The sequence below is a fragment of the Mycobacterium sp. 852002-53434_SCH5985345 genome (assembly GCF_001667155.1).
Taxonomy (GTDB): Bacteria; Actinomycetota; Actinomycetes; order Mycobacteriales; family Mycobacteriaceae; genus Mycobacterium.
The window spans coordinates 1-50,715 of the sequence record NZ_LZIE01000041.1 but is presented as its reverse complement, the minus strand read 5'-3'; the positions used below and the strand labels follow the sequence as shown (position 1 = coordinate 50,715).

Annotated in this window: 32 protein-coding genes and 1 pseudogene; 16 read left to right on the top strand and 17 right to left on the bottom strand. The window is 64.6% G+C overall.

The features are described 5' to 3' along the window. Together A5756_RS08965 and A5756_RS08960 are read right to left on the bottom strand one after the other, a co-directional pair. Window positions 1-8,358: non-ribosomal peptide synthetase (locus tag A5756_RS08965; RefSeq protein ID WP_066950828.1), on the bottom strand; the 8,358-nt coding region annotated here is incomplete at its 3' end. 40 nt (window positions 8,359-8,398) lie between these two features. After that, window positions 8,399-8,629 carry an MbtH family protein gene (locus A5756_RS08960; protein ID WP_066950804.1) on the bottom strand — a complete coding sequence of 77 codons (231 nt, stop codon included), beginning with the start codon at window positions 8,627-8,629 and terminating at the stop codon, window positions 8,399-8,401. Between the two features lie 955 nt (window positions 8,630-9,584). On the opposite strand from A5756_RS08960, the gene A5756_RS08955 reads away from it, so the two are divergent. From A5756_RS08955 to A5756_RS08915, 9 genes are all read left to right on the top strand, one after another. Continuing rightward, window positions 9,585-10,052, top strand: coding sequence for an MmpS family protein (locus A5756_RS08955; RefSeq protein WP_232005334.1), 468 nt, complete (start codon window positions 9,585-9,587; stop codon window positions 10,050-10,052). Beyond that, window positions 10,049-12,940 (top strand): RND family transporter, encoded by a 2,892-nt coding sequence (locus A5756_RS08950; RefSeq protein ID WP_066950796.1) that lies wholly within the window; start codon window positions 10,049-10,051, stop codon window positions 12,938-12,940. Before A5756_RS08955 ends, A5756_RS08950 begins: the two co-directional genes overlap by 4 nt. A 68-nt stretch (window positions 12,941-13,008) precedes the next feature. Then, a complete protein-coding gene (locus tag A5756_RS08945; RefSeq protein WP_066950793.1) occupies window positions 13,009-15,924 on the top strand; it encodes an RND family transporter in 2,916 nt (971 codons plus the stop codon). Between the two features lie 61 nt (window positions 15,925-15,985). Continuing rightward, entirely contained in the window at window positions 15,986-17,260 is a 1,275-nt protein-coding gene (locus A5756_RS08940; protein ID WP_066950790.1) for a glycosyltransferase, read from the top strand. Window positions 17,261-17,440: 180 nt separating this feature from the next. Next, window positions 17,441-18,664, top strand: a complete 1,224-nt coding sequence (locus A5756_RS08935; protein ID WP_066950787.1) for a class I SAM-dependent methyltransferase — start codon at window positions 17,441-17,443, stop codon at window positions 18,662-18,664. A 146-nt stretch (window positions 18,665-18,810) separates the two neighbouring features. Then, window positions 18,811-19,914: an NAD(P)-dependent oxidoreductase gene (locus tag A5756_RS08930; protein ID WP_066950784.1), complete on the top strand. Its 1,104-nt coding sequence runs from the start codon at window positions 18,811-18,813 to the stop codon at window positions 19,912-19,914. Between the two features lie 310 nt (window positions 19,915-20,224). Beyond that, window positions 20,225-21,058, top strand: coding sequence for a TylF/MycF/NovP-related O-methyltransferase (locus A5756_RS08925; protein WP_197505754.1), 834 nt, complete (start codon window positions 20,225-20,227; stop codon window positions 21,056-21,058). A 141-nt stretch (window positions 21,059-21,199) separates the two neighbouring features. Further along, window positions 21,200-22,468 carry a glycosyltransferase gene (locus A5756_RS08920; protein ID WP_066950776.1) on the top strand — a complete coding sequence of 423 codons (1,269 nt, stop codon included), beginning with the start codon at window positions 21,200-21,202 and terminating at the stop codon, window positions 22,466-22,468. Between the two features lie 159 nt (window positions 22,469-22,627). Next, window positions 22,628-23,530: a class I SAM-dependent methyltransferase gene (locus tag A5756_RS08915; protein ID WP_082960012.1), complete on the top strand. Its 903-nt coding sequence runs from the start codon at window positions 22,628-22,630 to the stop codon at window positions 23,528-23,530. Between the two features lie 142 nt (window positions 23,531-23,672). Here the strand turns inward: A5756_RS08915 and A5756_RS08910 are convergent, their stop codons facing one another. After that, entirely contained in the window at window positions 23,673-24,755 is a 1,083-nt protein-coding gene (locus A5756_RS08910) for an acyltransferase (protein WP_066950769.1), read from the bottom strand. A gap of 232 nt (window positions 24,756-24,987) precedes the next feature. Between A5756_RS08910 and A5756_RS08905 the strand changes: the two genes are divergently transcribed. Next, a complete protein-coding gene (locus A5756_RS08905) occupies window positions 24,988-26,628 on the top strand; it encodes a GMC oxidoreductase (protein ID WP_066950764.1) in 1,641 nt (546 codons plus the stop codon). 38 nt (window positions 26,629-26,666) lie between these two features. Here the strand turns inward: A5756_RS08905 and A5756_RS08900 are convergent, their stop codons facing one another. Both A5756_RS08900 and A5756_RS08895 read right to left on the bottom strand, forming a co-directional pair. Beyond that, window positions 26,667-27,647 (bottom strand): Gfo/Idh/MocA family protein, encoded by a 981-nt coding sequence (locus tag A5756_RS08900; RefSeq protein ID WP_369828596.1) that lies wholly within the window; start codon window positions 27,645-27,647, stop codon window positions 26,667-26,669. A gap of 89 nt (window positions 27,648-27,736) precedes the next feature. Further along, window positions 27,737-28,444, bottom strand: coding sequence for a class I SAM-dependent methyltransferase (locus tag A5756_RS08895; RefSeq protein ID WP_082960011.1), 708 nt, complete (start codon window positions 28,442-28,444; stop codon window positions 27,737-27,739). Between the two features lie 377 nt (window positions 28,445-28,821). Between A5756_RS08895 and A5756_RS08890 the strand changes: the two genes are divergently transcribed. Further along, window positions 28,822-30,105: a glycosyltransferase gene (locus tag A5756_RS08890; RefSeq protein ID WP_066950758.1), complete on the top strand. Its 1,284-nt coding sequence runs from the start codon at window positions 28,822-28,824 to the stop codon at window positions 30,103-30,105. Between the two features lie 119 nt (window positions 30,106-30,224). Here A5756_RS08890 and A5756_RS08885 read toward each other — a convergent pair whose 3' ends face one another. Both A5756_RS08885 and A5756_RS08880 read right to left on the bottom strand, forming a co-directional pair. Continuing rightward, window positions 30,225-31,256 carry a sulfotransferase family protein gene (locus tag A5756_RS08885; protein ID WP_066950742.1) on the bottom strand — a complete coding sequence of 344 codons (1,032 nt, stop codon included), beginning with the start codon at window positions 31,254-31,256 and terminating at the stop codon, window positions 30,225-30,227. Window positions 31,257-31,825: 569 nt separating this feature from the next. Beyond that, window positions 31,826-32,602: a hypothetical protein gene (locus tag A5756_RS08880; RefSeq protein WP_066950738.1), complete on the bottom strand. Its 777-nt coding sequence runs from the start codon at window positions 32,600-32,602 to the stop codon at window positions 31,826-31,828. A 381-nt stretch (window positions 32,603-32,983) separates the two neighbouring features. Here A5756_RS08880 and A5756_RS25380 point away from each other — a divergent pair, with 381 nt between their 5' ends. Next, on the top strand, window positions 32,984-33,970 hold the full coding sequence (locus tag A5756_RS25380; RefSeq protein WP_082960010.1) for a class I SAM-dependent methyltransferase: 987 nt from the start codon (window positions 32,984-32,986) through the stop codon (window positions 33,968-33,970). Window positions 33,971-34,744: 774 nt separating this feature from the next. Here the strand turns inward: A5756_RS25380 and A5756_RS08875 are convergent. Beyond that, window positions 34,745-35,686 (bottom strand): glycosyltransferase family 2 protein, encoded by a 942-nt coding sequence (locus tag A5756_RS08875; RefSeq protein ID WP_197505753.1) that lies wholly within the window; start codon window positions 35,684-35,686, stop codon window positions 34,745-34,747. Between the two features lie 337 nt (window positions 35,687-36,023). On the opposite strand from A5756_RS08875, the pseudogene A5756_RS26435 reads away from it, so the two are divergent. Beyond that, window positions 36,024-36,336, top strand: a pseudogene (locus tag A5756_RS26435) (glycosyltransferase); the annotation flags it as partial. 51 nt (window positions 36,337-36,387) lie between these two features. Here A5756_RS26435 and A5756_RS08870 read toward each other — a convergent pair. The 8 genes from A5756_RS08870 to mutA all read right to left on the bottom strand — a co-directional run bounded on the left by A5756_RS08870 (window position 36,388) and on the right by mutA (window position 47,358). Beyond that, window positions 36,388-37,176, bottom strand: a complete 789-nt coding sequence (locus A5756_RS08870) for an ABC transporter permease (protein ID WP_082948122.1) — start codon at window positions 37,174-37,176, stop codon at window positions 36,388-36,390. Next, window positions 37,176-37,919 carry an ABC transporter permease gene (locus A5756_RS08865; protein WP_066950733.1) on the bottom strand — a complete coding sequence of 248 codons (744 nt, stop codon included), beginning with the start codon at window positions 37,917-37,919 and terminating at the stop codon, window positions 37,176-37,178. The genes A5756_RS08870 and A5756_RS08865 overlap by 1 nt, the downstream gene beginning before the upstream one ends. Continuing rightward, window positions 37,916-38,863, bottom strand: a complete 948-nt coding sequence (locus A5756_RS08860; RefSeq protein ID WP_066950729.1) for a daunorubicin/doxorubicin resistance ABC transporter ATP-binding protein DrrA — start codon at window positions 38,861-38,863, stop codon at window positions 37,916-37,918. Before A5756_RS08860 ends, A5756_RS08865 begins: the two co-directional genes overlap by 4 nt. A 116-nt stretch (window positions 38,864-38,979) precedes the next feature. Beyond that, a complete protein-coding gene (locus tag A5756_RS08855; RefSeq protein WP_066950726.1) occupies window positions 38,980-40,662 on the bottom strand; it encodes a glycosyltransferase family 2 protein in 1,683 nt (560 codons plus the stop codon). A gap of 221 nt (window positions 40,663-40,883) precedes the next feature. Then, entirely contained in the window at window positions 40,884-42,170 is a 1,287-nt protein-coding gene (locus tag A5756_RS08850; protein WP_066950721.1) for a serine hydrolase domain-containing protein, read from the bottom strand. Between the two features lie 62 nt (window positions 42,171-42,232). Beyond that, on the bottom strand, window positions 42,233-43,222 hold the full coding sequence (gene meaB / locus A5756_RS08845; RefSeq protein ID WP_066950717.1) for a methylmalonyl Co-A mutase-associated GTPase MeaB: 990 nt from the start codon (window positions 43,220-43,222) through the stop codon (window positions 42,233-42,235). Beyond that, a complete protein-coding gene (gene scpA, locus A5756_RS08840; protein WP_066950713.1) occupies window positions 43,223-45,475 on the bottom strand; it encodes a methylmalonyl-CoA mutase in 2,253 nt (750 codons plus the stop codon). Between the two features lie 5 nt (window positions 45,476-45,480). Then, window positions 45,481-47,358 (bottom strand): methylmalonyl-CoA mutase small subunit, encoded by a 1,878-nt coding sequence (gene mutA / locus A5756_RS08835; protein ID WP_066950708.1) that lies wholly within the window; start codon window positions 47,356-47,358, stop codon window positions 45,481-45,483. Between the two features lie 169 nt (window positions 47,359-47,527). Here mutA and A5756_RS08830 point away from each other — a divergent pair, with 169 nt between their 5' ends. The 3 genes from A5756_RS08830 to A5756_RS25370 all read left to right on the top strand — a co-directional run bounded on the left by A5756_RS08830 (window position 47,528) and on the right by A5756_RS25370 (window position 49,590). Beyond that, the gene (locus A5756_RS08830; RefSeq protein WP_066950704.1) at window positions 47,528-48,295 is read left to right on the top strand and encodes a TVP38/TMEM64 family protein; all 768 of its coding nucleotides are present in this window, start codon (window positions 47,528-47,530) and stop codon (window positions 48,293-48,295) included. A gap of 135 nt (window positions 48,296-48,430) precedes the next feature. Then, window positions 48,431-49,222 carry a trypsin-like serine protease gene (locus A5756_RS08825; RefSeq protein ID WP_066950699.1) on the top strand — a complete coding sequence of 264 codons (792 nt, stop codon included), beginning with the start codon at window positions 48,431-48,433 and terminating at the stop codon, window positions 49,220-49,222. A gap of 128 nt (window positions 49,223-49,350) precedes the next feature. Continuing rightward, window positions 49,351-49,590, top strand: coding sequence for a hypothetical protein (locus tag A5756_RS25370; protein WP_082959047.1), 240 nt, complete (start codon window positions 49,351-49,353; stop codon window positions 49,588-49,590). Between the two features lie 52 nt (window positions 49,591-49,642). Here A5756_RS25370 and A5756_RS08820 read toward each other — a convergent pair. Beyond that, on the bottom strand, window positions 49,643-50,715 hold a 1,073-nt coding region (locus tag A5756_RS08820), incomplete at its 5' end, for a cell wall metabolism sensor histidine kinase WalK (protein WP_066950808.1).

Genomic DNA, 50,715 nt, shown 5'->3' with positions numbered 1-50,715 from the left:
GCCGGTGCCGACGAACTGGGCCCAGGCCAGCCCGAACGCGATCAACAGGATGTCCTGCACGCCCGCGTGGAACGCCGCGGGCACCTCGCCCAGCAACAACCGGGTGGTGTCGGCGTCGAGCGACGCCGAGAGCTGACCCGCGCTGACGTAGGTGTCGATGTCGGGCCGCACCGCCGGCAAGGGCGCCGGCGTCGACGCGATCTGCCGCCAGGCCTCCGCCTGGTCCACGACCTCCGGCCGGCGCGCGTGCTCCGCCAACAGCGACGACCACCGGGCGAACGACATCCCGCCCACCGGCAACGCCACCGGCTGACCGCTGTGGTGCTGAGCCCACGCAATGTTCAAGTCTTCCAACAGGATTCGCCACGACACGCCGTCGACGGCCAGGTGGTGAATGATCAACGCCAGCTGGCCCGTGGAGGGCACCCACACCGCGCGCAGCATCGCGCCGCTGGCCGGGTTCAGCTGCGAGACCGCCGTCGACAGCGCCGCGTCGGACAACGTCTCCACGGTGTGCAAACACCCGGCGGCATCCACCACGCCGACCTCGGGCACCCGCAGCGACCAGTCCCCCGCGCCGTCGTCGTCGACCCGCAGCCGCAACATGGCGTGCCGGTCCAGCAAAGCCTGCAGCACCAGCACCACGTCGGCTTCGCTCACTCCCGCCGGGGCCTGCACCACCATGGTCTGGTTGAACTGCTCGACCGGACCGTCGACGCTCTCCAGCCAGCGCATGATCGGGGTCGCGACCACTTCGCCGATGCCCTCGTCGACGACGTCGTCATCGGTGGCCACGCCGGCCACCCGGGCCAGCCGGGCCACCGTCTGCTCGACGAAGATGTCGCGCGGGCGGCAGACCACGCCGGCCGCCCTGGCGCGGGCGACGACCTGCATCGACAGGATGCTGTCACCGCCGAGGTCGAAGAACGAGTCGTCGACCCCGACGCGCTCCACACCCAAGACCTGGGCGTAGATGCCGGCCAAGATCTCCTCGACGGCGGTGCTCGGCGCGCGGTAGTGATCGGCATCGGAGTATTCGGGTGCCGGCAGGGCGCGGGTGTCGAGTTTGCCGTTGACCGTCAGCGGCAGCGCCTCGAGCACCACGACCGCGGTGGGCACCATGTAGGTCGGCAGCCGCTCGCCGAGCTGGTTGCGGATCTCGGCCGGATCGGCGGTCCCGGTCACGTAGCCCACCAGGCGCTTGTCGCCGGGGCGGTCCTCGCGGGCGATCACCGCCGCCTCGTTGACCCCGTCCAGCGCCGCCAGCGCGGCATGCACCTCGCCGAGCTCGATGCGGTATCCGCGGATCTTGACCTGCTCGTCGGCGCGGCCCATGTACTGCAGCTGGCCATCGGCGCCCCAGCGGACCAGGTCGCCGGTGCGGTACATGCGTTGTCCAGGCGCCCCGGCTGAGCCGAACGGGCACGCCACGAACCGCGTCGCCGAGAGCCCCGGCCGGCCCACATACCCATGCGCCAGACCGCGCCCGGCCACGTACAGCTCACCGACCACGCCCTCGGGCACCGGCCGCAACCACCCGTCCAGCACGAAAAAGCCAAGATGCGCCAGCGGCAAGCCGATCGGGCTGGCGTTGGTGTCGACATCACCGTCGACGATCTCGCGGAACGAGGCGTGCACCGTGGTCTCGGTGATCCCATACATGTTGATCAACCGCGGCAGACCCGGGTGGTTGTGCAACCACTTGCCCAACCGATGCGGCTCGAGCGCCTCACCACCGAACACCACCGTCTGCAGCTTGAGCTGTTGACCCAGCTCGGGGGCGAGCGAATCCGCGGTCTGCAGCGCATAGAACGCCGACGGCGTCTGGCTGAGCACGCTGACCTGTTCGCGAACCAGCATGGCGTGCAACTCTTCGGGTGAACGGACCACACTGTCGGGCACCATGACCAGCCGGCCGCCGTACAACAGCGACCCGAAGATCTCCCACACCGAGAAGTCGAACGCCAGCGAATGGCACTGCGTCCACACCTGCCCGAGTGCCAGCTGCGCGTCCAGCGACTCCAACAACTGGGTGACGTTGCGGTGCGGCACCGCCACACCCTTCGGGGTGCCGGTCGTACCGGACGTATAGATGATGTAGGCGATGTTCTCCGCGGACGGCGCGGGCAGCCCATCGCTGGATTGGGTCGCGACGGCCGGGTCGTCGAATTCGATGATCTCCAGGCCCGACCCGTCCAGCCGCGATCGCACGTCCGCGGTGGTGACGGCCGCGATCGGCGCGGCGTCGCCAAGCACGAACTCGATCCGCGCCGCCGGCACCGTCGGGTCGACCGGCAGGTAGGCCGCCCCGGTCTTGAGCACCGACAAAATCGCCACCACGGCCTCGGCCGTCCGCGGGAACAGCACCGCGACGCGCTCCCCCGGCCCGGCGCCCCGGCTCACCAGCAGGTGCGCCAGCCGGTTAGCGGACTCTTCGACCTCGCCGTACGTCCACGAACGGTCGCCGTCGGTGATGGCCACTGCCTCCGGGGCGCGCGCGGCCTGGGCGGCGAACAGCTCCGGAATCGAGGCCAGCTTCCGCGCCGTCTCGGTCAGCACCGCCCGGTTGCCCCACTCGTCGAGCCGGCCGTGCTCGGCGGCGTCGAGCAGGTCGATCGAGGACAGGCGGCGGGAGGGATCGGCGGTCATGGCCACCATCACCTGCTGCAAGCGCTCGATCAGCGTGTCGATGGCGGCGGCGCTGAACACCTCGGTGTCGAACTCGACGCGAAGGCTCAGTTCGTGGCCCGGCGAGGCCACAACGGACAGCGGGTAGTGGTTGTACTCCCGGCTGCTGAAATCGGTGACGGCCAATTCGTGGACGCCCAACAGCGCGCCCGCGTCGATCGGATAGTTCTCGTAGAGGAACAGGGTGTCGAACAACTGGTCGTGACCGGTGACGCGGTGAATCTCGGGCAGCGCCAGGTGCTCGTAGTCGACGGTGTCGTTGTGCAGGCGTTGCAACTGGTCCAGCAGTTCGGCGACGGTGGTTGTCGGGGTGACGGTCGCGCGCACCGGCACCGTGTTGATCAGCAGGCCGACCATCGCGTCCGCGCCGGCCAATTCGTGGGGCCGCCCCGAAACCGCGGTGCCGAAGGCCACATCGTGCTGCCCGGTCAGCCAGGTCAGCAGCTGGGTCCACGCGCCCTGCAACACGGTGCTGATGGTGGTGCGGCACGAGCGCGCCAGCTCGCCCAGCGCCTTCGTGGTCTCGGCGGGCACATGGAACGCGGCGACGCCGCGCCGCCCGATGTGTCCGAGGGGGCCGACGAGGGTGGGGGTCTCGAAGCCGGCCAGCACCTGCGCCCATGCCGCTTGCGCGGCGGCGCGGTCCTGATTGGTCAGCCAGGTGACGAAGCTGCGGTACGACGGGGCGGCGGGAAGCCGCTCCCCGTAGTAGCTGGCGAAGACCTCCTGCAGCAGGACCGGCAGCGACCAGCCGTCCACCACGATGTGGTGAATGGTCAGCACGAACCGGTGCCGGTCGGGCGCCGTACGGATCAGCGCGGCCCGGAACGACGGCTTCTCAGCGAGGTCACACACCGCGGCGCGCTCGTCGGCGGCCAGCCGCTCGACCTCGTCATCGACGTTGCCGTCGTCGAGTTCCACGTACCGCCAGGCCATCTGCGGATCGGCAGGGATGACCTGCACCGGCTCGCCGAAATCCTCCGAGAACCGGGCGACCAGGTTGGGGTGCCGCTTGACGGCGGTGTGCACCGCCTCGCGCAGGCGCGCCGCGTCGAGTGCGCCGCGGACGGTGATGCCGAGCTGCACCGCATACAGGTCGTCCATATCCTGCGCGAAGGCGGTGTGGAACAGCAGTCCCTGCTGCACCGGGGTCAGCGGCAGCACGTCGGCGACGCTGCCTTGCCGGCAGAGCTCGTCGATCTGCTGCTGGCTGAGCTGCGCGGGGGCGATGTCCGACGGGGTCAACCCACCGCCGCCGGCCTTGACGTGCGCGCAGATCCCGGCCAGCGCCTCAAACCACAACTGGCTCAACCGGTTAACGCGCTCGTGGTCCAGCGCCGACGGGGCCCACGTCCAGTTGGCCTGCAGGTGCGGGCCGGCCTCGGTGTCCATGGTGCCGGCGTTGACTTCCACCGTGTGCGCCAGCGGCATGGGCACCGCGGTGGCCACGGCCGCAACGGCCAGGCTGTCGTGGCTGACCCGCCAAAAGTCGTCGGACAGGTCGGCGCCCGCGCCGAGCCGCCCCAGATAGTTGAACCCGATCACCGGGTCCGCCCCGTCCAGGTCCACCTCGGCGTTCAGGTAGCGCAGCAAGCCGTAGGTCAGCCCGTCGGGCAGGGCGCGCAGCTGTTCCTTGGCGTCCTTGATCACCGCGCCCAGCGCGGCCTCGCCGGCCACCACCTGCGACCAGCTCAGCCGGCGGCTCTTGAGCGCCACCGGGTATTTGGTGGTGAACCAGCCGACGGTGCGCGACAGATCCACCCGGGGAGCCAGTTCTTCCTGGCGTCCATGGCCCTCCACGTCGATGGCGATCGGCGCCGCGCCCGTACCCAGGAATTCCGCGAACGCCAGCCCGAAGGCGATCAACAAGATGTCGCCCACGCCGGCGTGGAACGCGGCCGGCACCTCGCCGAGCAGCAGTCGGGTCGTGTCGACGTCCAGCGACACGGAGAGCTGGCCTGCCGTCACATAGGTGTCGACATCGGGTTGCGCCGCGGGCAACGCCGCCGGGGTGGCCGCCACCTGTCGCCATTCGTCCGCCCGGGCCACCACGTCGGCGCGCTGGGCGTACTCCTCCAGAAGCGACGACCACCGGGCGAACGACGTGCCCGGTGCCAGCAAGGTTATCGGCTGCCCGCTGTGATGCTGCGCCCAGGCGATGTTGAAGTCTTCCAACAGGATTCGCCACGACACACCGTCGACTGCGAGGTGGTGGATGATCAGGGCCAGCTGGCCCGTCGGCGCGGCCCACGCCGCGCTGACCATCACCCCGGCGGCCGGGTTCAACCGCGACCGCGCCTCCGCCAATGTCTCTTCGGACAGCGTCTCGACGGCGTGCACGCAGCCGCGCGCGTCCACCGCACCGACCTCGGGCACGTGCAGCGACCAGCCGCCCGCACCGTCGTCGTCGGCGCGCAGCCGCAGCGCGGCGTGGCGATCCAGCAGGGCCTGCAGCACCGCCACCACGTCGGCCTCGCCTGCCCCGGCCGGCGCCTGCACCACCATGGTCTGGTTGAACTGTTCGATCGGCCCGTCGATGGTCTGCAGCCAGCGCATGATCGGGGTGGCCACCACCGGCCCGACGCCGTCGTCGGCGACACCGCCCGCGCCGTCGGCCGCCACCTCGGCCACCCGGGCCAGCCGGGCCACCGACTGCTCGACGAACACGTCGCGCGGCCGGAACAGGATCCCCGCCGCACGGGCGCGGGCCACCACCTGCATGGACAGGATGCTGTCGCCACCGAGGTCGAAGAAGGAAGCGTCGACACCGACCCGCTCCAGGCCCAGCACCTGGGCGTAGATGTCGGCGAGGATCTCCTCGACTGCGTCGCCGGGGGCGCGGTATTCGGCGGTGGCGTATTCGGGTGCCGGCAGGGCTCGCTTGTCGAGTTTGCCGTTGCCCGTCAGGGGCAGCGCCTCGAGCACCACCACCGCGGCGGGCACCATGTACGGCGGGAGGCGATCGGCCAGCGCGGCTCGGATCGCGGCCGGATCGGCCGTGCCGGTGATGTATCCGACCAGGCGCTTGTCGCCGGGGCGGTCCTCGCGCGCGATCACGGCGGCGTTTTCCACCCCGTCGAGGCCCTTGAGCACCGACTGGATTTCGCCGAGCTCGATGCGGTAGCCGCGGATCTTGACCTGCTCGTCGGAGCGGCCGAAGTATTGCAGCTGCCCGTCCTCGCCCCAGCAGACCAGGTCACCGGTGCGGTACATCCGGGCTCCGGGGCCACCGAAGGGGTTGGCCACGAACCGGGATGCAGTCAACCCGGCGCGGCGCACGTATCCGCAGCCGACGCCGCGACCGGCCAGGTACAGCTCACCGACCACACCGGCGGGCACCGGCTGTAACCACTTGTCGAGCACGAACATTGCCGCGCCGGCGATCGGCGAACCGATCGGCACCACAGCGGATCCGGGGGTCAACGGCTTGCTGATCGACGCGCACACCGTGGTTTCCGTCGGACCGTAGGCGTCCAGCATCACCCGCCCGGGCGCCGCCCACCGATCCACCACGTCGGTCGGGCAGGCTTCGCCGGCCACCACCAAGGCGGTGGACTCCAGGCCGTCCGCGGGCAGCATCGCAACCGAGGACGGGGTCTGCGTGAGCACGCTGACCTTCTCCGCGACCAGCAGATCGTGGAGGTCTTCCGGCGAGCTCGCCACCGACTCGGGCACCACCAGCAGGCGTCTGCCCCGCAGCAGGGCGCCGAAGATCTCCCACACCGAGAAGTCGAACGCCGAGGAATGGCTTTGCGTCCACACCTGCCCCTTAGGCAGGCCGGCGTCGAGCGACTCGATCAGCCACGTGACGTTGAGATGAGGAATCGCAACGCCTTTGGGGGTCCCGGTGGTTCCGGAGGTGTAGATGATGTAGGCGATGTTGTCCGCGGCGGGCGCGGGCAGCGCGGTGTTGGGCTGAGCCTCGACCGCCGGGTCGTGCACGTCGACGACCAACAGGTCGCGCCCGTCCAGGCGCGAGCGCAGGTCCGCCGTAGTGATCACCGCGCTCGGTCCCGCGTCGGCAAGCACGAATTCCATGCGCGCCGCCGAGTGCGCCGGATCGATCGGCACGTAGGCAGCACCGGTTTTCAGCACCGCGAGCATGGCCACGATCGCGTCGACGCAGCGGGGGAACATGACTGCGACGCAGTCACCCGGACCCACGCCATGACCGGCAAGCAGGTGGGCCAGCCGGTTGGAGGCCTCGTCGAGTTCGGCGTAGGTCAACGACTTGGCGGCACAGGTAACCGCCAGGGCCTCGGGCGCGCGCTGCACGTGTTCCGCGAAGGCCACCGGGATTGACGACGGGGTAGGCACCGGCGCCGTCAAGGCCGCCCGGTTGCTCCACTCGTCGATTTGGGCCGGCTCGTCGGCGGCCAGCAGATCGATCGAGGCCAGCCACCGCTCCGGGTCGGCGGTCATCTCCTCCAGCACCTGCTGCATGCGCGCCGCCAGGTCGGCGACGCCGAAGTCCGCGAACGGTTGCCCCGGCCCCGCGGTGCTGAGGAAGAGCTGGTCACCTGCGCCCATGAAGAACAAACTGAAGTGCCCCACGGGCCCGTGATTCGTGTACGACGCCGTGGCCGGGGAACCGGCCAGGTCCAGCGTCAGCCTCATCGGAAGGAAATTGATCCCGACCCGATTCGCCGCCTGCCGCAGACCGTCACTCTCCAGGGTGTGCACCGGGAATCGCTGGTGCTGCAACAACTCCCGGATTCGCGTGTCGACGTGTTTGCAGAAGTCGGCGACGGTGGCCGTCGGTGACGTGTTCAGCACCAGCGGCACCACCCCGGCGAACATCCCGGGAAGCGTCTTCGACTCCGGACGTACCCGCCGGCTCACCGGGAAGTCGAGCGCTACCTCAGGACCACTCCCCGACCACGCCCGCACCAAGAGCGCGCACGCCGCGGTGGTGACGGAGAACCGGCGGATGCCCAGCTTCTTGGACAGCTCCTTGATCCGGGTGGTGACGGACGGGTCCAACTGGACGGAAGCTGACGGCGAGTAGTGGTCTTTGCCGCTCGTGGTGTCGGCTGCGGGCCGATCGACCCATGCGGTTTCCGGCGGAAGGTTGCTGCTCCAATACGCCTGGTCGTCCAGATAATCGGGCGACGCTTCGTATTCCGACTCGATGTCGACCAAATCCTGCGCCGAACCGAAATAGGCATCGGGAATGGGTTTTCCGGCGACCATCGCCGAATAAATCGTCGAAACCCGACGGCATACCAGCGCCATGCCCAATCCATCGACTGCGATGTGGTGGCAGCAGCCGAACAAATAGAACTCGGCGGCCTGTGTCTGGAATAACACGAATTTGAACAGCTGGCCGTTCAATGCCATCGGCGTGCGCTGGATCGACGAGGACATCGTACGGGCTTCCCCCACCGGGTCGGGCGAGGAAGTCAGGTCATGGAAGTCGAGCTCGAAGTCCGGGTAGTCGATCGGCTTCTGCACAACCTGGCCGTCGACCTCGAAGAACGACACCCTGCCGGCCTCGGCCTCGGCAACGGCCTGACGGAGGGCGCGCTCGAGGGCCTCCCGATCCAGTGCGCCCTCGATTTTTATCAAGAGCCCGAGCTGCCACTCCGTGCCGACGTAGCCCGTTTCCTGCGAAAGCCAGATGTCCAGCTGTCCGCGCGTCAGCGGAAGTGCGCGATCACCAACTCCCATCGACTCCCCCAAAGCTCCACCCGCCCCATACCCCGACTCGTTACTGGTCAAAACCCCGACCCGTTGCGAGCTTGTCGCGCAGACTCTTTGGCCGAATGTCGGGCCAATTCTGTTCGATGTACTCCAAGCACGCAGCGCGGTCCGCCTCGCCGTACACCACTCGCCAGCCAGCTGGAACATCGGCGAAGGCCGGCCACAGGCTGTGCTGCTCTTCGTCGTTCACTAAGACGAAAAAACTGCCGTTGTCGTCGTCGAATGGGTTGATGCTCACGGTTCTCCAGGATGTCTAGTTGACACAAGTGGAACGGTTCCAAACCCTACTGGAGGCACCATCGTGCGTCCGAGGTTTGGACAAAGTTCCCGGTGTGACCTGACAGGCTCTTAATGCAGCCTAAGAATTGGGCTGGTGCGGGGCTGCACAGCTGCCGCCGTTGGCTGCTGTGACCTGCAACAATGGCTCACCGGGGAGGTTCGCGATCGCGCGTGGTCTGCCTGCTAGGACGATGGAATTTTGGGTGGTTGTCATCGCCTAGGGTACCGACCCCGAAGCCGGCGCGAAAATCACCGCGCGGCGAAGCGGCGACGGCACCGCAAACACTTGGTGCAACGACCGCCGGATGGACGCTCGCCCAGCCGCTGCAGCGCCAAGCCGATGGGCGCGGAAGTGCCGCGCCGGAGCCCATTGACTCCGGGCGTTGATCGTCGTTAGCTGACTACGGCCGCTGACCCTCAGCGGCCTCGGACGTAGGACGGTCCGCGGGTGGGCGGGCGCCATTCCGGACCGGGTGGGTCACTCAGCGCCAACCGGGCGATCCATCCAGGCGGGCGATTTAAAAGTGCCGTTACGCATGCGTTATGCATTACGATCCCGTATCTCAATGCCTAAGCGGCTGATGCGGAGACCATTGGCGTGGTTTACTCATGAAGACCTGGTCGCGCTCCCGGGGGCGGGGCTCGTATGGGGTGCCGAAGCACGACTAGTCTGCGACGTACACCGCATTGGAGTGCCCTCGCCTGGTGGCGCCGTCCACGATGTAACAGCTTGATCGGGCCGGCGGAATAACAAGAGACGTGTAAACGGGGTAGAAGGGGGTGCGGTGACCGAACCCGACCTGCGGGCCCGGCCGGATTCCGCCAGCATGAAAGGCAGCGACATTAGCCAGCCGCCGACGCGACGACGCCGTTTCTTGCCGTTTGCTCGCCGATCTTCGGCTGAGCCGGGGGGTATGCCGCGGGAAAACCGCCGCCGGCGGGAAACGGGGATTTTCAGAGCGCTGAAGCACGTGTGGATTCCGCTGGTCATTCTGGCGGTCGTTGTCGCCGGCGGGGTAACGGTGACGCGGCTGCATGGGATATTCGGTTCCGAGAAGCGGCCGTCGTATGCGGACACCAGACAACAAGACACCAAGCCTTTCAACCCCAAGCGTGTGCAGTACCAGATCTTCGGACCGCCGGGGACTACCGCCGACATCAGCTATTTCGACATCAACGGCGAGCCGCAGCACATCAACGGCATTCCACTGCCGTGGACGTACGACATCGCGACCACCCTGCCGTCGATCGTGGCAAACGTTGTGGCACAAGGGAATAGCGATACGCTCGGCTGCCGTATAGTGGTCGACGGTGCGGTCAAAGCTGAGAGGATCTCACACGAGTTGAACGCGTTCACCTACTGCGTCCTTACAGCCACATGAGCACCCAGCCCGTGGTTGAAGAGCGCGCCAGGCAGCCATTCTTTGCGCGGACGATCCATAGGTTCTCCGTTCCCATTATTTTGGGATGGCTGGGTATTGCCGTCCTGATGAGCATCGGCGTCCCCTCGCTCGAGCAGGTCGAGGCGGAGCATGCGGTTTCGCTGAGTCCGATCGGTGCGCCGTCGTTCAAAGCGATGGAGCGCCTCGGGACGGACTTCAAGGAGACCAACACCGGCGCTTTGGCAATGATTTTGCTGGAGAGCCAGCAGCCGCTGAACGACGATACGCACGCTTATTACGACCGTTTGGTTCGTAGCCTCGAAAACGATCACAAACATGTGCAGCACGTCCAGAATTTCTGGGGCGATCCACTCACCCGGGGGGCCGCGCAGAGCCAGGACGGCAAGGCCGCCTACGTGCAGATCAACCTGAACGGCAACGCGGGCGGCAGCTCGGGCGACGAATCAGTTGCAGCGGTCCGGAAAATCGTGCAGGCCGCGAACCCGCCCGCCGGTCTCAAGGTCTACGTCACGGGACCCGCGCCAATCGTCGCGGATATGAACGTCGCCGGCCAGAAGACCGTCCTGTTGGTGACGGCGGTGGCCCTTGCGGTCATCTTCATCACGCTGCTACTCGTCTACCGTTCCATCGTCACGGTGATCCTTTTGCTGTTGATTGTCGGGCTGGAATTGCAGGTGGCTCGGGGAATGGTCGCGCTCCTCGGCCATCTGGGGGTCGTCGGCCTGACGACCTTTGCCGTCAACCTCTTGGTAGCCGCGGTGATCGCGACCGGAACCGACTACGGAATCTTCTTCGTCGGTCGATATCAAGAGGCGCGCTACGCCGGCGAGAGTAAAGAGGCGGCTTTCTACACCACTTTCAACAGCGTCGCCAAAGTCGTGTTGGCTTCCGGTTTGACGATCGCCGGCGCGGTGCTCTGCCTCAGCTTTACCCGGCTGCCCTATTTCCAGCCGCTTGGCATTCCCTGTGCAGTGGGTATTGCCATAGCCGTCCTGGTGGCGCTCACACTCGGCCCCGCACTTCTCGCGGCCGGCGCCCGGTTCGGGCTGTTCGACCCGAAGCGCGCAATCACGGTTCACCGCTGGCGGCGGATCGGCACGGCCATCGTCCGGTGGCCGGCCCCTATTCTCATCGCGACGCTGGCGGTCGCTTTGATCGGGCTTTTGACGTTGCCGAATTACCGGCCCAGCTACGACGACCAAAAGTTCATTCCAGCGAGCATTCCCGCCAACGTCGGATACGCGGCCGCGGAGCGGCATTTCCCCGGATCTCGAATGATGATGCCCGAGATTCTCTTAGTCGAGACCGACCACGACCTGCGTAACCCGACGGACATGCTGGTGATCAACAAACTCGCCAAGGGGGTGCTCGCCGTTCCGGGTATCTCGACGGTGCAGACCGTGACCCGGCCCGAGGGAGTCCCACTGCAGCACACCACCATCCCGTGGATCGTGAGCATGGGGCAGGCTAGCCAGCTACAGAACATGGCCTTCCAAAAAGACCGCATGGACGACATGCTCGTGCAGGCCGAAGAGATGGCGAAAATGATCGCCATCATGCAGCACATGTTGGACTTGATGCGACAACTCGTCGCCACGACCCATCACATGGTCGGCGTGACGCACCAGATGCAGGACATCACATCGGAATTACGTGACCGCCTTGCGGATTTCGAGGACTTTTTCAGGCCGCTCCGCAGCTACTTCTACTGGGAGAGGCACTGCTACGACATTCCCGTCTGCTTCTCGCTGAGATCCATCTTCGATGGTATCGACGGCGTCGACGAGATCAACGACAAGCTGAAAGAGCTCGTACAGAACCTCGATGAGCTCGACGCGATCCTGCCGCAGCTGGTCATGCAGATCCCGCCGATGATCGAAACGATGCAGAGCATGCGCAGCATGATGCTGACCATGCACAGCACCATGTCGGGCGTCATGGGCCAGATGGATTCCAACTCGAAGGATCCCGCCGCGATGGGGCAGGCTTTCGACGCGTCCAAGAACGACGACTCCTTTTACCTGCCGCCCGGCATCATCAACGGCTCGGAGTCCTTCAAGCGAGTCGAAAAGGTGTTCATGTCCCCGGACGGCAAGGACGTCCGGTTGCTGATTTCGCAACGGGGCGATCCCGCGACGCCCGAGGGACTCTCCCGGGTCGAAGCGATCAAGACGGCGGCCGAGGAGTCGCTCAAGGGCACTCCGCTGGAGAATTCGAAGATCTATCTGACCGGTACCGCGGCGATTACCAAGGATTTGGTGGACGGGTCGAAATTCGACCTATTGATCGCCGGAGTGTCCGCCCTCTGCCTCATTTTCATCATCATGCTGATCATGACGCGGAGTTTCATCGCCGCAATGGTGATCGTCGGTACTGTGTTGCTTTCGTTGGGCGCGTCCTTCGGACTATCGGTGCTGATCTGGCAATACATGCTCGGCATTCAGCTGCACTGGACCGTGCTTTCGACCTCGGTAATCGTCCTGCTGGCGGTGGGTTCTGACTACAACCTGCTGCTGGTCTCCCGGATGAAGGAGGAAATTGCCGCGGGCATCAACACCGGCATCATCCGCGCAATGGCGGGTACCGGCAAGGTGGTGACCAACGCCGGCCTGGTGTTCGCGTTCACCATGGCATCGATGGTGGTCAGCGACCTGCGCAGCATCGGCCAGGTGGGCACCACGATCGGCATCGGTCTGCTGTTCGACACGTTGATCGTGCGCGCATTCATGACGCCGTCTGTCGCCGCCCTGCTGGGGCGCTGGTTCTGGTGGCCGCAGACCGTGCGTCCCCGCCCCGCCAGCACGATGCTGCGACCGACGGGGCCTCGGCCGCTGGTGCGTTCGTTGTTGTTGAAGCAGCCGCGATAAGTGTCGGGAATCCACTTCGGCATGGGGACGACAAGCGTGGGGAGCGTCGTGGCACAGGGACAGGCCGCATGAGCGTCGGACAACGGCGGCCGCCCTTCTTCGCGCGGTCCGTCCGCAAGCTCGCGATGCTTGTCATCCTGGCGTGGGTGGCGCTGACGCTCCTCGTAAGTTTCGGCGTGCCGTGGCTGGAGACGGTCGGCCGGGAGCATTCCGTGCCGATGGCCCCCCAGGACGCGCCGGCGGTGCAGGCCATGCAGCGCATGGGAAGGGATTTCAAAGAATCCGACTCGGACAGCTTCGCGATGCTCGTGCTGGAGAGCCAGCAGCCCCTCGGCGACGACGCTCACAACTACTACGACCAACTCGTCCGCAAGTTGAAGGCCGACACGAAGCACATCGAGCACGTGCAGGACCTATGGTCTGATCGGCTAACGGCGGCCGGGGCGCAAAGCCCGGACAGCAAAGCCGTCTACGTCCAATTGAACCTGGCCGGTAACCAAGGGACCACCCTGGGCCAGGACTCCATTGCCGCGGTGCGGCACATCATCGCCCAGACGCCGCCACCCCCCGGCCTCACCGCCTATGTCACCGGTCCGGCGGCGCTTATTGCCGATATGCAGCACGCCGGCGATTCATCCATTTTGAAGATGACGCTGATAGGCGCCGTGATCATTTTCACGGTCCTGCTATTCGTCTACCGGTCAATAATCACCGTGATTTTGCTGTTGCTCACCGTCGGCCTCGAAGTATTTGCGGCACGCGGGATCATCGCGTTCCTCGGCGACCACAGTCTGGTACAACTCTCAACGTTCGCCATCAACCTGCTGGTGGCGCTCGCAATGGCCGCCGGAACCGACTACGGGATCTTCTTCTTCGGCCGCTACCAAGAGGCCCGTCAGGCCGGTGAGGACCGCGAAACCGCCTACTACACCACCTACCGCAGCGTCGCCCCCGTCGTCCTCGGCTCCGGCTTGACGATCGCCGGAGCGATGTTGTGCCTGAGTTTCACCCGAATGCCCATCTTCCAGACCATCGGCGTGCCGTGCGCCGTGGGTCTGCTCGCGTCTGTCGCCATCGCCTTGACACTGGTCCCGGCGGTCATTACCGCCGGGAGTGGCTTCGGGCTATTGGACCCCAGGCGCACGATCGGCTTCCAGCGCTGGCGTCGGGTCGGCACGGCGATCGTCCGCTGGCCCGCGCCCATCCTCGCCGCGACCATCGCCATCGCCCTCGTCGGTCTGGTGACCTTGCCCGGCTATCAAACGAGCTACAACGACCGCGCCTACATCCCCAAGAACGTTCCGGCCAACGTCGGATACGCAGCCGCCGATCGACACTTCACCCAGTCCCGGATGATGCCGGAAATCCTGATGATCGAATCAGATCACGATATGCGGAATCCGGCTGACTTTCTCGTGCTGCACCGGCTGGCCAAAGGGGTCTTTCAGGTGAAGGGCATTTCCCGAGTTCAGGGCATAACCCGGCCAGAGGGAACGCCGATTCAACATACGTCGATACCCTTCCTGCTCAGCATGCAGCAGGCGACAATATCGCAAGACTTGAGGTATATGCAGGCCCGAACAGACGACATGCTCAAGCAAGCCGACTTGATCGCTCAGCAGATTGCGACAATTAAGCGCCTCTACGAGTTGCAGAAGCAGATGACTGCGATTACCCATGACACGATTACCAAGACCAAGGAAATGGCCGTCGTCATCTCTGAGGTTCGACAGCATTTGTCAGACTTCGAAGATTTCTTCCGGCCGCTGCGCAGCTATTTCTACTGGGAACGACACTGCTACGATATCCCGATTTGCTGGTCGCTGAGGAACATATTCGAGACATTCGACGGCGTGGATATCCTGGCCGATAAATTGCAGCAAGACCTCATTCCCGATCTCGACAAGATGGACGCGCTCCTGCCGCAGCTGCTCGAGCAATACCCGACGATGATCGCGATAGCAGAGGGCATGCGATCGATGATCCTGACGATGCACAGCACCATGGCCGGCACCCTCGGACAGATGACCAGCAACGACAAAGACGCCGTTGCCATGGGCGAGGCGTTCGATGCCTCCAAGAACGACGACTCGTTCTATCTCCCCCCGGACATCTTCGAGAACGCCGATTTCAAACGTGCCATGAACAACTTCCTGTCCCCGGACGGGAAGGCGGCTCGCTTTATCATTTCGCATCGGGGCGACCCCGCAACGCCCGAAGGCGTAGCACGGATTGACCAGATACGGACGGCCGCCGAAGAGGCGCTCAAGTCGACGCCGCTGGAGAACTCCAAAATCTACATCGCCGGCACGGCATCGACCTTCAGGGACTTCAAGGTAGGTTCCGAATATGACCTCCTCATTGCGGGAGTCGGCGCGCTCTGCCTGATTTTCATCATCATGCTCGTCATCACGCGCAGTTTCGTGGCGGCACTCGTCATCGTGGGCACCGTGGCGCTGTCGCTGGGCGCCTCGTTCGGAATGTCGGTGCTGATCTGGCAGTACCTTTTGGACTTCAAATTGCACTGGATGGTGCTCCCGATGGCCGTGATCATCCTTCTGGCCGTCGGGTCCGACTACAACCTGTTGCTGGTTTCCCGAATGAAAGAGGAAATAGGGGCCGGCATTAAAACGGGCATCATTCGGGCGATGGGCGGTACCGGAAAAGTCGTGACCAACGCGGGCCTGGTTTTCGCTTTCACCATGGCCGCCATGGCGGCTAGCGACCTGCGCATCATCGGACAGGTCGGTACCACCATCGGCCTGGGCCTGATGTTCGACACATTGATCGTGCGCTCATTCATGACCCCGTCGATCGCGGCCCTCCTCGGACGCTGGTTCTGGTGGCCGCAGGTGGTTCGTCCCCGCCCGGCCAGCCAAATGCTCCGCTCCGAGGCCCCCCGTCCCGTGGTGCGGGCGTTGCTATCGCACAACAGGAACGAAGACGACGCCCCGACGGCCGAGATTCCGAGGCCGGTCCGGTAGGGCATTGCTTGTGCAGCGGCGCGCGTCGTCGGGCTCGCGGCCGATAGGCTCAGGATTCATCATGAAATTTGCCCTGGCATGCTACGGAACTCGCGGCGACGTCGAGCCCTCAGCCGCCGTGGGCCGCGAACTACTGCGCAGGGGACACGAAGTCCGCATGGCCGTCCCGCCCGACCTGGTCGGCTTCGTCGAGTCGGCCGGGCTGGCGGCCGTCTCCTACGGGCCAAAACTACAAGACTTTTTGGACGAAGAGTTCTTGCGCAACATGTGGCGGGACTTCTTCCGAAGTGTCTGGACGATCCGCGGGCCGCTGCGTGTGGTGCGCCGGGTATGGGAGCCGATCATCCAGTACTGGGGCGACGTCAGCACGACTCTGATGTCGCTGGCCGAGGGTGCCGACCTGCTGTCCACCGGTATCAATTTCGAACAGCCCGCCGCCAATGTCGCCGAGTATTACGACATCCCGCTTGCCACGCTGCATCACTTTCCGATGCGGGCGAACGGTCAGCTTGTTCCGAGCGCGCCACCGGGGGTGGTTCGGTCCACGATGACGGCGACCGAGTGGCTGTTTTGGCGCGCGACAAAAAATGTCGAGAATGCGCAGCGCCGCAAGCTCGGCCTGCCGGAAGCGAGAGGTCGCTCGTCGCGCCGGGTTGCCGAGCGCGGATCGCTCGAGATTCAGGCCTACGACCAGGTGTGCTTCCCCGGACTGGCAGCCGAATGGGCGAAATGGGGCGGCCGGCGCCCCTTCGTTGGGGCGCTGGCGATGGAGCTGACAACCGACGCCGACGAGGAAATCGGATCGTGGATAGCCGAGGGGACACCGCCGGTGTGCTTCGGATTCGGCAGCATACCGGTAGAGTCACCGGCCGACACGGTCACAATGATCAGCGCGGCGTGTGCCGAATTGGGTGAGCGGGCGTTGGTTTGCTTCGGCGGAAACGACTTCAGCGACGTGCCACCTTCCGATCACGTGAAAGTCGTGGGAGTCGTGAATTACGCTGCCGTCTTTCCCGCCTGCCGTGCGGTGGTCCACCACGGCGGCTCCGGCACGACCGCCGCGAGTCTGCGCGCCGGAGTGCCTACGTTGATCCTCTGGAGTTCGGCCGACCAGCCATATTGGGGAAATCAGGTCAAACGACTCAATGTCGGTGCTGCCCGGCGTTTTTCGGCCACCACGCGAGAGTCGTTAGTCGCCGACCTGCGTCGGACCCTCTCCCCCGAGTGCGCCATCCGAGCCCGCGAACTCGCCGGGCGGATGACCAAACCCGCCCAAAGCGTCGCCAGCGCGGCCGATTTGTTAGTCGACGCGGCGCGGCGAAAATGTATTGAGTGATCTCTACGCTTCCGGCTATTACTCAGCTTGCCCGGCACCCGTGTGGCTCAGGTCGCACATGGGATGTCATGATCGGTAAAGTGGCGACCCACTGATGAGCAAACGCAGAAGGTACTGACGACGTCGATTCGGGGCTACGGTCGTCACTGCTGGTACTCACTTGCGCGATAGGGGCCGGGGTTGACCGAGCAAATTTGCCGTTTGTGCAAAGGCATCGTTCGCGAGGTGCTTGATCTCGGTCCGCAACCCGTCTCGAACGCATTCCTGAGACCCGAGGAGGCGGCCGAAGTGCCGTTCTTCCGACTTGCCGTCGGGCTCTGCGAGTCGTGCACCATGGTGCAGCAGCTCGACGAGGTTCCCCCTCATCAAATGTTTCACGCGGAGTATCCATACCGCGCATCCGGTTCCTCACTGATCCGCAAACATGGCGAGGAGGTGGCGCAGCAGATCATCCAAACCTGCCCGGGCGGTCGGGATGGGTTTGTCGTTGAGATCGGCAGCAACGACGGCGTGATGCTGAAGACGCTGAGCCAGGCCGGTATCCGGCATCTGGGAGTGGATCCGGCCGCCGTGGCGGCCGATGTGGCCCAGACGAACGGCGTCAATGTGTGGAAGGACTTTTTCAACGCGTCGACGGCGGCCAAGATCCGTGACGAGCATGGGCCGGCACAACTAATTTATTCGGCGAACGCGATCAGTCACATCTCGTACCTCGACTCCATATTCCTCGGCGCCGATCTGTTGCTCGCACCCGACGGGCTCTTCGTGTTCGAGGATCGCTATCTCGGCGACATCCTAAAGTGCGTCTACTTCGACCAAATCTACGACGAGCACATCTACCTGTTCTCCGTTCGTTCGGTGCAGGCGATGGCGGCTCATTTCGGCTTCGAGCTGATCCATGTCGAGCACCTTCCACTACATGGGGGTTCCATTCGCTACACGGTCGCCCGCCCGGGCACCTCGAAGCCGTCCGCCTCCGTTGCGGAATTCTTGGCGCGCGAATTAGCCGAGGGACTTGCCGAGATATCGACTTACGTCGAGTTCTCTACCGCTATAGACGGAATTCGGACCGACCTCGTCACCCTCCTCCAGGACTTGCGTTCCGAGGGCCGCCGCGTTGTCGGCTACGGGGCCACGTCGAGGAGCGCCACCGTGATGAACTATTGCGGTATTGGCCCCGACTTGCTTTCCATGGTGTGTGACTCGACCCCGGAAAAGCAGGGCCGCGTTACGCCAGGCACGAAAATTCCGGTATGCCCGCCTGATTACTTCTCCAATCCATACCCTGATTACGCGTTGCTGTTCGCCTGGAACCATGCCGAGGAGATCATGGCCAAGGAACGCCGGTTCCACGAGAACGGTGGACGGTGGATCCTCTACGCACCGAAGGTCCATCTGGTGTGATGGCGGTGGCCGGGCCTGTAGCGCTAATTCGATTGGTGTTGCGGAACTCACCGATATGATCGACCCGGTTTTCAATCTCGGCAAGCAATCCGCTCACCCACTTTTCCCTGCACTCGAATAGGAGGCGTCGGCTCTTGTCAGCGTCTGTGCTCATCACCGGTGGGGCAGGATTCATCGGCACCCTGCTTTCACGCCGTCTCGTCGAGGCCGGCTACGACGTCGCCGTGATGGATGTCCTGCTCCCACAGGTGCACGGCGAGCGGCCAACATTGAAGCTGGCACCCGCCGTGCGGCTCTTTACTGGCGACGTGACCCATGCGCCCGATTGGGATGCGGTGCTGCGGTTGTTCCGCCCCTCGCAGGTCGTCCATTTGGCGGCTGAGACGGGAACGGCGCAGTCGCTGTCCCACGCGACCCGCCACGGCTCGGTCAACGTTGTGGGCACCACTCAGCTTCTCGACGCTCTGAGCCGTTCCGAACTGGTGCCCGACCAACTCGTGCTGGCGTCATCAAGAGCCGTCTACGGTGAAGGCGCTTGGCAATCCGGCACTCAGGTCTTCTACCCGCGGCCACGAAGTCACGCACAGCTGTTGGCTGGTGCTTGGGATCCCGTGGGGCCTACAGGCGAACCCGCGGTGCCGCTTCCCCACCGCGCAGGCGAAACCGAACCCCGGCCAACCAACATTTACGGCGCCACGAAGCTTGCCCAGGAGCACCTATTGGCCGCTTGGGTGGCCGCGCACGACACGAAGCTCAGCGTGCTCCGGCTGCAAAATGCCTATGGCCCGGGCCAATCGCTGACCAACCCGTACACGGGAGTCGTTCCGTTCTTTGCGCGGTTGTCACGCGAGAAACTCCCGTCGGAGGTGTACGAAGACGGCCGGATCGTGCGCGATCTCGTCTATATCGATGATGTCGTCGACGCGCTGTTCGCCGCTGTGCAACAACCCCCGGCCGAATCGCGTTGCCTGGACATCGGCTCGGGCAACGGCATAACCATCCACCAGCTGGCCCGGAAGATCTCCGCCATCTTTGATGCGCCCGAACCCGTCGTCGTGCCCAAATTCCGCGACGGTGATATCCGCGCCGCCAGCTGCGACGTCGAACCGGCGAGTGGCGAGCTCGACTGGCGCCCGAAGTGGTCGCTCGACGACGGGCTCCGCTCCCTGCTCGACTGGATTGACGAGCAATCCGACGTGCCCTCGGCGGCAGGCGATCGTGCCGCTTCGGGTGTCTCGTCGCAGCATTGAGGGCACCGTACCGCGCCTTCGTCGGGAAGACGGTCGGGCGACGGGCCCTAGCGCACACGCGAGCTCCCGTGACCAGGCTGGCGCAAAGAGTGAGCTAATCTATGCACGCGCCCGGCTAGTGGTCGAGCTATCGCAGGCGGAGCACGGCTACGGACGGGAACGTCCGCCACTGGCGAAACCCCGCCGGTGTGACCAAGCGAACCCTGGCGCCCCGGTCAGAAAACTTAAAACGCGCATTGACGGCGTCGACGGGCGTCTAGGCTCACCACCGGGCACTTACTGGCATGCGAGACAGGGGGCGGTTTTGACCGTGACCGATAGCGACGTCCGATCTCTCTACCTCGATCAGATCCGGCGCGACCTCACCAGGTATGGCATGGACCAACTCGTGCCCGTGGGGTGGCCGCTGCGGATGCGCGCCAGCGTGGGGTGGTTGACGTGGCTGCCCTTTCTCAAGAACCGCAGCCTGATGCTGGTGCGCAAGCGCCCGTTCGACCAGCGCGCACGCGACTTGGGCATGGATTGGCCGGCCGACGCCGAGACCATGATCGGAATGCGGCGGCTCACCAGTCTCCAGCATTGCGTCGAGACGGTGCTCAATGAGGACATCCCCGGTGATCTGGTCGAATGTGGAGTGTGGCGAGGCGGGGCATCGATTCTGATGCGGGCCGTCCTGGCCGCCTACGGGGACAAGACGCGGCACGTCTGGCTAGCCGATTCCTTCGAGGGTGTGCCGCCCCCGGACACCGCGAACTACGAACAGGACAAGCTGCCGCGCTTTGCACTCGGGCTGCATCACGCTGCGCCGGTCCTGGCAGTGTCGCAGGACGAAGTCAAAGCGAATTTCGAGCGCTACAACCTGCTCGATGATCAGGTCCGCTTCCTCCCCGGCTGGTTCAAGGACACGCTGCAGGATGCGCCGATCGACCATATCGCCGTGCTGAGGCTTGATGGCGACCTCTACGAATCGACAATCCAGGCGCTCGACGCGCTCTACCCGCGATTGTCGCCGGGCGGTTTCTGCATCATCGACGACTACAACCTCGCCGGATGTCGCCAAGCCGTCGCGGATTACCGGACTAAGCACGGGATCTCCTCAGAGATCGTCACGATCGACCAATGCGGTGTCTTCTGGCGTAAGTAATGGCAGGCAAGGCGCGTCGCCGCGCTCGCCTTCTTGGGACCGAAGTTTGTCCATGCTGAAAGCGCTGACGGAGTACACGTTTCGTCTGGACGCGCGCCACACGCCAACACGGGCAGAAATTTGAGACTTGGGGACTGGACGATGAGGTTTGTGCTGGCGAGTTACGGAACTCGTGGCGATATCGAGCCTTCCCTGGTTGTCGCTCGTGAACTGGTACGCAGAGGGCACGATGTCCGCATGGCGGTGCCGCCCGACTCGGTCGGTTTTGTTGAGGCGGCTGGGGTTTCGGCGGTCGCCTACGGGCTGGACACGCGGACCTGGTTGGACGTGTATCGCAACTTCTGGACATCTTTCTTCGGGGCCTTCTGGAAAGTCGGGCACCTCCGAAAGCTCTGGCGCGAGATGTGGAAGCTCAGTGACGAGTCGTGGACCCAGATGAGCAAAACGCTGACGTCCGTTGCGGCCGGAGCTGACCTGCTGTTCGTCGGCCTCAGCTATCAGGAGGCCGCCGTTAACGTCGCGGAGTATCTGGACATTCCGCTGGCTACGTTGCATCACGTTCCGGTGCGGGCCAACGGCGAGCTGGTACCAATCCTGCCGCCACCGCTGGCCCGTTTCGCAATGACGGCTTTCGACTGGCTGGGCTGGCTTCTGAATTGGAAAGTCGAGCGAGCGCAGCGCCGCGACCTGGGGCTACCGAAAGCGAAAGCCCCCGCGGCCCGGCGGATGGCCGAAAGCGGAGCGCTGGAAATTCAGGCTTACGACGAGGCGTGCTTCCCCGGACTGGCCGCGGAGTGGGCCAAATGGGACGGCCAACGTCCGTTCGTCGGTGCGCTGACCATGGAGTTGACCACCGGCGCTGACGCCGAAGTGGTGTCGTGGATTGGGGCGGGTACTCCCCCCATCTGCTTTGGATTCGGCAGTATGCCGGTGGAATCGCCGGCCGGCGCAATTGAGATGATCAGCTCCGCCTGCGCGCAGTTGGGTGAGCGTGCGCTGATCTGCGCCGGTTGGAGTGACTTCAGCGACGTCCCGCACGGCGACCACGTCAAGGTGGTCGGCGGCGTGAACTACGCCGCGGTCTTCCCTGCCTGTCGGGCGGTCGTGCATCACGGCGGCTCGGGCACCACGGCCGCAAGCCTGCGCGCCGGCGTTCCCACCCTGATCTTGTCGATGGATGTGAATCAGATGTTGTGGGGCGCCTGCGTCAAGAGGTTGAAAGTGGGAAGCTCCCGGCGTTTCTCGAGTACGACGCGCAACACATTGGTTGCTGACCTACGCCGAATCCTCGCGCCGGAATACGCGACCCGGGCCCGCGAGCTCGCCACCCGGTTGACCACACCCGCCGAAAGCGTCGCAAATGCCGCAGATGTCGTCGAGGCGTACGCCCGGTCGAGGCATCGTGCCTGAGTGGTGCGGTACGGACCCAAAGCGCCGCGCTGGCGGGTGGCGGCCTGTTAGGATCCAACGACGCCGATCAATGATCTCGCCGAATCGGTAGCATTGAACCGACAATTCGAGCTGCGAGACAAGACTGCACCGACCATTTCATACACGACCAAGGAAAACATGACCAGCCTGACGACCAAACCGAAAGTTCGGTGGACGCCTCGAACCCTTACGATCCTATTTTTTTGGTGGCTTGGGGGAATGCGCCCTGCTATGGCGCGGCATTACCTTACCGACGCTTTGCGCTGTCGGCTGGTGAAGTCGGGGGTGCCATCGCGCACGGCAAAACACGTCGCCGAGGTCAGCGCGGAGTTCGAGGCAAAAGCAGCCCAGGGACAATTTCAAGAGCGCTGGTTCGATATGAACATTGTGCCCTGGTGTGTCACCTTTCCGAAAGTTTTCCATCGCACCGACGCGGTGCGCATTCTCGAAATCGGGTCGTGGGAAGGGCGCTCGAGCCTCTTCTTCCTGACCTATTTTGCGCAAGGCAAGCTGACCGCGGTTGATACCTGGGCGGGTAGTGACGAATGGCACTACAACGCGACCCCGGACCTGCGGGACCTGGAAGCCAGGTTTGACACCAACGTTTCCTCTGGCGCGGGGCGGGTAACGAAGCGCAAGGGATCTTCGCTGACGGTTTTGCCACAATTGATCTCAGAACGGCAAGAGTTTGACCTGATCTATGTCGACGGATCGCACTTGTCCGATGATGCAATCGTCGATGGGCTTAATGCATGGCGTTTGCTCAAGCAGGGCGGCATTATAATTTTCGACGACGTTATGTGGCCGGCTTATCCGCGAGCGCGGGCCAACACCGCGTGGGCGATTCACCAATTTCTGAAATACCATCCAGGCGAATACAAAGTTCTGCACGCCCAGTACCAGATTATCTTGCAGAAGAAGAGCGCATTTGTTGACGAGACCGCGGATTGGGTCAGCAAGCCGCCCGCCCCCGCCGCAGTTTCAGATCCGTCGAACAACGGTCGTCAGCCAGAACAATCCCATCAGCAGGTGTTGGGTTAACGCAGGTTGATTCATACCCCGTGACCCGACGCTGAGCGCGGCTACCAGGTCCGGTCCGTCGCCCCAGTTGCTGTCATCGGCACCGGAGCCCGCCCCTCGATGACGTGCTGAAGGCGGCCGGCAGGAACGCACCGCGTTCGGGCTACCCCGAGGTCGCCTCCTGCTGGACAGTGACGGCAGGCGCCGGTTCACCTAGTCTCTTCCGGGTGAATCGAGACTTCAGTGCCATCGCGCGCTTCTCGACCCCGAACCAGCTCAGAGCGGCCAGGGGTAGGGTCGCGGCGCCGGCCACGGCTGCGAACACGAACGGGTTCAAAAAGCTCAGCCCACACATGACCAGAAATTGCTGCACCGGCCATCCGTATATGTAGATGCCGTACGAAAGATCCGTCCGCAGCCTGAGGCGCGGGTGATGGATCAGGGCTCCGGAAACGATGACCGCGTACGCCAACGGAATGGCGCCGATCACCCGATAGTTGGTGATGAGCAAGGCGGAACCAATGGCGATGACCAGGCAGACGATTACCAGCGACCATCGAGCGGGCAACACCTCACGGAACTGGTGGATGAGCATTCCCGCCAGGAACACAACAGCGAAGCGCCCGATCATCTGCGGGATGGTTTGCACTGCGAAACCCGGGTAGGACACCACCGCGGCTAAGGACACCGCCAGTACGAACGCGAGCGGAACGGCCCAACGGCGGCCGAGCAACCCGATGACGCCGGCGCCGGCGACTCCGATGTAGCAGAACAGCTCGAATATGAGAGTCCAGAGGGTGCCGTCCCACACATGGGGCCAGGGAACTCCGTTCGGTGTCCCCGCGATACTGCCGTGGTACACGTTCAGCACGGCATTGTTCAGGACGTATTCGATTGGCGCAGCAGACATCAGCAGTTTCTTCGGCGACCCGCCTTGAATGGCCACGCCGATCGGGGCGATGACGAACGCGATGACAATCAGGCAGACCCACAATCCAGGAAAGATGCGAAGAGCGCGCGCGACGAAGTATGCGCGGGGGCGCGGGTTGCGGTGCCAACTCGCGGTGATGAGGAAACCTGAGAGGACGAAGAAGCCGTCGACCGCTACGTCGTAGAGGCCGTGCAATCCAGGAGCCTTGTGACCGGTCAGCGGCCAGCAGTGTTGCAGCACGACTGCACTAGCCATGACCAGCCGCCACACATTGAGGGCGTTCATGCGCGGATCGAATACCTGGCTCAGTTTCATGCGTCTCCACCTATCCCGATTGCCCGTTCAGTGTTGCGCAGTTACGCGGGCGCCGCACGCAGGTTTGCAAAAGATCCGCGAGCGGCGGGGGCATCACGGTAACACTCCGTTGGCTCTGCCCTATGGTCGCGAATGTGCGGGGGCGAGAAACTTGCAACCTGTCCGTCCTGGCAGATGATACTGTCGCCCAAACGGGGCAACGATCAAGCAATCATCCGCTGAGGAACTCGATTTGGCTGACGGGGAGCTGACCGCGCGCGAGGCGGAAGGCGGCGTCTGGGACGTGATCGTCGTCGGCACCGGCATGGGCGGCGGGACTCTGGGCTACTCGCTGGCCCGTTCGGGACGAAGGGTGTTGTTCGTCGAGAAGGGGCGTTCGACCCTTCCGGGTGCACCGGGGACGATTCGCGCTTCGATGCCCGAAGTCGCCGAGCCGCTGGCGTGCCGTTCTGCGGAGACCTTCTACGACGCCTTGGCCCGATCCGGCCGCTCAACCGACGAGGTTGAAGACATCAGCGGCCGCTCCCCGCGGCGCTTTGTGCCGTTTCTGGGCAGCGGCACAGGCGGGTCATCGTCCCTCTATGGCATGGTCTGCGAGCGGTTCTTCGCTCAGGATTTCACTCCGCGCCAGCACTTCCACGACCCGGGCGACTCCACCGTGCCGGAGGCCTGGCCGGTCAGCTACGACGAGATGCGGCCCTGGTATGCCGCCGCCGAGAAGCTGCTGGGGGTTCGGGGCCAGCCCGACCCACTACGTCCGGAGGCCGCCGAGGCGGGTCTGCCTGCCGCACCGGCATTTTCGGCAGAGAATCAGCCGCTGGTTGACTACCTGGCAGGTCGCGGGCTGCATCCCTACCACCTGCCGATGGCCTGTGATTACACCGAAAAATGCTCCACCTGTCAGAGCTACCTCTGCAGCAAGTCGTGCAAAAACGACGCTGCCCGCAATTGTGTGCTGCCGGCCGTCGCCGATCACGGCGCCCACCTGTTACCCGAATGTCGCGTCGTGCACCTCGAAGCGGACCGCAGCAGGGTCAATCAAGTGATTTGCGAAACCCCCTCCGGGACACTGACGTTGAAGGCCAAGGTGGTGGTGCTGGCTGCCGGTGCACTGGTGACGCCCGTGCTGTTGCTCAATTCCCGTTCGGCCGATTGGCCGCGCGGCTTGGCCAACGGCGCAGATTTGGTGGGCCGTAACTTGATGCGTCATCTTGTCGACATGGTCGAAATCTGGCCGCAGCCCGGCGTCAGGATGACGGGCGCGAACAAAGAGATCGGGATGAACGATTTCTATTTCTGGGAGGGCCAAAAGTACGGCACGGTCCAGTCATTCGGCGCGATGCCGCCCCTGGAAATCATGACCAGCGCGCCCGGGTGGCGGGCGAGGGCCTTGCGCCTGATGAACCCCGCCGTGCGTCGGGGTTATGAGCGATTCTTCAACGGCGGACTGGTGCTTGCGGCGATCATGGAAGACCTGCCCTATCTGGACAACCGCGTCTTGCCATCCGATCAGCCGAATGCGGACGGTCGCCAGCGCCTGCGACTTCAGTATCGACTTCACCCTAACGAGATCGAGCGCCGCGCAACGTTTTTGAGGCAACTTAAGGAAGTGCTGGAGCCGTTCCGCAAAATCACCTTGCGTGGCGCCGAAGACAACAAAGCCGTGGCCCACGTCTGCGGCACATGCCGCTTCGGCACCGATCCCGCATCCAGCGTGCTGGACCCGCACAACCGGGCGCATGAGGTGGAGAACCTGTACGTGGTAGACAGCTCGTTCTTTCCCTCCAGCGCCGGGTTGAATCCGAGTCTGACGATCGCGGCCAACGCCTTACGGGTGGCCGCCCACGTCAACCAGGCGCACTTCGCCACCTGAAAACCGCGGAACCGCTGCGGGGCTCCAATTGACCGGGTTTACTCGGCCGGCTGCCGAAGCGGAAGGCCGGCCGCGCGATAGATCGTGTCGATGACGGTCATGTTCTCCACAGCGGCTTCCGGCGTCGTCTTTACCGGCTGGGCCCGTAGCACCGCCGCGGCGAAGGCATCGAGTTGATACGCGTACGACGGGCGGCGCGGGAAGCGCTCGGCTCGTTTGCCGTCGGCTGATCGGACCGCCAGCCGATGGAAAGACTGGGGCATTACCGGGTTGAGCACCCGCAGCTCTCCGCTATCGCCAATTACCTTGGCGCTCAACTGCAGCAGATTGGCCGACCACATCGAGCAGCGAACCCTTCCCGTATAACCGCCTTCGAACCGCAATTCGGCCGTCATGGCCCTGTCTACGTGGGGGTCACGCAGTTTTGCTCGTGCTGAAACGACTTCCGGCGTGGAACCGCCAAAGGTTCGAACCATGTCGACGGCGTAGCATCCGGCATCCATTGTCGCGCCACCGGCGAGAGAGTAGTTGTAGCGGATGTCGGAGAATTTCGGGAGGGGAAAGCACAGGGCCGCTTCCACCCGCTGCAGCTTGCCCAACTCCCCCGAGGCGATGATCTCCTCGACGCGCAGACACAACGGGTGGTAGCGGTAATGAAATGCCTCCATCACTACCCGGTCGGACTTCGCGGCCATTTCCGCGATTTCGCGAGCCTCGGCGGCATTGGCCGTGAACGGCTTTTCGCATAGCACGTGCTTGCCTTCGAGAAGGGCAGCTCGGGTCCACTTGCCGTGCAACCCGTTTGGCAGCGGGTTGTAGACGGCGTCCACTTCTGGATCGTCGATCAGCGCCTCGTAGCTGCCGTGCACCCGGTCGATGCCGTATTTGTCCGCAAATGCCTGGGCGCGCGACACGTCCCGGGCCGCGATCGCGGCAACTTCGACTTCGGCGTTCGTCCCGGCTGGGTTGATCAGCGCCAACGGCGCGATGCGGGCCGCTCCCAGGATGCCGATCCGCACGGTGGCCCCACGTTCAGACACGGACCGGATGCTAGCACTGGCTCAGGCCAGCGGGGGCGACGAACCGCTTCGATGGATCGCGCACTTCTTCAGGAATTGGACGAGATCCGGTGCTCCGAGGAGAGAAAGTCGTCGAGGTATGCCGGTGGCTTCAGGTTGAGCAACCCTTCGCGGTCGGCGACGAGATCCGCGTACCCCAGTGCCTCAATCTGGGCCGGCGAGTACGACAACCGTGACTCGGGAGCCCCTTTTCGCACGATGCCCACGCCCCAGTCACAGTTCAGCACGGCGATGCGCAGATCCTGCCGGGTGCTTCGCAGGTAGACGATCGCCTTCCAGACGTCACCACTCCAGTCGGTCTCCCACCAGCGGTTCTGCCTGCGAAAATCGGCGTACGAGTCCGCGGGGCAAGCGACAGATGCCCGCGTGGGGTTGCAGTCATGTAGGAAGATGACGCCATCGTCGCGCAGATAGCGCAGGGTGTTTTCGACGTCCTGCACCACCTGCCCATAGGTGTGCAGGCCGTCGATCAGCGCGACGTCGATGCGACGCTGCTTGAGGAACGCCGCCTCGTCCGCGAAGAAAGCGTCGCTCGTTGTCTCGAAGTAGTGGGTGGCGTCTGCCTTCGCGTCGGCTCGCCGCCGGGTACGTGCCGACAGTTTGAACGCGGGGTCGACAGCGATCTTCTCCTGAGCGGTGATGCGGCGAAACGCCGACCCCCGCGAGACGCCGATCTCGAGGTAGACGGGCGCCGGCCGTCCGTCGAGCGCGCGCCGCACGGCCTTGATCCGGTTCATGCGACAACCCTCCCCTGAAGCCGTGCACCCAACATAGAACACGTCTGCGCGCAGAAACACCGTGTCATCTGCATCCCGTCAGGAGCGTGCGACGTTTAAGGACCCAACCCTGGACCCCGGGCGTACCGTCACGTCTAACCGTCTCACCATCGGGCAGATCCATACCAGTAACGTATCCCAAGCTGGGCAGCTACAAGATCCAAACGGCTCGGGGTTCCTGAACATCCTCTCGCGACCCGCGATGCTTGATGGGGCCGCTCCCCAGGACCCGCCGTGAAAAGCGCCACCCACACTGGTCAATAAGCTGCGCCCAAGACGCCCTGGATGTCATGATGGCGCAGACTTCGAGCACACGGAAGCGAAAAGGCGGGGACCGAATGAAGTTTGCCTTGGCGAGCTTTGGAACTCGCGGTGACATCGAGCCCTCGGTCGCTGTCGGTCGCGAACTGCTGCGCAGGGGCCACGATGTACGGATTGCCGTACCGGCCAACCTGGTTGACTTCGTCGAATCGACTGGCCTGACGACCGTCGCGTACGGCATTGACACGGTGGACGGGCTCCAGGAGGGGCTCGACGCCAACCGCGAATTTTGGACGTTGCTATTCCATAATTTTTGGAAGGTCAACGATCTGCGCAACGCATGGCACGGACTTTGGGATCCGGTCGCCGATATGTGGGCGCACATGAACACGACGTTGTTGTCGCTGGCAGACGGAGCCGACCTGCTCCTGACCGGCCTCAATTTCGAGCAGGCCGCGTTCAACGTCGCCGAGTATTACGATATTCCGTTCGCCACCCTGCACTTTTTCCCGATTCGGCCGAATGGGCAGCTCATTGGCCCGCTGCCGGCGCCGTTGGTCAAGTTTGGGATGACGGCAATGGGTTTGGTGTCGTGGCACCTTCTGACGAAGAAGCTTGACGATCTGCAGCGTCGCGAATTGGGCCTGCCGAAGGCAAGAGGCACCTCGTGGCGACAGATTGCCAGTCGCGGCTCGCTGGAAATCCAGGCTTACGACGAGGTCTGTTTCCCTGGGCTGGCGGCCGAGTGGGCGAAGTGGGGTGACCGTCGGCCGTTCGTCGGCCCGCTGACGATGGAGTTGACCACGGACGCCGATGACGAGGTCGCGTCTTGGATCGCCGCGGGGACGCCGCCGATTTGCTTCGGCTTCGGCAGTTTCGCAGTCGAGTCTCCTGCCGCCACCGTCGAGATGATCAGCTCTGCCTGCGCCGAGTTGGGGGAACGGGCATTGATTTGCTCCGGCTGGACCGATTTCAGCGACGTCCCCCATTTCGACCACGTCAAGGTGGTGGGCGCAGTCAACTACGCGGCGACGTTTCCTGCTTGCCGCGCGGTGGTTCATCACGGGGGCGCCGGCACCACGGCCGCAAGTCTGCGCGCCGGGGTGCCCACGTTGATTCTTTGGACGATGCCCGATCAGCCGATCTGGGGGGCCCAGTTCAAACGCTTGAAGGTCGGGGCGTCTCGGCGGTTTTCGACTACCACCCGCGAAACGCTGGTCAAGGACCTGCGCGAAATCCTCGCGCCCGACTACGCCGTCCGCGCCCGCGAGCTCGCCGCCCGGGTGACCAAACCCACCGAATCCGTTTCTATCACAGCCGATCTCGTCGAAAAATTCGCCCGTTCGAGGTGTGTCAACTGATCACGAACACCAACCGCCGGGTGAGCACGGGCCTTCGTTCACATCGAGTGCGATCGGCGTGAAACCGAGGTTCGGGGCGAAACCAAAGCTGCTGCGGGGCAACGCCAGGGGCTAATCGGCTAAGCCCAGGTCCCTCTTCGCCGGTGAGCCATCGCCACGAGCTCGATCATCGGCTTCACGACGGCCGGCCGGAAAATTCGCGAGCGCACACCGCCAGAAAGTTTGCGGTAATCCTCGAGGGCAGAACGGAAATCGCGCTCGCTCGCCCGATACGATTCGAAGATGTGATCGAGCATTCCCTCGTCAGGACACTCGTCTCGCGCGGCCATGCACTGCGCGTCGTAAACCGCAGATATCCAATCCGTGCCGAAGCGGTTTGTCACCGGCCCGCGATTTTTCTGACGACGAAGGTCAGGTGTGAGAAACTCGTCGACCGCATCGGCAGCTTGGGTGGTGAGATCGATTGGCAACGCCATGGAAATCCGCTTGATCTCCCTGCGCCAGTCGTCAAGGAGGCCGGCGTACTCAACGAAGACACGTGGAATGCCACGCGTGTCGCGCTCGGCCAGCAGGTTGTATTTGAGCCATAAGGCGCTCGACAGCTCCGGCGCAATATGCCACGAAGCCGCGACCGACGAGATCACCTCTTCCGGGTGACGCACCGCGATCACGGCCGCAGTGTCAAACCCGGCCATGCGCGAGGCCTCAAACCACATTTCCGAAAGGGTCGTTATCCTGGGGTCTTTGATCACCACGAGCGGTGCGGCTGGCAGTGTCGTGAGATACGCCGCGATCTCTTCGACGCAGGCGGCCTTCTCGTCGGCATTGAAGGCGCCGTCCTCGAGTATGCGCAACGATGGATCGAACCAGGCGCTGCCGTGGCGGTGCAGGATTGCTTCGTTGATGGCAATGACTTTGCGCGGCTCCCAGTTGCCACGGGGATTGCCGGCGTCGGCGCCCAACATCCCGGCCGGAAGCGTGGCGCCGCATAACGAGAGAACCCGTGTGAGTGCTGAGGTTCCGGACCGTTGTGTCCCCAACACAAAAAGAATGACCGGGCGGGTCCCAGTCCCCGGGTCAGCGCTTCTACTGGCGACTTCGCGGGTATCGACAACGCTTTCGATGGGTCTGGTCCGCCGGTTGGATCTCATAGCGAATCGAAGCCTCTCAGTTCTCCTGCCCGTAGGCCGCGATGCTATCGCAGCGTGGTGTTGATTGCCGGGCTTTGCGGGATTAGTGCAGTTCGATGCCCTATTGCATCCCGTTGGTGTAACTCTCCATCAGCGCGCCCAGGGTCGCCGATGCAGCGTCGACGCTAGCTGCGATCGTGAAGGCCACCGGCTGCCCACTGCTGAGCTGTGCACCTTCAACCGGCGGCCTTCGCAGCGATGGCAAGAGATTGGGCCGGGTCAGCTGTCAGAGCCTCGCGGAAGGGGACTTACGGCCAATTCGCGCGATACGGACCTCGCCCAGTACCTGTGGTCGACCTTCAACGTAGTGTTGATCAATTGGGCCCCAACCACTTTCGCGACGAAACATCCACAGTCTGAGGTGGCCACAAACCGCTGGCTGCGAAACACCGCTACGTCCAAACCAGACTCAGTTGGGCTCTCACTCTTCGAGCAGGAGCCTGCCCGGCTGAATAATCCCCAGTAGTACCCAACCCTTTAACACCGAACGCGTCGTTCTCAGATAGAACGATTTCTGCAAAAGGGGATCTTCAGGCAGGATCCAGTGGGAATTGCTGGGGCCACTCGCGATGAAGGACTATCGACATTCTGCCCAATATCGCAAGGGTTGCGCCCCAGCCGTGGATTCTCCGCAATCCTTGCACCATTGCCAGGCGTCCGCCCAGGTCGTACCGCCAACGACCGAAGTGCATATTGGCGGTCTTGCGTCCGAAGTGGTTGACATAGGCCATCTCGGTTACATAAACGCCGTATCCGGCCTTGCGTGCACGTAGCGCAAGATCGAGGTCTGCGCCCCACCCGTAGCGCTTGAAGTTTTCTAGGTTGATCCCGCCGGTAGCCTGCCAGCATTCGCGGGACAGCACGAGCGCTGTTCCCTCCACCGCTGGGGCAACTCGATATCGCGGCCTGGGAACGTAATCCGCAGCGGGAGGCTGCTTGCCGGCTACCGCCCAAGGCAATCCCAGGTCGGTCATCGGCCCGACAATCCCCGCGTCCCGCGGTAAGCGCGGGTCGAGGAGGGCGGTCAAGAACCCCTTCGAGATGCGGGTGTCGTTGTTGAGTGTCATTGCGTGGGAGTAGCCCTCTGAGAACGCAATTCGAAATCCAAGCTGGCTGCCGCCGGCCCACCCGAGGTTCTCGCCCGGTGTGGTGACCCGCTCGTTTCCGATTTTTGGATAGTCGCCCTTGTTGTCCACAATCAGATACTCGGCGCCCTCGCGAACTAAGTCCCCTACAAGAGCGTGGGTGTACTCATGTCCTCCGAACACCGGCACCGTAATGAGCAAAGACACGCGCTCACCGTACACCGACGCTTGCCCACGGCGAGCCCCATCCGAGACCGGACGACGCCCGTGCTCATCGGCTATTTCACGGCTTCGAATTCAGGCAACGCCTATGTGCAGCAGGCCCACGTCAACACCCGAGGCACTGGGCAGGTCCCCAACCCGCGCATGGCCAACTACGGGGCTACCTTTTGGTAGGCGCAGCTGCGGTTCCGCTGCAAGGGCACCGCTTGGCCCAGCTCGTCGGCGCCTTACACCGACACGCCCGCCCCGACACCGAAACTGTCCGTGCGGCCACCTAAAATCCACCTTGGGTCGTCACACAAGTTCCACGAGACTCGGGGCATGCTGCCGTAGCATCATTGCACTTTTCGTTGCGTCGAATTCTTCGTCAAGGAGGGCCAAATGGACGAGGCTACGCAAGAGTGCCGTCTATGCGGATCCACTGGGCCCCATCAAACGACTGCAGTGCGCGAGATGATGTTCGGGACCCAAGAACTGTTTTACTATTATTGCTGCGCTGCGTGCGAGACGTTACAGATCGTGAATGTGCCCAAGGGTGAAGAACTCGCACGCCATTATCCCCCAGATTATTACTCCTACGCTGTTTTAGCTCAGCCTAGAGTTTTACAATGGCTGAATACACAGCGAGACCGCTTTGAATTGCATACTGGCGGGTGGGTGGTCGGTGCTCTTCTGGTAGCCCTCTCGTCTGGCGCCCGTGCTGCCTTGGGCGGTGCCGTCAGAATGCTGGGCCAGCTCGGGATTGAACGCGACGCGCGAATCCTAGACGTAGGCTGTGGTGGCGGTGCGCTGCTTGACCGGTTGTCCAAAGCCGGATTCAGCAACTTGTGTGGTGCCGATCCGTTCCTGGCGTCCGATGGGGAGACGCCCCGAGGCGTGCCGCTCATGAAACAAAATCTAAGCGAAGTAACGGGTGACTTTGATCTCATTATGTTCAACCATTCGCTGGAACACGTCCCTGACCTAGTTGCGACGCTTACGGCGGCAGGCGAGAAGCTTGCTTCCGGAGGCATTTGCTTGGTCCGCGTGCCGACGACCTCATCCGAAGCGTGGACTATCTATCGGCAGGACTGGGTACAGCTCGATGCGCCTCGGCATATCGTTATACCTTCACGGCAGGGAATGACGGTGGCAGCGGATAGGGCCGGGTTACGAGTCGACAGGACATTCGATGATTCGAATGAATTGCAGTTTTTCGGTAGCGAAGCCTATCGACGTGACGTTGCATTGACCGACCCCAAAATCCGTCAGATCTTCCGGCCCAAGCAAATCAGGGATTGGCGAAAGCGTGCAGAACGGCTCAATCTGCAGGGCCGTGGCGACCAAACTGGGTTTGTCTTGCGTGCCAAGTCAAATGGGGATGAATAAACACTGCCGACACGCTAAATAATTGCAATAATGGGGCAGGTGAGCTGTGTGCTCGCCCGGCGTGCATTTTAGTCGCCGGGCTGAAGTCGCGAAGACCGCGGTCGGCATCACGTTCGGTGGTGCGGTCGAAGGATTCCGAATTCCTAGAGCTCAAGCACGTCCCTCATTTCAGCCCAAGCTGGTTTAGATCAACACGATCTGCGGTTAGATTGATGAGTACGTCGCCATAGGTACTTACGCCAGCCCTTAGTCTCTAACATTCACCAGCACGGCACCGGCAGGTGGCGTTATCACAGTGAGGTGAGTTCGTATCGTTTGCTGAGGCGGGAGAGCTGCCCTGAGCTACAGGCGCTTTTGGTTGGAGTCGCTGCGTTGGCGATGTGTTCGTGGGTGTGAGTGTCGATGGTGCGCAAGGTGTTTGGCAATGGCGCGGCGCTGGTGACTGGTCGCTCCGACCAGGGGCCGCCGTAGTCGCTCGTCGAGCTTGGTCTAGGAGATCAAACCGCAGCGCCTCGTCAGTACGAGGTTGAACCGTATCGGTTGATGCCGGCTCCACACTTGAGGCGTCGCCGACGGGGATCCCTGGGTTTGAGGTAATAGGCGCTCTTGTTTTCCTCGGGCGGGAAGTAGTTGAGCTTGCTGTACGGTCTGCGTGAGTTGTGCCGGTCGATTCATTCCATCGTGGCGTATTCCTCGTCGTCGATGCTGCCGATGGATGCTGCGATCCCTTCCAAGACAGGGGTTTTCCGCGGTTACGACAGCAGAAGCTACAGTTCAGTCAAGGCTTCTACGCAGACTCGCGATTTTGCGGAGCGCGGAGGTGGCGTACCTATTCAAGGGGTACGGTAAGACCTGCTCATACTTAAACCGGAGCCTCGCCTCGAGCTCGTCTTTGTCATAGCTCGCCAGGACTGCCGCCGGGTGAGTGAGGGGCAGGTCCAGCTCCTCGGCACCCAGCGAAGCGTAAACAGCTTGTATATTGTGCGTCGCCTCGGCGTGGAACAACCCAACGTTCCGTACCAGATTCCGGGCAGGAGCGATGCAAAGGCCGGAGTTCGCCCATATGCTGTAGTTCCACGCAAAGTCCCAAGCATCGAAGTTGCCTTCATAAATACATTGGTAGAGGGACTCCCAGTAGAAGCGCTCGCTCCTTTTCCGAAAGTAGTGGTCGAAGAGCCCCCGATCCCTGATTTCCGGCCAGTTTGTCATGTTGATGTCGAATTTCGCCCAGGCTCGCCGCCAAGTGGCCCAGCCCCACGGGTGCGCAAATCTCGAGAAGTAGTAGCTATCCGCCGTCTCGGCGCGTCCGAACAGACGATTATTCCCGGAGACCATCATGACGCGCTCGTCGCTTTCGTAACGATCGAGGAGGTCAGCGCAGAACGCGAAGAACGATGCGGAGGGCACGCAGTCGTCGTCAAAGATTATCGCCTTATCGACGAGTTCGAAGGCCCAGGTTATGCCGGAGGAGCTACGGGGGCCACACCCCATGTTCGTCTCCGAGAAATTCCTATGAACTTCGCAGTCCCAATCGACCTCGTCGATGATGGCGCGCGTCGCTGCGCACTTCTCGACATCGTCAGGCCTATTCGCGCGCGGGCCGTCGGCGACTACTAGGAGCTTCCTCGGCTTCGCGACCCTGATTGCCTCGAAGACCTGCCTGGCGGTGTCCGGCCGGTTGAACATGATCAAGATGACCGGGGGCGTCGTTGTCACAGTCCGATCCTTGCGGCGACTCGGAGAATAGTCAGCGGAATGTGGATGGCTCTCAAGTATCCATTCCCCTTAGTTTCCAATTCGCCTTAGTTCCAGCCCATCCCATGGTACTCGAAGCCCTCGCCCGCATTAGCTCAGGATCGTAGATGTTTCGGCCATCGAACACGACGTGCTGTCGCATGGCCGACTTGACGCGACCAGTCGCGTGCCCCGCCGATGCCGGCGAAAAGCTCACCTCGGTAAAGATCGTTGAGCAGATGTTGGTGGCGTCTAGCAGGCGGTCGAGATCGAAGGCGCTTGCGTTGACTTGATCCTTCGCTCAACCTCGACACACCGCCCCTATAACCTGCGCTACCCCGCGTGCGCCGATTGGGGACTTCAATATCCGCTGCTTCTCCAACCCCGCGCTCGTCACCCGATACATGGACATTGTCGTCGCCCGGTACAACGACATGAGCGGCGTCAGCATGAGTAAGGACAAAGAATATTTGAAGCGGCTGCCGGTTTACCTTTGGATATTCAACCTGATGCGATGGAGGACCAAAGAAGGTCGCCGCGCGCTCTTCCTAGGGTACGTTCGGTCGTTTCGTGTCCGAACGTCTCAGGTGCGCGAAGCCGGCTCGAGGCTATTTGGCGCTCGCAACACCTGAAGTATCGTCGTTCTGCCTCTCGGGGTACGGATCGCACTGCCACAGTGCGGCTCAAGCGCTCGACTCGGCGGCGCTCCGGTAGCCGCGCACGGCGATCGGGATGAAAACCGCGAACAGCACCAGCGCCCAGCAAAAAGTTAGCGCGAGGGGCCACAACAGCGGGCCGCCGTGGGCCAATCCCCACATCGCCTCGATGGGCGCCGACATCGGCTGCATACGAACGAACGGTCGAAGCCAGTCGGGGTACAACATGATCGGCGTGGTCCCCGGGTTGAGGAACGCCAGCGCAACGGTGCCGGCCGCCAGCCAGGTCATGAGGGCAACACCGTTGGTACGGATGGCGATCGCCATGACCAGCGTCGTGAACCCGACCACCATGATCGGGGGGATCAGGACGTACACCAGGACTGTGGCCCAGCCGTGAGTGAAGCGCAGTCCCATCGCGACCCCGAGGGCGGTGATCAAGGCAGTTCCGAGCAGGGCGCGCGCCGCCTCGGCCGTCAAACGCCCGGTCAGCGCGCTTGCGCGGTGAACCGGCAGCACCCACATCCTGCTCAGCAGTCCAGAATCGCGCTCCATCGCGATGCCAAGCGAAGTGCTGAGGGCGCCGAACACCCCGGACAGCACCGCACACACCGGAACCAGGCCGTAGACACTCTGGACGCCGGTGAGCTTGTGCACGCGCTCGTCCAGCACCACGACGTAGACGAGCAAGAGGCAAACGGGGACGATCAGGGACCCCACCAGCACCGCACGCTCGCGCCGCCACTCGGTGAGGAGTCGACCGGCTTGCACCCAGCTTTGGGTGACTAGCGAGGTTGGCAGCCGAGCTTCCGCCATCACTGGCTCCGCCTCTGCAGACGCAGCGTGATCGCGCCGAAGACCAGCACCATCCCCCCACACCAGGCCAGGCTGGCCGCCAAATTGCCGAGCGCCACGTGGCCGGAGCCCAAGCCGCGCAGTGTTTCGGCGACCACTGACAGCGGCTGGTTGCGCACATACGGGCGCAACCACCCGGGAAAATTGCTCTCGGGGGCGATCCCGGTGGACAACATGAACAATAAAAGTTGGGGAACGAACAGTACGTGGCTGGTCCCTTGGGGGCTGCTGGTCAGTGAACCCAGCGCGTCGGCGCCGAGTGCCACAGCTAAGCCCAGCAGCAACGCGATGACGACGAAGGCCAACGCATACAGGAGTCCGCCGGTCATCCGGAATCCGAATGCGTAGCCGGCCGCGATCGCCACCGCCAGGGCGAGCGCGGCCCGGACCAAGGTCGCCGCTATCCGGGCACCAACCGGAACTGCCGCGGCGATCGGCAACGTCTTCAGCCGCTCCCCCAGCCCATGCAGATGATCACGTGCTGCCCGGTCTGCGGTGAGCATCGCAACCAAGACCACCGCCTGGATGGCGACCGCGGGGACCAGGTACTGCGAATAGCTGACGTGTCCGGTGTCGACCAGGCCGTGCAGCGCCAGGGAAAAACCGGCCAGATATCCGACGGGTGAGAAAATCTCGAACATCAAGCCCCCGTCTCGCGCCGCGGCGAGCAGCGAACGTTCGGTGAGTGCACCCAGGGCTGTCATGGTTGGGCAACGGGCCGCTCGGTGAGGCGCATAAACGCCTCGTCCAAGGAGGGTTTGCGCAGCGAGATGTCGATGAGTTCGATTCCGATTGCGTCGATGCGTCGAAACACCTCACCCAGTGTGGCCACCCCCTCGGGCGCCGGCACCGACACGAAGTTCATTTCGGTGTCGATATCGATCCCTTCGAGGCCGGCCAACGCGGCCGCGACCTTCGGCAGGTCCGCCGGATTGGCGGGGGTCACCTGGCAGTAGCTGCTGCCTACCCTTTGTTTGAGTTCCTCGGCCGTGCCGCTGGCGATCACCTGTCCGTGGTCGATGAGCACGATCGAGTCGCTCAGCACGTCGGCCTCTTCCAAATATTGCGTGGTGAGCAGCACGGTGACACCCTGCAGGGCCAACGAACTCACAAATGACCACATGGCACGACGGCTACGTGGGTCGAGCCCGGTGGTCGGCTCATCGAGGAAGAGCACTCTCGGCAGCACCACCAGGGCGCTGGCAAGATCGACGCGTCGCCACATGCCGCCCGAGTACGTCGAGACCCGTCGATCGGCGGCCCCGACGAGGTCGAACTGTTCGAGAAGCTCGTCGGCGCGAGCCTTCGCCTGCTGGCGACGCAGGCCGCGCAGCCTGCCGAACAAGACGAGGTTCTCCCGCCCGGTCAGGTATGGGTCCATCCCCGTGAACTGGCCCGCCATCCCGATGCTGGCGCGCACTTTGCCGGCCTGGCGAACGACGTCGTATCCGCTGACGAAGGCACGCCCCGAAGTGGGGCGGATCAACGTCGACAGGATGTTGATGGTGGTCGTCTTGCCGGCACCGTTGTGGCCGAGCAGGCCGCACACCGTCCCTGCGGGAACGGAGAAGCTCACGCCGCCCAGTGCGTGCGTGTTGTCCCCGAATGTCTTCGTGAGGCCGACAACCTCAATCGCGAGTGGGCTCACTCACGAAGTATTTCATGGTGCGTTGCTGAGCGTTGACGGTATGGGGCGTCCCACCGGGTATCCGCCGACGCCGACCCAGCATGGACCTCTGGCCGCGGTGTAATTGGCGGTTAAACTCACTTCCACATGCGGGAAATTAGTGCGCGCAGCCACACGTTCGCGGCCGCCACAGCCCGAGAATCTCGACGAGCCAACAATTTAGCTTCTTCCTCGACGAACGAGTGGGCGATAACGGCGGGCTGTCGCCTATTGCGCTTTGGCGATTTCCGCTCGAGCTCCATCAGGCGTTCGCGCGCAGTCTCTTCGTCCGCACCGTCGCGCGTGAGCACCACCAGGCTGCTACGAAACCCTGGAAAGGTCGAAAGCGATTGCAGTGCCAGGGAATCGAATAGGCAGGGGCGCCATCCGGCCGACGCAAACAAGTCAAGCCAGTGTGACATCGGCCGCCCGTTGAAAAGGCCTGCTTCGGAGCGCCACGCGCCGCCCGATAGGACGATGCGCTCACGCGCCCGGCGCGCGATGTTCCTGACGAGGGCGGATTCCGACTCGCCCGGAATATGTTGCGGTGACTGCACACAAATCACCAGGTCGAAGGTCTCCGCTAGGTCTACGGGCTCGCAGCCGTCGATGCTCGCGGTCCGCTTGGCGCCATGAGCAGCGAAATACTTCAGGTACGCCTTCGAACCCCCGCCGATCGCCAGGACGGATGTGGGGCGATAGCGCTCCGCGAGATAACGAAAGGGTGGTAAATCCGCGTACAAAGCTGGTTCCGACCCGCCGCCTTTGAACGGCCGCTGCACGCGCCGCCATACCGCAATCTTCCCACCCGAATTTTTCAGGATCTGGATGTCGGAGGCTAGACCGGACGCGTCGGCCTCCGGGTTGAATATTCTGTCGATGGACCTCACGACTTTTTGCAGCGGCGTGCAGCTGATCGCCGGTTGCGCTGTCAATCTCCCGTAACCAGGTGCGACGGGGTCACGCACGACGTCGCTGGGCCACGTTAATTCAGTCCCGGAGAAGTCCGCGTATTTGAGCGCTTCGCGTGTCAGATCCTCCGCCGAAAACGAAGGTCCGCGAATAATGCGCTCGTATACGACCTTCCAGTGAATCGCGTGTGCGAAATCGAGCCGATATCTATTCCGCTCGAGATTGGCGATCCAGCCAACCAGGATTTTGCTGGTGAACTGGTCGACGCTGCGGACCGGGAAGTGGGCTATCGTGACGTCCCTCAGCTTGATCTTGCGCAGTGACCGACCGAAGTAAGTGGCGCCATGGTTGCCTTGCTTGATCCGTAGTTTCGTATCCAGCTTTGGCTTGGTGACGATGATGGGTTTCCACCAGGCGTGTTCGTCCGCCTTCCGGTGGGTGATGCCCCGTAGGGGATCTGACGCATCGCCTTCCGGGCCCGTGGGAGCGGGGATGTAGGTGCGCCAACGATATTGGGCTTGCGTACCGGGGCGCATCGCACGCAATTGGGAATACAGCGCCTCCCGCGACGGTGTGACGATGAATTCGTCGGCATCCAACAAAAACACGAAGCGTGGCTTGAACTTGGGCACTACCCTGCGATACACCGCGGTCACAATTTCCGCCTGGAAGTGACCCACGATCGGATCGTCGAATAGTATTACGGGCAACCCTTCACGTTGCAGCCGCACGAGGATTTCCCGCGTGTCGTCGACCGAGTCGTTATCGACGATGGCCAGCGCGTCCATGAAGTTCAAATTGTGTCGGACGAATGCCTCAATGACATCGGCCTCGTTTTTCACCATCGCGATCCCGAGCGCTTCGATCATGCTTGTAGCGCCAGGTCAAAGTGCATCGCGGATCAAACCTTTCGGAGGTCGTGCGCACCAGGGCACCGGACATTATTCCCGGTTCTTCAGCACTTCGGGCCATCTTCGATCCCATCGGCGCGCAGAACCTCGAGCGCGCCGACGCTTCCGCGGTGCCGTGACACGGCGAACAACACAGTTGGTTCGGCCGCGGAAACCCTTGAACGCAAACCTAAATCACGTTAGCCGGCGACGGCTCCCGGCTCGAAGAACGGCGCTCCGTACTCGGTCACCGGTTCGAAGCCGCGCTTGCGCGCCTTCTCGGCGGCCTTGCGAATCAGGGCGTAGATGCCGACGAACGCCGCGTGATCGGTCATCACGAACGGCGTCAGCAGCCGGTTGTGCACCAGCGAGAAGGCCACACCGCTCGCCGGGTCGGTCCAGCCGAGCGAACCGCCCAGCCCGACATGGCCGAAGCCGGGCATCACGTTGCCGATGGGCAGGCTGTGGTAGCCCAGGTGGAATGCCAGCGGCATGAACAGGTTTCGGTCCGGGCGCAGGCTCCGTCGACCGGTCAGGCCGGCGACCAGTTCGCGGGACAGGAATCGGATGCCGTCAACCTCGCCGCCGTTGGCGATGGCGCCGTACATTCGTGCCAGTCCACGCGCCGTCACCACGCCGTTGGCCGCCGGGATCTCCGCGTCCAGCAAGGGGGTGTCGCCCTGCACGGCGGCAACCATGCCCGGGAAGTACATGGACCGGAATCCGCCGGACAGCTCGTTGGCCACCCTGCGGGTCACGAAGCTCAGGACCGGGTTCCGCACGAGGTTCTGCGGCGCCACGATCTGGGCGACCCGCGTCGGCGCCCCGACCGGCGGCCGACCCAGGTACAGCCCGTCGGTGCCCAGCGGCTCGGCGAGCTCCTCGCGGATCAGCACTCGCATCCCTTTTCCGGTCACGCCCCGGGCGAGGCCGGACATCAGCCAGCCGAAGGTCAGCGCGTGATAGGCCGACTTGCCCAACAGCCGTCCCGGCGCCGCCGCGGCCAGCCGTTCTTCCATCACGACGTGGTCCAGCAAGTCTTCGGAGCTGGCGCCGCGCAGGCCCGACAGGCCGGCAGCGTGCCTCATCACGTCGCGCACGGTGAGGTTCGCCTTGCCGTTGGCCGCGAAGTCCGGCCAGTACTCGGCAACCGGCGCCTCGTAGTCGATCAGCCCGCGGTCGGCGAGCCGGTGAATGACGGTGGCCGCCATGCCCTTTGTCGCCGAGAACACCATCGGTGCGGTGTCGGCCGACCACGGCGTATGGCCACCTCGATCGGACCACCCCGTCCAGACGTCCACGACGGGTTGGCCGTCCAGATACACCGCCAGCGCGCCGCCGCCGAAGCGGCGAGCGGGGAACATGCTGGAGAAACTGCGAACGACGCATCCGAAGTGTGAGTCCGCCGCGCCGGACACACGGTGACCTGCGTCAAGGTCATCGTGGACAGGGACCGCGCGGCGATCGACTCGGGTTTCCACCGTCACATTTTTGAATTTACTTGGATTTCACACCTTCCCGGAGCGAAATCGGATTGTTTATCTATCCGTTATTCTGACGCTGCCGTTAATATTTGCTGCGCCGCAAGCGCGGGGGTCAACTCCCCCGCCTTGACCTGGCGCTCGATGTCGGCACGCATCTTGCGCACCTTCGGATTGGACAGCACCCGATTTAGGACGGTGTCGCGCACCATCTGCCACGTCCAGTCGACTTGCTGAGCGCGCCGGCGCGCCTCGAACTCGCCGGCCTCGGTGAGCACCTGGCGATGACGCTCGATGTTGTCCCACAATTCCTGCAAGCCGGTCCCCTCCGTCGCGCTCATCGTGAGAACCGGCGGCCGCCAGAGTGTTTCACGCGGGTGAATCAGCCTGATCGCCGAGGACAGCTCGCGCGCGGCCATCCGCGCCTCGGCGAGGTGCTCCCCGTCGGCCTTGTTCACCACCACGATGTCGGCCAGCTCCAGCGCGCCCTTCTTGATGCCTTGCAGCTGATCGCCGCTGCGCGCCAGGGTCAGCAGCACGAACGTGTCGACCATGTTGGCCACCGTCACCTCGGACTGACCGACGCCGACGGTCTCGATGATGATCACGTCGAAACCGGCGGCCTCCAACAACACCACCGTCTCGCGGGTGGCCTTTGCTACGCCGCCCAGGGTGCCCGACGTGGGCGACGGGCGGATGTACGCATCCGGGTGCACCGCCAGCCGCGCCATCCGGGTCTTGTCGCCGAGGATCGATCCACCGCTGCGCGTCGACGACGGGTCGACGGCCAGCACCGCGACCCGGTGGCCCTGCTCGATCAGATGCATGCCGAGGGCCTCGATGGTGGTGGATTTCCCCACCCCGGGGGTCCCGGTGATGCCGACGCGGTGCGCGTCGCCCGAGTCCGGGGTCAGCGCGAGCAGCAGCTGCTGCGCCTTCTCGTGATGGTCGGCGCGGGTGGACTCCAGCAGCGTGATGGCCCGCGGCAGCGCCGCGCGGTCGCCGCCGCGAACGGCGTCGGCCAACGCCTCGACGGTGTCGCTCTTGCGGGCTGCCATCTAGTCGAGCGTGTAACCCAGTCGCTCGGCAAGCTTGTGCAGCAAGCCGATCGCGGCCTCGGCGATCACCGTCCCGGGCGGGAAGATGGCGGCGGCCCCGGCCTGGTAGAGCTCGTCGAAGTCACCGGGCGGGATGACCCCGCCGACCACGATCATGATGTCGGGCCGTCCGACCTCGGCGAGCGCGTCACGAAGTGCCGGTACCAGCGTCAGGTGACCGGCGGCCAGCGACGAAACGCCGACGACGTGCACGTCGTTGTCGGCGGCCTGGCGGGCGACCTCCTCGGGTGTGGAGAACAGCGAGCCGACGTCGACGTCGAAGCCGAGGTCGGCGAAGGCCGTCGCGATCACCTTCTGCCCGCGGTCGTGACCGTCCTGGCCCATCTTGGCCACCAGAATCCTGGGCCGGCGGCCGTCGGCCTCGGCGAACTTCTCGACTAGTTCGGTGGCGGTTGCGATGTTCTGGGCCTTTCCGGCTTCGTCGCGGTAGACGCCGGCGATGGTGCGGATCTCCGCCTGGTGCCGGCCGTATACCTTTTCCAGCGCGTCGGAGATCTCCCCGACCGTGGCCTTGGCTCGGGCGGCGTTGATCGCCAGCGCCAGCAGATTATTACCCAACCCGTCCTCGCCGGCGCGACCGTGCGCGGCGGCGGCCCGGGACAGGTCGGCGAGGGCGGCGTCGACGGCGGACTGGTCGCGGCCGGCCCGCAGCTCTTGGAGTTTGGCCAGCTGCTCGGCGCGCACCCGGCTGTTCTCGACCTTGAGGACCTCGACCTCCTGGTCCTCTTCGACCTGATACTTGTTGACGCCGATCACCGGCTGGATCCCGGAGTCGATGCGGGCCTGGGTCCGCGCGGCGGCCTCCTCGATGCGCAGCTTCGGGATGCCCTCGTTGATGGCCTGGGCCATGCCGCCGTGCTCGGCCACCTCCGCGATGTGCGCGCGGGCGCGCTGCGCGAGCTGGTGGGTCAGCCACTCCACGTAGTACGAGCCGCCCCACGGGTCGATGGGCCGCGTGGTGCCCGACTCTTGCTGCAGCAGCAGCTGGGTGTTGCGCGCGATGCGCGCGGAGAAGTCCGTGGGCAGCGCCAGCGCCTCGTCGAGGGCGTTGGTGTGCAGCGACTGGGTGTGGCCCTGGGTCGCGGCCATGGCCTCGATGCAGGTGCGCGCGACGTTGTTGAATGCGTCCTGGGCGGTCAGCGACCAGCCGGACGTCTGCGAATGTGTGCGCAGCGACAGCGATTTGGGGTTCTTCGGGTTGAACTGGGCAACCAGCTCGCTCCACAGCAACCGGCCCGCCCGCAGCTTGGCGACCTCCATGAAGAAGTTCATCCCGATGCCCCAGAAGAACGACAGTCGCGGCGCGAACTTGTCGATGTCCAGGTCGGCGTCCAGGCCCGCCTTGATGTAGTCGACGCCATCGGCCAGCGTGTAGGCCAGTTCCAAATCGGCTGTGGCGCCGGCCTCTTGGATGTGATAGCCGGAGATCGAGATGGAGTTGAACTTCGGCATCTTCGCGCTGGTGTAGCCGAAGATGTCGGAGATGATCCGCATCGACGGCTTGGGCGGATAGATGTAGGTGTTGCGCACCATGAATTCTTTGAGGATGTCGTTCTGGATGGTGCCCGCCAGCTTCTCCGGCGGCACCCCCTGCTCCTCGGCGGCCACCACGTACAGCGCCAGGATCGGCAGCACGGCGCCGTTCATGGTCATCGACACCGACACCGTCGAGAGGTCGATACCGTCGAACAGCTGACGCATATCAAGAATGGAATCGATTGCCACACCGGCCATTCCGACGTCGCCCTGGACGCGGGGATGGTCGGAGTCGTAGCCGCGGTGGGTGGCCAGGTCGAAGGCCACCGACAGGCCCTTCTGGCCGGCCGCCAGGTTGCGGCGGTAGAACGCGTTCGACTCCGCCGCGGTGGAGAACCCCGCGTACTGGCGGATGGTCCACGGCTGGTTGACGTACATCGTGGGGTACGGGCCGCGCAGGAAGGGCGGTTCGCCGGGGAAGCTGTTCAGCGGGTAACCGCCGGCCACCGCGGCGGCCCGGTCGGCGCCGATGTACACCGGCTTGACGGCGATGTCTTCGGGCGTGTGCCACTCGAGCTGGTCGGGCGTGTACCAGTGCGCCGCCGCGGCGGCCGCGACGTGCTTTTCCACGGCGGCTTCGTTGGGCGGCGACAACGGGCGGTCGCCGTTCAGCGGGACGTCGGCGAAGTTACCGATCACGGGTGCGGTTGTGGTCATGGCGGCTACGCTCCCAGTCGAGTCAGCAGGTTCGAAAGGGCCTCGACCGCATTGATTTTCGCGGTCAGGAATTCGTCGGGCCGGTGCTCGGCGTCGGCCACGGCCTTCTCCGGTCCGGCCAGATAGACCCTCGACACACCGGCGGTTCGGGCCGCCTCGACAATCGCGGCGGCCTCGTCCTGGTAGCGCTTGTCGGTGCCGCAGATGACCGCCGCGCTCGGCGATCCCGCGTCGGCGACCGCCTTCGCGACACCGGCGGCATCGACCGTGCCCGGATTGACGGCTTCGATGCCGCCCGACGCCAGCAGGTTTGCGGCGAACGTGGCCCGGATGTTGTGCTCGGCCAGCGGGCCCAACGGAAGCAACAACGCCTGCGGACGCGCACCGGTGCTGGCCAGGAAGGCGTCGGAACGGTCGCGCAACGCCTCGAATGCGGCGGCGTACCGCTGCAGGTTGCCCGCGGCCAGCGGTGAAGCCGACGAATCATCGTGCGGCAGGGCGGGTTCGGTGAGATTCGGGAACTCGTTGACACCGGTGATCGCCGTGCGACGGTGCGCGATGTCGTCGGCGCGGCGCGCGGCGACCTCGGCGATCTGGTCGGCGACGTACTGGCGCGCCTCGACGAAGCCGCCGCGCGCCTCGATGGCCTGGAAGTGCTCCCAGGCCTGCTCCGCGAGCCGGGCGGTGAGGTCCTCGACGAACCAGGAACCGCCCGCCGGGTCCAGCACACGGCCGACGTGCGACTCCTCCAAGAGCAGCAGCTGCGTGTTGCGGGCGATCCGGCGCGCGAAGCTTCTGGCCGTGCCGGGGAAGCCGCCCGGGATCGCCACGTCGAACGGGAGCACCAGCACGGTGTCGGCGCCGCCGACGCCCGCACCGAAGGCGGCCAGCGTGCAGCGCAGCATGTTCACCCACGGGTCGCGTTGGGTCATCATCGGCAGCGACGTTTCGGCGTGCACGGTGACGGCGCCGCCGTCGGGGTCACCGACGACCTCCGCTACCCGCGCCCACAGGTGGCGCACGGCCCGCATCTTGGCGAGCGTCACGAACTGGTCGTCATCGGCGGCCAGCCGGAAACTGATCTGCCGCAACGCCTCCCCGACCGACATGCCCGACTCGGTGAGCGTCCGGAGATAGGTCACCCCGGCGGCCACGGTGCCGGCCAGCTCCCACGTCGCGTTGGCGCCCAGGTTGTGGAAGGCGGGCCCGTCGACGGTGATCGCACGCACGCCGCGCTCCCGGGCCGCGCGCTTGGCGACCGCGACAACCTCGTCCACCGCGGGCACGGGACGATCGCTCAGTGCCGCGGTGAAGGGGTCGCCGCCCAGGTCGATCGAGAGTATTTCGCGCTGGTCTGGTTGGACGCCGGCGGCCAACGCCAACATGACGTCGGCTGCGGCGGAGTAGTCCGCGCCCGGGTCGACGATGACCGGCGCCATGCTCAGGTGCACGCCCTGCAGGGCGTCGGCGAGCTGGTCGACCGTCACGCCGGATTCGCCCACCCGCAGCACCAGCGCGCCGGCCCCGTTGCCGAGTGCTTCGAGCACCGCCGAGTTGACATCCTGGGCCGTTACCCCGGCGACGCGATCGGCGGGGAACGCCTCGGCCACCTTCCAGCCGGACTTGACGTCGCGCAGCGCGTCGGCGCCCCGCACGAAAGGCCACTCGCCCGGCAGCGGCGGCTCCGGCAGCTCGTCCAGCGCCGTGTACAGCGCCCGGACGGCGATGCCGTCATAGGTCGGGGTTTCCAGCAGCCGCTCGGGCTGGTCACCGAGCTCGTCGGGGTCCTTCCGGGTGCTTTTCGACAGCACGCCGGCGACCGCACTGCGCCAACGCCCGCGAACCTGTTCTAGTTCGGCGAGCTCGGGTACATCAATGGACACCGATTGCTCCCTTTTTTGCCAGCAAATGGGGCCTGCGACTTACTAATGAGGCTAATTGATCGAGCCTGTCGGCTGAAAACCGCGCGGCGCGACCAGCAAGGCAGGCCGGTGATGAAACGCCAGCCTCGGGAAACGAGTTATTCACCTGCGCCCCGTAACCTTTACAGGCGTGACGGCTTCCGCCACCTGCAGAATCAACCGGACGCTGCGCGACCTCGGCGGCGCGCTGGGCTCCGCCGCGCGTCTGCTGTCGCGGCCCCGGGTGATCGCCACAGTGGTCGGTATCACACTGTTGATCGCGGCCGCCTCATGGCTGCCGGTGCCCACCCCGGTGCAGATGCGCGATTGGGCGGAGTCGGTCGGCCCCTGGTTCCCGCTGGCGTTTCTGGCCGCGCACATCGTGGCCACCGTCGTGCCGGTTCCGCGGACGGCGTTCACCCTGGCCGCCGGGCTGCTGTTCGGCCCGCTGACGGGTGTGGCGATCGCGGTGGGTGCCAGCACCGCGAGCGCGGTGATCGCGATGCTGCTGGTGCGCGCGGCCGGGTGGCGGCTGAACCGCCTGGTTCGCCACCGGTCCATCGACACCGTGGACGAGCGCTTGCGGCAGCGGGGCTGGCTGGCCATCTTGTCGCTGCGACTGATTCCCGCCGTGCCGTTTTCGGCGATCAACTACGCCGCCGGTGCCTCGACGGTCCGGGTGCTGCCGTACACCCTGGCCACGCTGGGCGGCCTGCTGCCCGGCACCGCCGCCGTGGTGATCCTCGGCGACGCGCTCGCCGGTCACCCCAGCTCACTGCTGTACCTGGTGTCGGTGTGCACGGCGACCCTGGGTCTGACGGGCTTGGTCATCGAGATCCGCCACTACCGCCGGCACCATCGCCGCGCGCACAGTTCCTCCGCTGACCGGCCCTCCCCCGAGCCGGCCGCCATCAGCTGATCTCCCGCAGCAAATCTGCCTAATCGCCACGGCCGCCGGGCCGAAGCTGGCAAGCTGGAACGCAGAATCACCGGCGCCACGCTCAAAGGGGGGCTGTTGGCCGGAATCCAAGCGCCGTACCCGCCGCGGTCCAGGATGCATTCCGCGTTGTTGGTCATTGCGGCGCTCTTCTGCGCCACCGCCTTCATCACCGCCGTCTACATGTTGCCGAGGAATTCCGGCCCGGCGCACGATGCCGCCCCGCCGCCGCTCCTGTCGCCGATCGATCTGCCCGCGTCGACTGCCGTCGGCCCCGGTGCGGGCATTTACGTCCAGTACGCCGACGGGACGGGCGGAATGGGCTGCACCGCCGGGTTTTTGGTGCGCACCAGCACCGGTCAGGTCGGTGTCCTCACCGCGGGCCACTGCAACCGCTCCGGCGGGGCCAGCAAGGTGACGATGAACTTCGCCGGCATCCTCCCCTATGCGACGCTGGGCACGTTCAGCCAGACGGTCAGCGAGGGCGTTCACAGCGAACAGCACGACATCGGCCTCATCGTGCTCAACGGCGACAACGTCCCGCAGAACCCGGCCATCGGGGCCTCCTTGCCGGTCTCCGGCGTCGCCACCGACCTGCAGCCCGGCCAGGAACTGTGCAAATTCGGCATGGGCTCGGGCGAGGCCACCTGCGGTCCGATCACCGAGGTCACCGGCAGCAAGGTCGTGTTCATGGCGCCCGGCCAATGCGGCGATTCCGGCGGCCCCGTCTATCTCGACGAAGGCAACGGCACGGTTCGCGCCGTCGGCATCCTGATCCGCGGGGGTGACCCGTTCAGGCATAAGCCCGGGTGCTCGGTCCCGGCGAAGTTCTCGGTCGCCGAACTCATCCAGCCGTGGCTGGACAAGTGGCGGCTCACCGCAGTGATCGCGGCGGCCCCGTCCGGCTGACGGTTCGCGGTTCTCCTTCAGGTTGACTTCAGGCTGACTTCCTAGCGTCGCGAACGTTGCGGTGCGCGAGGCGCAGTTGCGCACCCAACGGGTGAATGACCGTCTACAGCAAGGGAGAGATGGGCCGAGTGAAAATCAAACAACTCATCGCCGGTTCGCTGCTCGCGGGCGCCCTCGGGGCGGCCGTGGCCGGCTTCGGCGCCGCGGTGGCGAGTGCGGATCCGCCACCGCCACCGCCGCCCGGACAGCCGGGACCGCAGCATCCGGGGGGACCGTTCGGCGGGCCACCGGGGCCGGGTGGACCGGTTGGGCCGCCCCCACCACAGGGGCCGGGCGACCCTTTCCGGCCACCGCCGCCGGGATTCTGACGTCGGGCTAGGCGCACGGAGTGGTGGCCGCCTCATCCGGGGCGGTCACCACTCACCGGCGTTCGACCCGCAGGGTAAGCCGAAATTCGGCACCGCCGTCGTGCGGCAAACACACCAGCTCGCCGCCGTGCGCACGCGCCAGCGCCCGGGCGATCGGCAGGCCCAGCCCGGCGCCGCCGTGATCGCGGGCGCGCCCGGCGTCCAGCCGCACCAGGCGCTCGAAGATCCGCTCCCGCTCGTCGTCGGGAATGCCGGGCCCGCTGTCGGTTACGGTCACCTCCACGGTGCCTTCGTGCGTGCGGACGTCGATCATGATGGAGCCTCCCGGCGAGGTGTATCGACGAGCGTTGTCGAGCAGATTGGACAGGATCTGCGCGAGCCGGGTGGGGTCCGCGTTGACAGTCAGCTCGGCCAGGCCCGTGCGACGGACGGCGAGTTGCGGTGCCAGCATGGCCGCTCGGTCGGCTTCGGCGTCCGCGATCGCGGCCAGGTCGACGTGCTGGGTGTCCAACGGCAGCCCGGCGTCGATGCGGCTCAGATCGAGCATGTCGGAGACGAGCCGACCGGCGCGGCGGGCGTCCGACAGCAGCAGGCTGGCCCGGCGATATTGACCGTCTGCCCCGTCGTCGCCTTGCTGGGAGGCGCTGTTGGCGAGTTGCTCGGCGGCGACCTGAATCCCGGCGATCGGGGTGCGCAGTTCATGGGCGGCGTCCACGAGGAAGCGCCGGGTAGCCGTCTCGGCGCGCTGGGCCGCGTCGGCGGCGCGCTGCGCCCGGCGCTCCGAGGCCTCCAAAGCGTCCAGCATTCCGTCGAAAGCGCTTGCCGCGCGGCCTAATTCAGTATTCGCGCGGTCGGGTCGCAACCGTCGCCCGCGATCACCCGTGCGGATGTCGTTGGCCAGCGCCGTCAGCCGGTCCAGCGGGCGCAACGCCACCCGGCTGACCGCCACCAACAACAGCGCGGCGGCCACCAGGGTTGCCACGCCCGCCCCGATCATCAGCAGCCGCAACTGATGCGTCACCTGCGTGGTTTGGGTGGTGTCGGCGACGAGGATCACCCGGGCGCCATCCGGCAGCGGACGCACCAGGGCCGTCGCGGTGGGGGGGGGGGGGGGCGGTGGGGGCG

Coding starts and splice junctions, on each gene's coding strand:
- A5756_RS08885 (WP_066950742.1), bottom strand. CDS start 31,256: ATGAGATCCAACCGGCGGACCAGACCCATCGAAAGCGTTGTCGATACC.
- A5756_RS08915 (WP_082960012.1), top strand. CDS start 22,628: ATGACCAGCCTGACGACCAAACCGAAAGTTCGGTGGACGCCTCGAACC.
- A5756_RS08855 (WP_066950726.1), bottom strand. CDS start 40,662: ATGATCGAAGCGCTCGGGATCGCGATGGTGAAAAACGAGGCCGATGTC.
- A5756_RS08865 (WP_066950733.1), bottom strand. CDS start 37,919: ATGACAGCCCTGGGTGCACTCACCGAACGTTCGCTGCTCGCCGCGGCG.
- A5756_RS08940 (WP_066950790.1), top strand. CDS start 15,986: ATGAAATTTGCCCTGGCATGCTACGGAACTCGCGGCGACGTCGAGCCC.
- A5756_RS08945 (WP_066950793.1), top strand. CDS start 13,009: ATGAGCGTCGGACAACGGCGGCCGCCCTTCTTCGCGCGGTCCGTCCGC.
- A5756_RS08920 (WP_066950776.1), top strand. CDS start 21,200: ATGAGGTTTGTGCTGGCGAGTTACGGAACTCGTGGCGATATCGAGCCT.
- A5756_RS08870 (WP_082948122.1), bottom strand. CDS start 37,176: ATGGCGGAAGCTCGGCTGCCAACCTCGCTAGTCACCCAAAGCTGGGTG.
- A5756_RS08825 (WP_066950699.1), top strand. CDS start 48,431: ATGCATTCCGCGTTGTTGGTCATTGCGGCGCTCTTCTGCGCCACCGCC.
- A5756_RS08890 (WP_066950758.1), top strand. CDS start 28,822: ATGAAGTTTGCCTTGGCGAGCTTTGGAACTCGCGGTGACATCGAGCCC.
- meaB (WP_066950717.1), bottom strand. CDS start 43,222: ATGGCAGCCCGCAAGAGCGACACCGTCGAGGCGTTGGCCGACGCCGTT.
- A5756_RS08910 (WP_066950769.1), bottom strand. CDS start 24,755: ATGAAACTGAGCCAGGTATTCGATCCGCGCATGAACGCCCTCAATGTG.
- A5756_RS08950 (WP_066950796.1), top strand. CDS start 10,049: ATGAGCACCCAGCCCGTGGTTGAAGAGCGCGCCAGGCAGCCATTCTTT.
- A5756_RS08895 (WP_082960011.1), bottom strand. CDS start 28,444: ATGAACCGGATCAAGGCCGTGCGGCGCGCGCTCGACGGACGGCCGGCG.
- A5756_RS25380 (WP_082960010.1), top strand. CDS start 32,984: ATGGACGAGGCTACGCAAGAGTGCCGTCTATGCGGATCCACTGGGCCC.
- scpA (WP_066950713.1), bottom strand. CDS start 45,475: ATGACCACAACCGCACCCGTGATCGGTAACTTCGCCGACGTCCCGCTG.
- A5756_RS08955 (WP_232005334.1), top strand. CDS start 9,585: ATGCCGCGGGAAAACCGCCGCCGGCGGGAAACGGGGATTTTCAGAGCG.